Raw genomic sequence first — 57671 nt, 5'->3', positions numbered from 1 at the left:
ATCCAACGACACAATTAATTTTGCTCAAAGAAGATAAAAACAGGTGAATGAGGACCTTTATAACCTGTTTCTTCCAGCCATCAATTTTCAAACCCGCCTCTTATAACACAACGTTAACTCCTACATTCCCTTATACTTACCTATAAAAAAATACAAATATAAGAATCTGTTATAAAACTTTTTCTTACATTTGTATTTCCACAGCATAAGGAAATTTTTGGTTAATTCTCTTTCTGCCTTCCAGACGGACATTAGCAGTCTTGCAATTAAGTCTTTTGAAAGATTACACTGTCCAATTTTTTCCTTTTTTTTATGGCCTTACGGCAAATAAGCGGCTATAGCTTATGCTTTCTTTACAAATTCAGATTTTAAAGCCATCGCTCCGAAACCGTCAATTTTACAGTCGATATTATGATCGCTTCCCGGTCTTAAACGGATATTTTTCACCTTAGTACCGGCTTTTACAGGTTTTGGTGCTCCTTTTACTGGAAGGTCCTTCACTACTACTACAGAATCTCCATCCTGAAGTTCATTTCCGTTAGAGTCTAATATTTTTCCTTCATTGGCGGCTTCAGAAGCTGCCTCTTCAGGATTCCACTCATAGAAACACTGAGAACATACCATCATATTATCGCTCGGGTACGTAAACTCAGAGCTGCATTTCGGACAAAGTACTGTATCACTCATATTTTAATTTTTTGCAAAGGTAGGGCTTTTTAAAGGTTGAAGTCAAGGGAATGGATCATTACCCGAAGTTTACCTTTACTAATCCATGGTAATTAAACGCTAATGTTCGCAAAGTAATGTCTATTAAGCCTTCCCGATCTCTTGTTTAGTAAAATCCCTTTGGATCTTAAAATCAGTAACACATAAAATAACTTGCGGACTCTGCGCTGAAATTATTCTTATTACAAAAACCACAACCAGAGAAACTAATTATTATCCCTTCGCTGAGTGAAACGCCCTTGCGATCTTAAAAATCAGCAACACATAAAATAGCTTTCCGAACGCTGCGCTGAAATTATTCTTATGGCAAAAACCACAACCGGAGAAACTAATTATTATCCCTTTGCTGAGTGAAACGCCCTTGCGATCTTAAAAATCAGCAACACATAAAATAGCTTTCCGAACGCTGCGCTGAAATTATTCTTATGGTAAAAACCACAACCGGAGAAACTAATTATTATCCCTTTGCTGAGTGAAACGCCCTTGCGATCTTAAAAATCAGCAACACATAAAACAGCTTTACAGATTCTGCTTTTAAAAATTCATTGGCGAAGCGGACGGACAATTCACTACAATCATCACTCTTCCAACCCTCCTGCTCTCAAACTCTCCCACCCAAATCCTCAACTCTCAACTTTAATTCGTATTTTTGCAGATTCAAAACAGCGAAGCAAATTTATGGAACTTATTCACAGAAACTTAGCGATCGGAATTCACGATGCTTTACAAGAAACATTTTTCGAGAAAAATAAATACGCAGATAAAGTAATCGAAAGACTTTTAAAAGCTAACAAAAAATGGGGAAGCCAGGACAGAGCCGTTGTTTCTGAGATTTTCTACAATATCATCCGTTGGAAAAAACGCCTTGAATATTATATGGGTGAAGGGGTAAAACCCAACAACATCTACAAACTGATCATTGCGTATTTACTTTGGAGCAAAACAAATTATAAGAAGTTTGAAGAGTTTGACGGGATCAAAATTGCCGACATTCTTACAAAACTTAAAAAGAACACTGTTCCTACAAAAGCGATAGAATATTCTATTCCGGACTGGTTAGCCGAAACACTGGAAAAAGAACTGGGACCGAAATGGGAAAGAGAAATGCTTGCATTAAACGAGCAGGCACCTACTGTTTTAAGAGCCAACTCGCTGAGAACAACAACAAAAGAACTTATTTCTGACCTTGCAGATGAAGGAGTAGTTTCTTTCCCTATCAAAAACTATCCTGATGCTGTTCAGCTGGAAGAGAAAAAGAACGTTTTCCTTACGACAGCATTTAAAGAAGGATTATTTGAAGTTCAGGATGCTTCTTCACAGAAGATCGGGTATTTCCTTGGTGTAAAAGAAGGACAAAGAGTTGTAGATGCCTGTGCCGGTGCGGGGGGAAAAACACTTCACCTGGCAGCATTGATGAAAAATAAAGGACAGATCGTTGCTTTAGATATTTTCGACTGGAAGCTTGCAGAACTGAAACGCCGTGCTAAAAGAGCCGGAGCTCATAATATTGAAACCCGTATGATTTCTGATAATAAAGTCATCAAGCGTCTTCATGAAAAAGCAGACAGACTCCTGATTGATGCCCCATGTTCAGGTCTTGGAGTATTGAAAAGAAATCCGGACAGCAAATGGAAAATTGACCAGGACTTTATTGACAGAATTAAAAAGGAGCAGCAGCAAATTCTTCAGGACTATTCTAAAATGCTTAAGAAAGGAGGAAAAATGGTATATGCTACCTGTTCTATTCTTCCTTCTGAAAATAATCTTCAGGTAGAAGAGTTTATCAAAAACAATCCTGGATTTAAAATGATCAAGGATGAAAAAGTAATGCCAAGTACAGGCTATGACGGATTCTATATGGCTTTGATTGAGAGGGTTTCTTAATCCGACCCCAATAACAATACATTAAACTACTCTATTTTCCGGAGTAGTTTTTTATTTTTAAACAAAGTTCAGGGTATAACCGCCAAAGAAATTTAATGTTATAACCAGTAACACTCTAAGCCAAAAGTAACTTCAAGCCCTATTCCACAAACTTCCTATTACTTTTTTAAAAAAAATGTAACACTTTTTGTAACATTTCAATTCGATTGTCTACTTATTACATAGATTAACCGTTTTGATGCTGTAAAAAGTTTAGAATACCTTTGCAGCAAACTCTTTTATTTATGCATACAAGAAATGTTTTAAATTTTCTGGCTGTTTTCTTATTCTGTCTGTTTTCTGCACAGACTTATGAAATTCAGTATACCAGCTCTTACAACGGAAAAGTAAACACTGATCAGCCCTCCACTATTGTCTGGGCCAGTGAGACAGAAAATTTCATTCTCAACACCACGATCAAAGAACAAAAAAGCAAATATCCTTTTGAAATAACCAAAGTGGAAAAACCTTCCAATACGGTGGTTTCCTATGCTTTTTTAAAACCGGGGGAAATCATTTCATCTTCAGATACAGAATCTGTGGGAAAGCAAAATTTTGAATTCACCAATGAGACCAAAAAGATTTTGGGATATACCTGTAAAAAAGCGGTGACCAAAGTCAATTCAAATACCATTGAAATCTGGTATACCAATGATCTGAAAATACAGGGCGGCCCTTCTGTACTGGGACAGAATCTGGGATTTGTATTAGAAGTTGAGAGAAATAAAAACTCTTTGCTTACTGCCAGTTCGGTCAAAAAAATCAAAAATACCGGCATCGGAAATATTATAAAAGGATCTGTGCAGCCTGCCGATCAGCTAAGCTACAAAGATCTGCTATGGAAAAGCAGATTCACCATATTAAATGTTTTTGAAAATGAAACTGTCAATTTTTCTGATGCGTCAAAATCCGATGATCAGATAAGAAGATATGCTAACGGAACCATTATTCTTAAGAAAGTAAAATTTCCTGTGATTTCACAGGGGGAAAATATCTTTGTAGAACTGAAGCAACAGTCGGACGGAGATGCTTACGACAGAACAGGAACGGTATTTTTTATTCCGCAGGATAAAGAAAAGTCTTTCTTCGATGGTCTGGAAAAAGGAGCAAAAACACTTCCTGTATTTGAGAATGGTAACGGAAAGCAGTATTTTGGGATAACCGCTACCGAAAATTACAGTCCTGCTATTGAAATGATGAGATTTTTTACAGCTTTTGGAATCCAGAAATTCAACCATATTCAGCTTAAAGGAAAAAACTGGCAGACCATCAGCCCCTTCCGTCAGGATATTACGGAACTTAAGCCGTCTTTATCCGGTAAAGAACTCTGGGTGGGTACATTTATCGGTAACTATGATAAAGGAGGTCATAAAGTAAGCCTTGACATCACGATCCATAACAGTGATCAGAATATTTACAAAAACAATGTAGCAATTCCTCTGTTCAATACATTAAATATCATGGAAATGGCAGGCCAGGATTATTCTACGATGTTCAACCGGGATAAAGGACTTTTTGTTGATTTCACATTAGAAAAAGATATAAAAAACGCCCAGCTAAGGTATACGGCTACCGGACATGGTGGCTGGGAAAACGGGGATGAATTCGTTCCTAAAACCAATTCGATCTTTATAGATGGTCAACCGGTATTTTCTTTTGTACCGTGGAGAACAGACTGTGGTTCTTACCGCTTATACAATCCGGCTTCAGGAAATTTCCAGGACGGGCTTTCTTCATCAGACCTCAGCAGATCCAACTGGTGCCCCGGAACAGTTACCAACCCGAATTTCATCCCGTTGGGAGATCTGAAAGCAGGAAAACACAGCATCCAGGTACAGATTCCGCAAGGGCCTACAGAAGGTACGAGCTTCAGCTCATGGAATGTGGCAGGAGTTTTACTGGGGGTACAATAAAAACAAAACCTTCTTGCATGAGAATTGCAAGAAGGTAAAAACACAAATGATGAAAAAAAATTATTTCGAGCCACAAAGTAAGGGTTAAAATTCATATAATAAATTACCATATATTAATAAATATGTCATTTTTATTTTGTATATGGAGCGAATAATTTTAACCTCAACGAAAAAAATTAATCAAAAGCCTGTAAATTTTCTAAATTGATTAATATTTTTAACTTTAAAATACTAATTAGTTAAAAATTTTCTCATTTAAACATTTTTCATTGTTATTTATAAACATCACTTTTATTTTTGCTTCATAAATAATAAAAAATATGTGTGGAATTGTATGTTTATTTGACGCCAAGCAAAAAACCGAATTATTAAGACCCCAGGTTTTGGAAATGTCAAAGAAGATCCGTCACAGAGGACCGGATTGGAGTGGGGTTTTTCAGGATGAAAAAGTGGTATTCTCCCACGAAAGGCTTGCGATTGTAGATCCTACCTCAGGAAAACAGCCATTATTTACAAAAGATGGAAAAGTAGTATTAGCCGTAAACGGTGAAATCTACAACCACAGAGAACTAAAAGAAGAATTTCCGGATTATGAATTTCAGACCCAGTCTGATTGTGAAGTAATCCTGGCACTATACAGAAAATACGGAAAAGATTTTGTTGAAAAACTGAACGGAATTTTCGCCTTTGCACTTTATGACACCGAAAACCAGGTGTATCTTATTGCCCGTGATCATATGGGTATCTGCCCTCTTTACCAGGGCTGGGACAAAAACGGAAACTATTACGTAGCTTCCGAACTGAAAGCCCTTGAAGGAGTGTGCAAAACCATTGAAACTTTTTTACCGGGTCATCTTGTATACAGCAAAGATGGCGCAGAGCTGCAACAGTGGTACCAAAGAGACTGGGAAAGTTTTGACCACGTAAAAGAAAACGAAACGGATATTGAAAAGCTGAGAAAAGGCCTTGAAGATGCCGTTCACAGACAGCTGATGAGTGATGTTCCTTATGGTGTACTTCTTTCCGGAGGACTGGATTCTTCTGTTATTTCAGCAATTACTGCAAAATTCGCAAGACAGAGAATAGAAAGCGGAGATACCCAGGAAGCATGGTACCCAAGACTTCACAGTTTTGCCGTGGGTCTTGTAGGATCGCCGGATTTGGCAGCAGCACAGAAAGCCGCAGAACATATAGGATCTGTTCACCATGAAGTCAACTTTACTGTTCAGGAAGGTCTGGATGCAATCCGTGATGTCATTTATCACCTGGAAACATATGATGTAACAACCATCAGAGCTTCTACCCCAATGTATCTGCTGGCCAGGGTAATCAAATCCATGGGAATCAAAATGGTACTTTCAGGAGAAGGTTCAGATGAGTTATTCGGTGGCTATCTCTACTTCCACAAAGCACCTGATGCCAAAGAATTCCATGATGAGACCGTAAGAAAACTGAGCAAGCTTCACCTTTACGACTGTTTAAGAGCCAACAAAGCCTTAATGAGCTGGGGAATTGAAGGCAGGGTTCCTTTCCTTGACAAGGAATTCATGGATATTGCCATGACACTTAACCCAAAAGATAAAATGATCAGCGCTGCAGAAGGCAAGATTGAAAAATGGGTATTGAGAAAAGCTTTTGAAGATATTCTTCCTGAATCTATTGTCTGGAGACAGAAAGAGCAATTCTCTGACGGTGTGGGCTATTCGTGGATCGACACGTTAAAAGAGGTTGCTGAAAAAGAAGTTACTGACGAGATGATGGCCAATGCAAGATTCAGATTCCCGCTGAACACTCCTCAGAACAAAGAAGAATACCGTTACAGGACTATTTTTGAAGAGCATTTTCCAAGTGAAACTTCTGCAGCTACGGTTCCTTCCGTACCTTCCGTTGCATGTTCCACTCCTATCGCCCTTGAATGGGATGAAGCGTTCAAGAAAATGAACGATCCGAGCGGAAGAGCAGTGAAAGTGCATGAGACGTCTTATTAGAGTTGTGGGGTGCAGAATTTAAGATGCGAGACGATGAACTATAGGTATTCTGTTCACCGGTTAATATTCACGATTCATTTGCCAAGCAGAAATCAATATCGACTAACATGTTTTTGACCTGTGCCACTTAACTCATTCAGTTATAATTTATCAATCCTGTAGCAATACAGGATTCTTTTTTGAATTAACAATAACAATATGGCATAATTTAACTCACAATCCAAAATAATATCTAATAAATAATTATATTTGGAAAACGAAAATATCAATTATATAAAAATGAGAAGAAACCTTACTGTTTTATTTGCCTTATTAACCATCAGTTTTGCTTTTGGACAGGGAAAATATGGCAAATATCTGAATTCAAAAAAGCTTGCTTTGGCTTATAAGAGTGTAAAAGATGCAGATAAAGACGACTACTATCAGCAATTCTACTGGCTGGTAAAAGCTGAACAGCTTAAAACTTATCCTCACTTAAAAGATATAAAACCTGTTGTTTTGTATGAGTTTGTAAAATATGTAAATCCTCAGAATCCGACCAAAAAACTGGATGCAAGAGGTAAAGAATTGAGAGCAAATGCAGAATTATCTCTAAATCAATATTTTAAAAATAAAAAATTTGAAAACAATTCTGTCCTGATGTACAACCTTGAAACTTATGTAGATCCTTCCAAAGGACAGTACTACACTAAAGTTGATCCGGAAAAGATCAAGGAACTGGTACCGAAGGAACTCTTTGCCTTCAATTCATTCAACAGGAATATAGGAGAAGAAAAGACCTATTACCTTTGGATCGATAAGAAAAAAGATGATCTGAATATTGTAGACATTATTCCTAGCGAGAAAGATGACAAAGATTTCTATACCAGACTGAAACAGTATCTGCCAAGCTATAAGTTTTCAAAATATGTTCCTTCTGTAAAAAAAGGAAATAAATCAGATAAAACCGATATAGAATATTATTATATCATGCCATTTGAGCAAAACACTGATAATATTGAATATAAAACAAAGGATTTCAAAAAATTCACTCTGAGCCAGTACAGAAAAGCCGGTGACGAATGGAAAGGAGTAGAAAAACCTAGAAAATAAATCAAAAAGTCCTGTGAAATTTCACAGGACTTTTTTAATTTTATATGGATTTCTTTATCTAAAGATCAAACTGCTTAAAGCAAGCAATTCTTCAAAATAAAAATAAGTCTGGAAATTCCCGGATATCCAGCCTATACAAAATGACAGAAACAAACCCGCAACAGACATCCATAAAGAAAATTCTCCCATTGATTCTGGCTACTGCGATTTTTATGCAGATGCTGGATTCTACCATTCTGAACACGTCTTTACCTTCTATAGCTAAAGACCTCAACGAATCTCCGCTCAATATGCAGAATGCCATTATCAGCTATGTTCTTACCCTTGCCGTATTTATGCCCGCAAGCGGCTTTTTGGCAGACCGTTTCGGAACGAAGAAAATTTTTATCTTTTCATTGGTACTGTTCAGCCTCGGGTCTTTATTCTGTTCGTTATCCCAAAACCTTACCCATCTGGTGATCTCCAGGGTGGTTCAGGGCGTAGGAGGAAGTCTCATGACTCCCGTTGGGAAGTTAGCACTCATTAAAACTTTTGATAAAAATGAACTGCTCAAAGCCATGAACTTCGCAATTATTCCCGCTCTTATCGGACCAGTACTCGGGCCTTTGGTAGGAGGTTATATGGTAGATTATTTGTCATGGCACTGGATCTTCCTGATCAATATTCCCATTGGAATGCTGGGAATTATTTTAGGATTAAAATTTATGCCTAATTACAAATCAGATGATGTTGATTTTGATTTAAAAGGCTTTTTGATTTTCGCAGCAGCGTCCCTTCTTCTTTCCATATCACTGGAACTTTTTGGGGATATGCAGAATATTACTCCGGTACTGCTTGTATTTATCTTAGGATTTCTTTTTCTTTATTACTATTACAGACATGCCAAGAGAGGCGGCAATCCTATTTTCCCTTTGAATCTTTTCCAGGTGCGTACATTCCGGGTAGGTATTGTAGGAAACCTGGCCACAAGACTCGGGATCAGCTCTATTCCTTTACTGCTGCCACTTATGATTCAGATTGCCTACAAACAATCTGCAGTCACGTCAGGCTGGATCATTGCTCCGATGGCGCTCACCGCTATTTTCGGGAAATCATCCGTTATTAAAATCCTGGACAAATACGGTTACCGTCAGACTTTAATGGTCAATACTTTCATTATCGGAACTTTGATCTGCCTGCTTGCGATTCCCGATATACACACTTCCCTGTATTGGTTTGTCCCGATCATTGCCATATTAGGTTTTTTCAATTCCATTCAGTTTACCTCTATGAATACGATTTCCATTGCAGACCTGCGTAATTTTCAGACCAGCAGCGGAAACTCACTCATATCGGTTAATCAGCAGCTCGCCATCGGCTTTGGAATTGCTTTCGGACTGATCGTTTTAAAGCTGTTTGAAAATACAGACCTCATCAACGGTGAGATCCACAACGCATTCCGGTATACTTTCCTTACCGTAGGAATACTGACTATTCTGTCCGGATTCATATTCAGAAGACTTCATATTTCAGATGGAAAGAATATGAAATCGAAGGAGGATTGATTCTTCTGGTAAACAACAGATCAGGAATAAAGCAATCTCTTTCTCGTTTTTGCCCAGTTCATATTTCATACCCGTGACGAACTTATCACAGATCAATGCGGTTTACTTTTAGCTATGGTAATTTTGTGTATATAAAATCAACAATATGATGGCAACTAAAAAAGTAGAAATCGTAGTATCACCAAGACCTGCACATTTTGTAGGTGATGGTTTCAGAGTTCACAATTTTATTCCGGGCGTACATGGACTGGATATGAAGAGAATGGATCCGTTCATTATGCTTGATTATAATTCGAAGTTTCACTTCAACGGCTCAGACAGGCCGAGAGGTGTAGGCGTTCATCCTCACAGAGGTTTTGAAACCGTAACAATTGCTTATAACGGTAAGGTAGAGCACCATGACAGTGCAGGCGGAGGCGGCGTTATCGGAGAAGGTGATGTACAATGGATGACCGCAGCAAAAGGAGTTCTTCACAAAGAATATCATGAAACGGAATGGGCTAAAGAAGGAGGTATCTTTCAGATGGTTCAGCTTTGGGTAAATCTTCCGGCAAAAGATAAAATGAGCAATCCGAAATACCAGGCTATTGAAAACTCCAGCATGGAAAGAGTAGATCTGGGAGAAAACGGATTCGTGGAAGTGATCGCCGGAGAATATATGGGTCATAAAGGTCCTGCCAGCACTTTCACTCCTGTTCATATGATGAATGCAAAACTTAAAGCAGGTGGAAAAGCTGAATTTAACTTTCCTGCTCATTTCAATACGGCAGCTTTAGTGATTGAAGGAAATATCATCATCAATGGAGAAGACCATGTGAAAGCCGATCATTTTGCCCTGTTTAAAAATGAAGGGGAAAATTTCACGATTGAAGCCAGTGAAGATGCTGTTGTTTTGATCATCAGCGGAGAGCCTATCAATGAACCTATCTATCCTCACGGGCCTTTTGTCATGAATTCCAGAGAGGAAATTATGCAGGCTTTTGAAGATTTCAATACAGGAAAATTCGGTTATCTGGAAGATTAAAGAATAGATTTAAGCTTTCCTTAATCTAAGATCACTCCTTTTTTATTAACTTTATATAACATTAATCGGAATAAAATGTAAGAGATCAGGGTCTGTCTATTTATACGGCCTTGATGTCTTACTAATTCCATCACTCTTAATCCTAATATTATGAAACCAGAATTTGAAAATACACCTCTAGTAAAAACCGATAAAAGATTTGAAATAGAAGTTAACGGTCATTATGCATTTATCGATTACCGTGAAACGACTCATCAGATCGCCCTGATACATACCGAAGCAGAACCGGAACTGGCCGGAACTGGCGCTGCCGCTGCAGTGGTGGAAAAAACACTGAACTATATTGAAGAAAGCGGCAAGAAACTTCTTCCCTATTGCCCTTATGTTTTTGCTTTTATCAAAAAACATCCGGAATGGAAACGTATTGTTGATGAAAGGTTTGACGGATATGACAAGCTTTAAATTTTCAGTTTATTTTAATTAAAAAAATAATATAAAAGTATTACATCATTATGTCAAATATTGGACTTATCATAGAAGAAAAAGCAGCAGATATCGGTAACTTTCTGGTGGGAAGGCTATTGCCTTTCCGTGAAAAAAGAGCGGTGGGACCTTTTGTTTTCATTGACCACATGGGACCTTCCGAATTAAAGGATTATCAGAACCTTGATGTTCCGCCACATCCTCATATCGGGTTGTCTACGCTTACCTACCTGCTGGAAGGATCTATTTTCCACAGAGACAGTATCGGAAGTGCTGTTGAAATAAAACCGGGCGCCGTCAACTGGATGACTGCCGGGAAAGGTGTTGTACATTCAGAAAGAACGCCTGAGTATTTAAGACACAGTGATAAAAGACTTCACGGATTCCAGATCTGGGTGGGACTTCCTAAGCATCTTGAGCAGACAGAGCCCACATTTCATCATATTGAAGAAAGTGATATTCCTGTATGGGAAGAAGATGGCATTCAGTATAAACTGATTGCCGGTGAAGCTTTCGGGAGAACGTCTCCGGTTCCTGTACACAGCAAACTGTTCTTCATCGAGATCAAAACCAAAGAAGCAAAAAAAATAAGTATCGGAAAAGATCTTTACGGTGAAGCTGCCATGTATGTACTGGACGGAACGGTAACTACCGATGGCAATTCCTATGGTTCCAAACAGCTGATGATCGCCAAGGAAACCCAGCTTTGTGAATTTGATATGAGCGAAAACGGTACGGTTTATCTTTTCGGAGGAGAACCTTTTGATGAAGAGCGCTTTATATTCTGGAACTTTGTAAACTCTGACAAGGAAATGATCGATCAGGCTAAAGTAAACTGGAATGATCAGAACCATGATGCCTTTCCTTTGGTTCCGGGTGACGAACAGGAATATGTTCCATTACCTAAAGCGATTTTAAACAGAAAATAATATCCGGTCAGGATCATAAAAAAGCCATGAAAATATTAGCATTTGCAGGAAGCTCCTCTTCCACTTCCATCAACAGAGAACTGGTAAAATTTGTTCTGAAAGATTTTCAGGAGGAAGAAATCAATCTGATTGACCTCAACGATTTCACCATGCCTGTTTTCTCTGTAGATCTTGAAAAAAAGGGCTTCCCGGATGAAGCACACCGGTTTTTAAAGGTTATTGAAGAATGTGATGTCATTATCTGCTCTCTTGCAGAGCATAACAGATCTTACAGTGCAGCCTTCAAAAATGTTTTCGACTGGGCCTCCAGGATCAATGTAAAGGTATTCCAAAACAAACCTATGCTTCTGATGAGTACTTCTCCCGGAGGTTATGGCGGCGGAAATGTGATGAATACAGCAAAGACATTCTTCCCACAGTTTGCTGCCGATATCAAAGATACTTTTTCACTTCCGAAGTTCTATGAGAATTTTGACCTGGAAAGCGGAGTGATCAATCCTGATATGCTTGCTGATCTGAAAAATAAGATAGAAAATTTCAAAAATCAGCTTACAACCAATGACTAAGGGCAGACTAGAAGCTTTCAGTGACGGCGTATTGGCTATTATCATTACCATCATGGTGCTTGAACTGAAAGTACCGGAAGGAAGCAGCTGGGCCAGTCTCAAGCCTCTCCTTCCTAAGTTTCTGGCCTATATTTTCAGTTTTATCTATGTAGGAATCTACTGGAATAATCACCATCATCTGTTTCAGGCAGTAAAAAAGGTAAACGGAAGTATTCTATGGGCCAACCTGCATCTTCTGTTCTGGCTTTCCCTGATGCCTATTGCTACGGAATGGATTGGTACTACAGGTTTTGCAGAAAATCCTGTGGCAACCTATGGAATCGGGCTGATCATGAGTGCACTGGCTTATACTATTTTAGAAAATGTCATCATCCGTTGTGAGGGGGAAAATTCTAAGCTGAAGGAAGCTATTCATTCCAAATCTAAGGAGTATATATCAATTATATTTTATATACTGGGCATAGCAACTTCATTTTTTTATCCTTATATTGCCATAGGTTTTTATTACATCGTGGCTCTCATATGGCTGATTCCTGACAGAAGAATCGAAAAATCATTAAAAGAAAATTGATATGGAAACACATGAATATCCCAACGGCGACATCACTGTCATCTGGCAGCCCCAAAAGTGTATCCACTCGGCTGTATGTGTAAAAATGCTTCCTAAAGTCTATAATCCTAAAGAAAGACCCTGGATAAAAGCAGAAAATGCAACTCCCGAAGAGCTTAAAAAACAGATAGACCAATGCCCATCAGGAGCATTAAGTTATAAATTCAACACAGAAAAATAATGGCGGTAACGGTAAAAGCAAGTTTAGGAAAAACAAAATATTATACGGAAGTAACGGCTGGTGACAATCAGATCATTACTGATGAACCCATCGATAAAGGCGGACAGAACAAAGGCTTCAACCCTATGGAAATTCTGGCCACCTCTCTTGCAAGCTGTACAGCAGCTACTTTGAGAATGTATATTGAAAGAAAGGAATGGGACGTGGAAAACATCAATGTAGAAGTAGAACTCGAAAATTTCCCATTGACCAAAAGGGCTGTATTCAAAAGAGACATCAGCTTTGAAGGGATATTGGATCCTGAGCAGATGAAAAGACTTCACACCATTGCGGATGCGTGCCCGGTTCACAAAATATTAACCAACGATATAGAAATACTAACCAAATTCTCATAATATGATCGAAGTAAAACAAAACAACGACGAAAAACACGGAAGTTTTGAAGCTTTCATAGATGGAAGACGCGCAGGAATGATGACCTATACCTGGGCAGGAGAAGAAAGATTTATTATTGACCACACCGAGGTGGAAGAAGCCTACAACGGAAAAGGTGTAGGTAAGGAAATGCTTCTGGCGGCTGTAGATTTTGCAAGGAAAAACGGAAAAAAGATTATCCCGCTTTGTCCTTTTGCTAAAGCCAGCTTCCAGAAGAGTGAGGAACTTCAGGATGTTTTAGTGAACTAGTCACTGTTTTCCACCATTACAATATAAACCTTTCAGCGTAAATCTGGAAGGTTTTTTCTTTATATGAACTTCATTTTTAACGCTAATTCACAAGGATGTATTTTAATTCATAAAAAAGGTTCGCAAAGGTGTTTCACTCAGCAAAACTTAAATTACAGCCCGATTTTTCTTTAACGCAAACTTATCTTTAAGCGGGCAAAGAGTGAACCGTTTTTATGAGCGTCATAACTTCCGGCTTCCAGTTTCAACCCTTTCTGAAAAACACAAATTCAACTCCGGACTTAAGGTACAACCGCAGGCTATTATATAAAAGCAGGCTCTGCACTAAATTCACGATTCACGATCGATCTTTTTTATATATTTGCTGAAATTTAAAATATAAGCATGAATCCAGGAACAGTCCTTTTGCTATTTGTATTTGTCTACTTTGTAGGTCTTTTGGTGATCTCTTATTTCACCAGCCGGAATTCTGATAACCAGTCATTTTTTATCGGAAATAAAAAAAGTAAATGGTGGCTCGTTGCATTCGGGATGATCGGAACCAGCTTAAGCGGGGTTACCTTTATTTCTGTTCCGGGAACTGTGGGTAAAATGACCGGCTCAGAATACATCTACGGTGGCTTTGAATATTATATGATGGTGATCGGCTTTTTCATCGGATATTTTATAGTGGCTGCCATATTGCTGCCATTGTACTATAAGATGAATCTGACCTCCATCTATACCTATCTGGGAAAAAGATTCAATGTGGAAGCCCATAAGATCGGTTCGATATTCTTTATTATTTCCAGAGCGATAGGGGCTACGGCAAGGCTGTACCTTGTGGTCAATGTATTACAGATATTCCTGCTGGAAGGTCTTGGTGTTCCTTTTTGGGTAACGTCTATGGTCCTTTTACTGATGGTACTTCTCTACACTTTTGAGGGGGGCGTAAAGACCATTGTGATCACTGATACTTTACAGACCTCTTTTATGATCATCAGTCTTGTAGCATGTATTGTTTATATTTTATCAAACCTGAATTTATCATTCGGTGAGGCTTACACAATTCTGGAGCAGAAAAACTATACACATTTTATCAATTTTGATCCCAATTCAAAAACATTTTTCCTGAAAACCATTTTGGGCGGTATTTTTATTACCATTGCCATGACGGGATTAGATCAGGAAATGATGCAGAAAAATATTTCTGTTGATAATCTTAAGAATTCGAAGAAAAATATGCTGACTTTTGCAGGAACGCTTCTTCTGGTAAATCTTGCCTTCTTATTTCTTGGCGGCTTGCTGTATCTTTTTGCCCTGCAGAACGGTGCGGAATACGGAACAACAGGTAATGGAGAAACAGTAAGCAATATTTTCGGATTTAAAGATGCTTCGGGCAATATCAAAAATATTATGGGTGACGATCTTTTCCCTGCCCTGTCTCTTCAGGGATATTTCCCGATGACTATTTCGATTATTTTCATCATCGGATTGATTTCTGCGTTATTCCCTTCTGCTGACGGAGCTTTAACGGCTGTTACAAGTTCGTACTGCGTAGACTTATTAAACCTTAATGAAGATAAGACCAAAACAGAAAAAGAAAAGAAACGGCTGCGTATGAAGGTGCATTTGACTTTCACGGTCGTTTTCTTCTTACTGATCATGGTTTTCAAGGCTTTAAATGACAAATCTATCGTTTATCTGATCATGGAAGTTGCCGGTTATACTTACGGACCGCTTTTAGGGCTGTTTGCTTTCGGGATCTTTACCAAATTTAAAATTTCAAGAAAGTATTCCATTCTTATGGTGACTATTCTGGCCCCTGTTCTTACCTATCTGATCAATATGGCGGTAACGAACTATACGGATTACAGAATCGGTGTGGAACTGATTGTTCTCAACGGCTTGCTGACATTTATCGGCCTTTGGCTGGTAAAGGATAAACAATACTTAAGAGTTGTTTAATTGATATTTATTATAGATTTTAGATTAAACCAATCGATTTCAATGGGCTAAAACTCGCTTATACAGAACAATATCCAATTAAAAAGGCTGTTTTCCATGTACGAAAACAGCCTTTTTATATTTTATCAGGTTAAAGGATTGAAGTCTTTTATTCCTTAATCCATTTTACAGTTTTCTCAAAGTTTTTTGTTTTGATTCTGATGATATAATCTCCTTTTACCAGTTGCTCAAGGTTAAAAGTTGCTATATGATCACGGCCTGATTTATTATCCGTTTTACCAAATACCAGTTTTCCGCTTACATCATATACCATAATATCAAATGCATCATTTGAGTTGGTGAACTTAATATTCAGTAAACCTCTGCTCGGGTTGGGATATACAGCAAATGCATCTTTATTTCCGGCCACTTCATTTACAGCCAGGTTTTCATTGATTGTGAAATTGACAGGGTTGATATTAAAGAAAACATTTCCAGCTCCAGCCACCATAATTCTTGCCTGTGATGTGTTGACATTAGGAAGGGTAATGACTTCTGAGCCGTCATTCGGAGTAGAATCCAGGATCGTAATAGGATAAGTGAACCCACCATCTGTGGAAAGATAGATGCTTACATTGGCGCAGTTTACCGGAGCAGCAGTTGTATTGGCCACATCCCATGTGATGGTTTGTGTAGTGTTGCCCAGCCAGCTTACCGCTGTAGCCGGTGCTGTAACTTTAAACGGCCCGGAGTTACCATCAACAGTGATAGATGCATCATCATTAGCAACTCCCGCACAACCGGAATTGTTATCTCTTACCGTCAGTCTGAATTCCATGCTTCTTCCATAAGACGGCAGAATTTCGCCTTTGGTAACCGTACCATTGATGATATCGGTAATTTTAGGAAAATATCGGTAAGAATCGGTTACCGGCATAAAGGTTCTGAATAGCGGAGCAGTTCCTGCAGGCGCATTCCAGTCTCCGGCATCCGATCCGCCGGCATCATTTTGTTCCCAGCAGAAGGTAAGCGGATCATTGTCTGCATCAGTTGCAGAACCTGTCAGCTTAAATGGTGTTCCTTTAGGAATAGTATAGTCACTTCCTGCATTCACAACAGGAGCGGTATTTGAAGAAGGTGTTGTCACCTGGCAGGTTGTTGATTGTACTTTCGATGTAATAGACTGGAATGAGCGGGTATGGAAGATGGGAATACTATTGTTCGCCAGGTTATTTGTACTTAAACAGATTCCTGCATATGCCATAATGGTAATTCCACTTCCCGGTTCTACAGCATTAGCACCGCTACGATTTCCGTTACAGTTTCCGGTGATCGCATTAAAGGTATGTGGTCCCCCAAACTGGTGCCCCACTTCATGGGCTACATAATCAATGTCATAGGGATCACCCACCGGATTAGGAGAGCCGGTAATTCCTCTTGCTTTCTGGGAATTGCTGCAGATCACCCCTAATCCTGCCAATCCACCGCCACCCGTACTGAAAGTGTGGCCTATATCAAAATTGGCTGTCCCGATCAGGGCTGTGATCTGGGTCTGGCTTTCACTGATTAAGGTGTTTGCATTATTATTTCCATTAAAAGGATCTGTAGCAGGATCTGTAAATATAATACTGGTTTCATTGTCAACCAATATCAGTCTGGAAGCTACTTCCTGCTCATATACTCCGTTTACTCTGTTTACTGTTGTTACAATAGCTGATAAAGTCTGAGCCACAGTAGGAGTAGGCGAACCTGTTGCTGCTTTTGCATACTCACCCGTACAGGCTACGGCAAAGCGGAAAATCCTAATCTGAGTTCCTACGCTTGGAGTAACGGTTTTTTCTGTGCTTTTTTTTTCAAGAGGCAGTTCCTCGTCTTTTGTTTCACAAATTCTCGGATTTTTGTCAATTAAATCCCCTTTTTTATAAATGATATAATCATTGATATTATTTTTTGCATACGGATCTATATAGGTATCTCCTGTAACCACAGATTTTATCTGGGCATGGAATCCCAATTCCGTTAAGTCCAGTTTTATAGTGGCATACCGGTCATCTATACCCTGCCCTGTCAGGGTTACAATTTGAGGAAATTGACTTGCCAGTTTCGGAGCCATTACAGAAGATTTCCAGATCCGGAATCTGGCTTTCGAGCCGTCAGGCATCGGTAAGATAATCATCGGTGCGTTGTCTTTACGATCCGTATCTTTCAGTTCAGGAACGGAGTTAAAGTAATTTTTCATTCCAGCCACATCCAGTGTGTAGGTCACAAATTTTTCAGGCTGTACTGTTCTCTTTCCGGTTTCTGCTTTAATAGATCTTTTACTGACTACAGTAAAAAAATCCTGTGCCTTTCCCAGGGAAATGGATAAAATAAATACCCCCAGATAGGATAAATGTTTAATTTTCATATTTTATGGTGTTGATTTTTTATAAAATTAGCTAAATATATACAAATCAACAAAAAATATAAACATTATTTTACAAAAGCCACAAAACAACAATTCTATAAGGATTCATAGATCAAAGTGCATTCTGTTTTATTTTCATCTGTCCGGTTGCATTTAACCTGCATCAATCCTCTATTTTGATTATCTTTGAAGGCAATAATAACTTATCAAATAAAGAACGGGAAGTAAAGATTATGAAAAAAATTATTTCATTTTTTGTATTGATTCTGGCATTCGGCTTTATGAATGCACAGGAAAACTTTGAATTATCCACTTTAAGAATCGGGCCGTACAAAATTTTCATGGATAAAAAGGAGGCTGAAAAAATAGCCGGTACACCGCTGAAAGTAACAGACGGAGATAAAAAAAATAATGTAAAATACAATGGCGAACTGATTGGTATACAGCTTTACAGCGGATACGGCGGAGAAGCAAATCCGGACGGTATTGTGATCACAGGAATGACGACTACCAGTAAAAAGTTTAAGACCAAAAGCGGTATGGGAATCGGGAATACAAAGGATGAGCTGATCAATGCTTACAGAAATTATCCTCACTTCAATGTAAATCCTTCCTATGATGAGCAGACGGGAAAATCTCTTAAACAGGCGGGATATTTCACATTGGAAGATGATGATGCGGGAACTCAACTGATTTTTAAATTAACCAATAATATTGTTACTGAAATCACAGTTTACATCAATGAAGGCTGCTAAAAGCATTCAAATATTCAAATAAATAAAAATCCGGGTTTTTCAGATCCGGATTTTGTATTTCCGTAAGCCATTAAAAAAGTGTAAATTTGCGTGCAAATAAATCAGATATAATGAGTAAAAGTATTGAAGAGTTAAAATCTCTTACTACGCAGATCAGAAGAGACATTTTAAGAATGGTTCACGCTGTAAATTCAGGACACCCGGGCGGAAGTTTAGGATGTACGGAATACTTCACAGCGCTTTACGGTAAAGTAATGAACTACAAACTGCCTTTCACTATGGAAGGGAAAAATGAAGATCATTTTTATTTATCAAACGGACACATCTCTCCGGTATATTACTCTACTTTGGCAAGATTCGACTTCTTTCCGGTAGATGAATTGAGAACTTTCAGAAAATTAGACTCAAGATTACAGGGCCACCCTACTACTCATGAAGGTCTTCCAGGGATCAGAATCGCTTCAGGTTCTCTTGGACAGGGGCTTTCTGTAGCTCTTGGAGTAGCTCAGGGTAAGAAACTTGACGGAGATCAGTCTCTTGTTTACTCTCTTCACGGAGACGGTGAACTTCAGGAAGGTCAGGTTTGGGAAGCTTTCATGTACGCTGCTGCTAAAAAAGTAGATAATATCATTTCTACTATTGACTACAACGGACGTCAGATCGACGGAGATACGGATGATGTATTGAGCCTTGGTAATCTTCATGCTAAACTTGAAGCATTCGGATGGATCGTTTTGGAAGAGAAAAACGGTAACGATCTTGAAGCGGTAATCGGTATCCTTGAAAAAGCAAAGACAGAAACCGGAAAAGGTAAGCCTGTAGCCATTATCCTTCACACTGAGATGGGTTACGGAGTAGATTATATGATGGGGTCTCATGCATGGCACGGAAAAGCTCCTAACGACGAGCAGCTGGATACAGCATTCAAACAATTATACCTGGAAGCTCCGGCAGATTACTAATATCTTACAATATCGATTAATAAAAATAAAAATGAAATATACATATACAGAAAAAAAGGACACACGTTCAGGATTCGGAGCAGGATTGGCTGAACTTGCTGATAAAAATCCCAATGTAGTAGCACTTTGCGCAGACCTTATCGGTTCTTTGAAAATGGAGAAATTCATTGAAAAAGCGCCTGAAAGATTCTTCCAGGTAGGTATTGCTGAAGCGAACATGATGGGACTTGCTGCAGGTCTAAGCATTACAGGAAAAATTCCTTTTACAGGAACTTTCGCTAACTTTTCCACTTCCAGAGTATACGATCAGATCCGTCAGTCTATCGCTTATTCAGGAAAAAATGTAAAAATCTGTGCATCTCACGCAGGTCTTACTTTAGGAGAAGACGGAGCTACGCACCAGGTTCTTGAAGATATCGGTATGATGAAAATGCTTCCGGGAATGACGGTAATCAATCCTTGTGACTACAACCAGACAAAAGCAGCTACTATTGCTATTGCTGATCACGAAGGTCCTGTATATTTAAGATTCGGAAGACCTACCGTTCCTGTATTCATCCCTGAAGATATGCCTTTCGAAATCGGAAAAGGAATCATGCTTCAGGAAGGTACTGATGTAACGATTGTTGCAACAGGTCACCTTGTATGGGAGTCTCTTGTAGCCGCTGATGAGCTTGAAAAAGAAGGTATTTCGTGTGAAGTGATCAACATCCATACGATCAAGCCTCTTGATGAAGAGATCATTTTAAAATCTGTTGAAAAAACAGGTAAAATCGTAACTGCTGAGGAGCACAACTACCTTGGAGGTTTAGGAGAATCTGTAGCGGGAATGCTGGCAAGAAGAAGACCTACAAGACAGGAATTTGTAGCAGTGAACGATACTTTCGGGGAATCTGCAACGCCTGCTGAGCTGATGAAGAAGTATAAGATTGATGCTGCAGCGGTAAAAGAAGCTGTGAAGAGAATTTTAGCTGACTAACCATTAGTGTAATCATATAACTGCGGGCTGTTTCTTCGAAACAGCCCGCAGTCTTTTATTGAATGAGTGATTCAATGTTGGAGTTTTGTTTTGGAGTACTATCCCGGCAAAGGAAGAGCCATGGTTATACTCCCATTTTTTATGGTTTTAGTTTCTACCCTTCATTATTATTGTTCTGCCTACTGATTCATAGGGATTCCAACGGCAATCAGAACCGGACATAAGATTTTTTCTATATACTCATCTTCTCTTCTGTTGGAAGCTTTTGAGCCCGAGAAATAATTGCTGATCCTGTAGCTTTTCACAAACAGATTCCTTTTTTTGCCAATTGCATAATAATATCCTCCCCACTCATCATTGAAGGAATAGGTCATTTCATCAAAAGTCATAATCTTTCTGGTGAGTATCCATTTTCGGTAAATACATTTCTCTGATTTATCAAAAATATACTTCACGGGAATCCTGAAAAAGAGATCGAAAAGCAGGTATCCCATATAGACCACCCATACTGCAAAAATAATTCTGAGAGCATTTCCCGATATGATATCGATAAAGCAGTAAATGATCGCAGGAATTATAATGATACCCAGCGCAAGCCACCACACTAAGGTTCTAAGAAAACTGTAATTGGGCATGAAGCTTATTTCACTGCCGTTCTCTTCAAATTTATAGCGGTCTGTTATGTCCATGATCCTGCTCATTGATTTTCATAATATCCTCTGTTTCATTCACCATCTTCTGTATTCCTCTCTGAGTCACCGCCTGTCCAATGGTCAGGTGTTTTTCTTTCCCGTCGACCTCAAAATAAACAGACAGTATTACATTGGTAGTAATGAAGCCAAGATACTTTGTAGCCAGTACATGGAAATTGGTAAAATCCTTAATATCATACGTTCTTGCCGGAACGAAAATGGTATGTTTTCCGGTAATGGTCTTCCTGTCCATATCAATAATAAACTTCTTGGTAAAGAAATTGACTATAATAAGTGCCACGACCGCAATGATAATAAAACTGACCGTTCTGGAACTGTTAAAGATAAAGCCTGCTATGATTAAAAAGATGACGCACAGCACTGTTATAAATACCGGCTGGTTTTTAAAAATATATTGATTTCCTTCCTGTTTATAAAATTGATAGTTGTTCATAATATAAAATGTAATTTAGGTTTTAATGTTATATTGAATTCGTTGATTTATAGATACCGTTGGGCAATCTCATCTTCGTTGATGGTTTTGAGGGTATTAAGGTCTGTTCTGAAGTACGTATCATGAATAGAGAAATAGGCGTCCATCATTACTGAGGTCTGCGCTTTTGCTTCTTTCCAGCAGTCAAAGAACCATTGTTCAAACAGCCGGTACTTTTCATCATCATACTCATCCAGGATATCATCAAAATCATCGCCGTCATAATGGTCCTGAAAATCTGCAGCTTCAGTCCATATTTTTTCAGGAATCAAAGCGCTCCATTTTTCGTTTTCACAGGCTGCATTTTCTGTTTTCTCCGGAAGGGATTTTGTTTTTGTGGCCATTCTGCCCGCCGCATCTACTCCCCAGCAGATGATATTCAGATATTCAAATTCATATTCAAAATAGAAAGCTTTAATGTCTGACAGGTTTTTATTTTCAAGATATGCTATATTTTCTCCTTTAAGCAAACGGACAAGATCACCGGTAAGATTCCCGGCGATGGTCTGCAGGTATTGCTGAAGCTCAATATTAAGTTTTTTAAGATTTTCCATCATCAGAATGTTTTATTTTATACTGCCTGAAATCGTCATCAACATAATACCTGATGACTGAATCTTCATGAATGTTTTCTTCGTCCAATCCTTCTTCCGGAGATTCACTACAGAAATATTGGAATGGAAGATCGTAAGGATCAACGCTTCGGTGAGAGGTATCTGAGACAATTATTTTATCCAACTTCATAATATATATTTAAATGTGTCTTTTTATGTTCTCATTCTTTTAATTGCCCCAGGTATCCATCCACCCCAGATATTCACTTTTATATTCATTATCATTGAGCCTGATAATGATATCTTTCAGATCCTGCTTCTCAAATTCATAATCTGAAACGGTAAAAATCAGGAAAATATCTTGACCTGTAATCTGTCTGAAAAAGTCTTCATTTTTAAGTTTTTCCAATACTTCAATACATACCGAGTACAACCTGGCCTGGAAGTCTTCAAACCATTCATCGTCCTCATCATGCCGGCCTAATTCAGTTCTCAACAGGGTACCTATTGCATTAAACTCATCATCAGCTCCTTCCATTTCATAGGTCCATTCCGCCGGTTCATATTTATAATAAAGTGCATCATCATCCTCTGCCGTTTCCAGCATCTCCAGAGTATTGGCAGCAGGGCACACCGTCATTGCACCTTCATCACTGTACAATGCAAAGCTGTAAATCTTTTCCCTGCCATGTTTTTCATACATTTCTAAAAAGGCTTTCTTTGCAGCATCTTCTATCCGTTGTTTCAAAATTTCGAAATCCATACTTCTATTCTTTTTTAAAATGGGCGGTAAAATTACCTTATTCCTTTCATATCAGATCATTATATTCTTTTAAAGTATAGCCAGTTTCATGATTATGACTATACTATTCCCGGTTATCTGTTTTTGTTATACAGGATTAATCCGGGGATGAAAAGGGCTGCAGCAAGAAGCATTGGAGGCAGTTCTCCATAGCCGAACAGCCATGAGGTTTCTTTGGATGGCCCTATTTTCTCCATAGAACGGGAAAAAAAGCTTGATACTGAAAAGCATGATGCAGAAATGCAGATCAGGCTTCAGAAGGAAGAACAGGCCAGATTAAAAGCAGAACAGGAACTGCTTACCCTACAACAGCAGAAACTTCAGAGTGAGGTTTTAGCCAGCCAGCTTCACATTCAGCACAAAAATGAAGTGCTTCAGCAGCTTCAGACCCGGCTTTCTGATTCTGACATCAATATACAGCACGTAGTGAAGGGAGAAAACCGGATAGATAATGATTTTGAAAAGATCAGGTTTACCATACAGGAGCTGCATCCGGATTTTTTTAAGAACATCAATGAAAGGACCAAACAAAAACTTACCGCCCTGGATCTGAAATACTGCGCCTATATCTATCTCGGGATGGATACCAAACAGATCTCCCATCTGCTGAATGTGGAACCCAAAAGTGTAAGAATGACCAAATACCGCCTTAAAAAGAAATTCGGGCTGGATGAGCATACAGCGCTGGAATCTTTTTTCCGGGGAGTATTTTCTGAATAAATAATACGCATTTTTAAAAGAATTCAACAATACTTTTTAGTGCAATTTCTTTGCATTCTTTTGGTATTATTTTGTATTGAATTTTGCATTACAATGATATATTTCCCTGATTTTGTACCGGAACTCTTGATTTTCACCCGTAGTTATTTGCATTTTTTTTGTACAAATTAAAGTATGGTTTCAGAACTTCATCATAGGCCGATACACATCAAATCCGGGAAGGACATTTGTACAAAAAGGAAATTTTTACTGCTGTATTGTGTTGATTTGACATTCTTTTTTTTCCGGTTAATATCTCTTTTTTATACTATTAAAAATATCTTTGCTTTTTCAATAATATTTTCTCACCGCACTACTGCGAGTTTGTACAACTTTTCTGATGAAACTTTCTTGAAAATACTGCAAAAAATTTACATATAAAAAACAATTTTATCACTGTTTCGGGAACTAAATATTTATAGTTTTATCCCATCAACGTTGATGAATACATTCTTCATTTTAGTCTGTATGTGTACAGTGCAGGATAAATAGGAGGAGTATTTGCACCCAATGTCAGGGATTATATGACACCAGTTATTTATTAAATTAAAAAAATATCAAAAATGAAAAAATTAAATGGAATGAAGAGTTTCTCTTCAGAAAACAAAAAATTACAGAGAAAAGACTTAAAGTCAATTTTAGGTGGCGATGGTTATAAATACATAGAAACGGATTGTGGTTCTACGTGCTATGATAAAGAGACATGGAAAGATGGCGTGCGTATCAGTACTTTAAAAATAGATACTAATATTCATTAACAGTAATACAGATAGAGGGTTCATCCCTCTATTTCTTCTTATTATCGATTGTGGTATCCTTATTACAGGAACCTGCAAAAATTAAAACTGATTATTCCCTGAAGAGTTTATGAAAAAAGATATGTGGAACTATGCTTCTTATATTTTAATAGCTGTATTTTTTATTCTTACCGCCTGTAAGAGCAGAAATTTAAATTATATAACCTATTACAATAAAATCAATGAAACAGACAGTATATTCCGTTTTCAAAAGGATACAGCAGCTATCATCAAACGGTACAAAAAGATATTCAGACAATACCCTCCCAAAAACCAGGACCGGATCAATGAATATGAAAATTATATAAGACTTGCTGATCAGCATCATAAAAACTTCGGTGGAAAGAAAAGTCTTTACAGGCTTATCCCTTTAATTGCCCCTAACTGGAAGTATAAAAAAGAAGATACCAGCTTCATACAACTCTATAAAAAATATGGTATAGACAGACAGGAAATGGAAGTGAAGGTTGAAGAATGGAAAAAAGGGCTTAACCAAAAACTGATCGATTCCTTTAGTGTTGCATTTCAACGTGATCAAAGCAGCCGCAAAGAAGGAAATTACCCGGAAGTCATAAAAAATGATAAAAAGAATGCTGAACTTCTGAAATGGATGTTTGAAAATTATGGATTCCCGAGTTTACAAAAGATAGGTTTATGGAATGGGGATTTGATGATGCCCTCAGGGCCAGTGTTGCTTCATATGGCTGATTATGATGAATATCAACAATATTTTAAAACCAAGATATTAGAGTACGTAAAATCCGGTGATTGCCCTCCCAGAGACTACGCTGCAATGATAGACAGAAATGATTCTCATCATAAACGGCCTTACACCTATGGAGTATACCAGGGATATGAAAATATAAAAGACTCGGCAACAGTGAACCGCAACCGCAAAAGTATAGGACTGCCAAGCTTGAAGCATGCTCAATGGATCACTAAAGATTTCTTCAAAAAAATAAAAAAGAAAAATTGATACTTATCATTTCTAACAATAACGAAATAACCACTACAGAAGTCATTAAATGGCTGCTAAAACTAGGAAAAAGCTTTATCCGGGTGCATGAAGATGAAATTTTTGATATTAAGATCAGAGAAAAACGGATTTATATAGAAAGCCTGAGAAACAGTTTTTTTATTGATGAAATTACCAGCATATGGTATAGAAGAGGTGGTCTGAAGTTTAACCGTCTGCTTTATAAAAATGAGGCCATTAACCTGAATATGAATGAATATCAGCACTGGCTTGAAGATTATATAATGAAGGTTTTAGAATCAAAAAAACATATCAACAAGCAAAGTAATAGTGATATTAATAAGCTACTTGTACTTGAAGAGGCACAAAAGACAGGTTTGGATATTCCGTCCTATTTTCTGGCGGACACCACAGATGATGTTATTTTAAATAAAACAATCATCAAAACCATAGGCGGAAATCCCCGAATGGAAGACATACTCAAAGATTCCAGCGGAATGATGTATACAACGGTTATTCAGGAAAATGAAGATGAAAGTTTTTTCATCACCTTTTTTCAGGAAAAAATCGAAAAAGATTATGAAATAAGAAGCTTTTATCTCAATGGCAAAATCTGGTCCATGGCTATTTTTTCACAAAATGATGATCAGACTAAAGTTGATTTCAGAAAGTACAATGATAAAAAGCCCAATAGAAAAGTGCCTTATCGTCTCCCCAAAAATATTGAGCAAAAAATACATCTGCTCATGCAGTCTTTAGACCTCAATTCAGGTTCCCTGGATTTCATTAAGAGTGGCAGTAAATATTATTTTTTAGAAGTTAATCCTGTAGGTCAGTTTCTGGGAATGTCAGTCCTGTGTAATTATTTACTGGAAAAAGAAATAGCAGAATATTTATGAAAAAAGATTTTACTCACAGGGAAAAGCATAAACTGCCCCTCACCTTTAAATATATTGACGTTGTGAAAAGTAAAAGCCGTGAGAAAAAACATTTCAGCATCACGGTCCCTTGCGAAAAATACAAGACAGATTCCTATTCAAAACTTAATCCTTACAAATTTCTGACAAGATTAGTATGAAATCTCTTAACTCATCCCCACATAATCTATATTAATTCATGAACTATTTCAATCTATTCAGCAATATTCTCATCACAAAAGGAGCCGGCAGAATCCTCATTTCAGACCTGCAGAGAAATACCTCCGAACTATATCCTCTGGAATTGTATCAGATCATACAGGAGATGAAGGATCATTCCGTTGAAGACGTCCTTAAAGATTATGATAGAACATCCAGACCGGTTGTTCATGAATACATTAATCTTCTGCTGGAAAAAGAGTATGGATTTATCACAGAGAATGATTGGGACAGGAACTTCCCTCCTTTTTACTATGATTACCATGAACCTGTTGCCATAACGAATCTATTTATAGAAATGGAAGATATGGAGGTCATTAAAAAAATAAAATCATCAGCAGAAAACCTGGAAATCAGGCATCTTGTTATCTACAGTTCGAAGGCCTTACCATTAAAGGATTTTATAGAAATTGACAGCGCTTTTACCAACTCAGTATTATCCGGGATAGAAATCTTTTCTCCGTTTCATCAGGAGATTGACCGGTCTTTTATACAGGTTCTCCAGCAGGAGACAGAACGAATTTACAGCATGGTCTTCTACAATTGTACGCAGCCTCCTTTCAAAGCTAAAGATGAATACAGATTTACAGTACAGTTTGTGGAAGAAGAGCTCAAAATATCTGCCTGTGGAAAAGTGGACATGAAATATTTCAATACTAATATTCCCAAAGTATTGGAAGCCATCAATCACAATTCCTGCCTGTATAAAAAGATGGGTATTGATAAGAACGGTAATATTAAAAACTGTCCTCTGATGACCGAAAGCTTTGGAAATATCCAAAATGACAGTCTTGAGCTGGTCTTAAACCATGATAGTTTCAAAAAATACTGGAACCTTACCAAAGACCAGATTGAGGGATGCAAAGACTGTGAATTCCGGTATATCTGTACCGACTGCAGGGCTTATACGGAAAAGAACAGCTTCAATAAAGCAGGACTTGATACTTCAAAACCTTTAAAATGCGGCTACAATCCTTATACCTGCGAATGGCAGAACTGGGCTGAAAATCCTTTAAAACAGAAAACAATCCATTTTTATCATCTGCAGGAGCTCAAAAGAACCGGTGTAGGGTAAATTCCTATCTGAAAAACTTCCATTTCGGAATGATCGCCAGCATCCCGAAACCTGTGAACAGGAAAAGATTGGTAACATCCGTATACAGGAATGTAGACAGGTAATAATTGTGCATAAAGAAATGCAATACCAAAAGTACCGGAAACATAAAGATCCCGATTTTTTTATAGAACAACATCAGCACAAGACCTATCATCATCAGGGCATCAATGGAAAAGATGATGTAAAAATACCATCTGGGAATATCAAGATATTCATGCTGCAGATACTCATCCACATCAATTCCCAGTCCCATTATGGTAAATAACATCAAGGCTGCAAATGCCAGTACAAATCCCCATCCTTTCTTCGGATCCTCGTCAAAATAACTGTATTCTTCCATACCTGCAAAAATAAAGAACTTATGAGAGATTTCATAAGTTCTTTTATAATTATTCGTTTAAAATTTGAATTAAATAGAGATCGCGTTGATCAGTCTATTTTTATCACTCAGGAATTCTTCCATAGAAATCATACTCTCAGTTCTCATAACATCCTGAATGTCGTCGATCTGATAAATGATTCTTTTAGCATCATCTGTATTCTTCGCTCTTACTTTACAGAAAATATTATATTTTCCGGAAATAACGCTAGCTTCAATTACGTTAGGAATAGTTGACAATTCTTTCAGTACTTCCTGAGTACGGTTTGATTTTGTCAAAAGGATTCCTATGAAAGCTGTAAAGTGGTAATCCAGCTTGCCATAATCGATGTTAAGAGATGATCCCAAAATAATACCTGCATCTTCCATCTTTTTCACTCTTACGTGAATTGTTCCAGCAGAAACATCCATCTGCTTTGCAATTTCAGTAAAAGGCATTCTTGTGTTTTCTACTAAGAAATCAAGAATCTTCTTGTCTATTTCGTCCAGTTGATAGTTCATATTAGTTAAATTACAATTTCTTTAAAAAATCTATGTATTTTTTGCAAATTTACGAAAAATAATTTAACTAAAAAATATATATCAAATATTAACAATAATTAACACAGATGATAAAAATCATTAAAATATTCTAATTATTTGCCTTTTGATTTTATAGAATCTGTTTTTATTTCACCTTTTGCTTCCGAAGGTTTTTTATCTTTTTTCTTCTTTTTAAACAAAGAATTGAAGCTTTTACTCCATACGGCCCCTACCCCATAGGCCTGATTAGCAGAACCATTGGTACTGGCCAGCCCCATACCGATATTGGTAGGCTTTGAATAACCCCGGATGACAAGCGTACCGTCATTCTTTTTAGAGAGATCATATTCAATAGAGCCTTCACCAGAAAGATAGTTGTTTTGGGCCCCTTCTGTCTTCGACAACGGAATTCCCAGACCGGTCTTGATATTGACTCTCGGTGAAAGGGCAACACTTACTCCGGCATTGGCCCTGTCTCCTATGCTGGCATTCTGGTCCCCTTTTACATAGTTAAGGTCAATCTGGAACTCATTACTCATTGTATTAAGTACTGATCCCAGCTGTTTCAGAAGCATATTATATCCGGAAGATTCCGCTACATTTCCTACATTCACATCTACACCTCCCGTATTGGATACATTAAAGGTACTCAGCAACAGGACGGAACCGAACTGAAGTACTTTTTCCCCTTCCTGGCTCATTTTGGCGGCAAGCGTTTCCCTTACCTGGCTGGACACATCCAGCGCTGTTACATTAAGGTCTATCTTAGGATCTACCAACGACTGGGAAATGTGCGCCTGCAGCAAGATACTGATAGGCTGAAGTTTACTCAGACTCAGATATTCCCCAACATTGGAAACCATTCTTACATAATTGGCATTGATATCCAGGGAAGGTTTCATGGCATCTCCATCCCACCGGATACTACTGTTTCTTTCTATCTGGAACGTTTTGTTAAGAATTGCTTTGGAAACGAATGTTCCGTTATCCACCTTATATGTTCCACTCATCGCAATGTTTCCCTGTCTGTTCATGTGGAATTTCAAAGGATCTGCAGAACCTTTCACCGTAATATTTCCGACATCATCTCCTACCAGTACATTTACAGTGGTTCCTTTATCAACACTCAGACTGAAGTCGACGTTCATATTGGCTCCTGTCTTTTTCTTGTCCTCGAGCGTCACCAGACCGTCTTTTCCTTCTTTCAGGAACCTCAGCATTTTAAATTCTTCCACATTCGAGGTGGAACTTGAATTGAAAGTAAAGGTACTTCCATTCAGAGCTTTCATATTAGGTGTTGTAATACTCAGCCCCGAAACAGGTCCGTCCACATACAGATCTCCCTGTCCGTAGACACGCCCCCAGAAGAGATCATAGTCTTTCTGTGTGGTATTCAGCATCAATAGGTTATCTGCTCTCATTACCAGAGATACCCCCATGGAAGAAAGCGTTTCAAACTGAATCGCCCCGGAAACATTTCCTTTGGAGTTCGATCTTCCATCGTGCACTTCAATATTGTTGAGGATAGCAAGACCTTTGGTCAACTGGATTACAGTATCATCAAATGAGTAATCTACCCCTGTAAAGAGAAGTTTTAATCCAAAATCTTTTAAAGCAATATCACCGCTGTAATCAAGATTCTTAAGCTTACCATTGATTTTTAGATCTCCGGTGGCCTTTCCTCTCAGATTTCCAAAGACAGACTGCACAAACTGCTGGGTGAATGCCAGATCAAAATCACGCATTTCAGCAGTAAGGTCAATGTCCGGTGAAGCAGTGTTATTGTTAACAGTACCCGTTAAATTCAAACTGTTGTTTCCAAGAGCACCTGCCGAATGTACTTTCACATCAATATCATAGACATTCAGAGAGAATCCGTTGGTAGCCGAAATGGAAATATCCCCCATATCGTTACCATTCATCTTAATATCATCAATCGAAAGATCCACCAGTGGCTGTAAAGTGCTTTTATCCATTTTGATCTTTACAGTTCCGTTGGCAAGTCCTTTTATATCCATGCTGTTACCTCCGGATTGCATTTCCAGAAGTTTTTCTATTGAAAAATCATTGATATCAGCATCTACATAAAAATCTTTGGCTGATTTAAACTGTGCTTCTTTGATAAATAGGGCACTTTTATCAGAATAAACCCTCAGGTTCCTGATATCAAAATCGCCGGTTTGCCTTCTATAGGTAATAGAATGATTGAGTTCAGGGCTTGTATCTATTGCCCAGGTAACTTCATTGAACTTCACTTCTGTGGGTTCAAACCTGAAGACATAATCTCCTGCAGCATCAGTAGACTGATCTACATTGATGGCATATTCCTTAAGCTTTTCATTGATCTCATCATCAGGGCTCCCATGCTTAAATACAGTCGCAAGATGGAGTGTATTTCCGTTTTCATTATTCCCTTTCAGTTCAAAATCCTTGATGATATTTTTGTTGTACTCAATCCTGTTGATTCTTGCATACAGCTGCTGATCGAGATTCGCCGTATTGATCCTTACCTTCACACTGTCTACCATGGCGCTGTCCCTGTTCAGGTTTTTACGGTCATTGATTTTATATTCGGGATTGGAAGCAGCCAAAGCCTTGTCCGCATCTGTAATTTCCTCTTCCTTCGTCATAATATACTTCAAAGAAGTGGCATCAAGGTTCAGGATCAGGTTATTGGAGTTCCCGTCATATTCTCCTTCTACAAGAGCTCCGTTAGGCAACTTCAGGTCCGGTAAGAAATAGTTGACCAGTCCCTGGCGGACATCGAAGTTCAGCGCAAAATTCTGTCCGCGATATAATTTTCTCGGCGGTGGCCCCACCAATATTTTGCCTACACCATTTTGTACCATTCCTGCAAGGTCTGCAAGATTATATTTTCCGGAAATTTTCCCGGTAGCGGCTCCCGGTGCATCAACATCTATGACACGTCCTCCGGCTTCAATGAATGTCCTCAGCTTCGCATTGGGAATATCATATTTCTGAGTTGCCGTAGCAAAATGAAGATTATTGGCATTCACATCCAGCGTAAGATCGTTAATGGATGACATGGACATCTTCCCGTCAACCTGACCGCTTACAATCTGATTGCCCGGTTTATTGGTGAAATAATTCATGTTCAGATAACTGACGTCCGCATTCACATCCATAGCCACTTTAGAAGTACTGAAATCTATCAATCCTTTAATCGTAGCTTTTGCCTGTTCATCATTTACAGTGATGAGCCCGTTATATTTTTTATGATCCAGTAATCCGTCCAGATAAAGGTTATTGATCACCTTATCCATAATTTCAATGCTGGCAACCTGGGATTTGGTAGTCAGACGCATGGTATTGACATCAAAACTCTGTCCGTTAAGATCAAATTTACCTGAAATTAAGCCTACTGTTTTATTTTTTGTAATCACAGAAGTATTAAGGTCTTTTACATCGAGGTATCCTGAATATTTAGGCATGGCTGTGCTGTACCCCGTCAATGTAAGTCTGGAAATCTTTGCCTGCCCTATACCTGTCATCAGATTCCCGTTTTCCACATAGATCTGATCAGGATTTACCTTTGCTGTCCCGTTATATTTCAATTTCCCGAAATCATCTGCAAAATTCTTCATCTTACTGGAAATGAAAGAAGGCATCATGGCTTTTAGATCCTTATAGGTAAAGTCCGTAGAAAGGTCTTTCGTTTCAATCGAAAAATGTCCTTTCAGCAGATTATCTACCTTCATGGTCTTGGTGGCAATATTTACATCAGGGTTTCTGATAAGGAAGTTTTCAAGATGGAATTTATTTAAAGGCCCGGTCATTTTTCCTGCAAGGTTGAACGGCTTGATATTATCCCAGTTCGTTACAAAATAACTGATGTCATAACCGCTCATCTGGCTTCCCTGGTTGATATTCATATCCCAGCGAACCCTATCTGCAAAATCTGCCCAGGAACCATCATGAAGGTTAAATTTAATATCCCCCTGTAATAAGGTATGATCTGTATTTAAAGTAAGGTCTTTTAAAGATAAAAACTGTTTCGTCAGAGACAATTCTGTGGAAAAAGTATCTACAATGTGAGATTTTCCCCATCTCTTTGTCACAAAAGACATATTATTGATCAGCGCCGAAACATTCGGTCCGTTTACTTTTACATTCGGAGCTTTAAGATTAAATTGTGTTGCAGTAAGCCATTTTCCCTGATCTCCGGGGGAGTTTTCATTAACGATAGATACTTTTGAGTCGATGATCTGAATTCTTGAATTCAGCTGAAAAGGAGGTTTATTCGGGTCTCTTTTTTTCCCGTTGTCGAAGAGTTCTGTAAATCTCACAAAATTGGCAATACTGTCGCCTTTATAGGTAATGACTTTTACATCGGCATTAACGAGGGTGAGAGAATTGAAACTTAAGGAATTACTTTTTCCGGAAATAGCATTTACAGCAAGAGAGATCCAGTCTGAGTCCGCACGGAATTCACGGGCTGTAATAAAATCAAGGCCTTTATAATCTTTTACTTTTAAGCCTTTTATCGTTACATCACCGAAATAATTAACGTCTACACTTTCGGTGGAAAATCCTGCTTTAAAATCCTGGTTAACGATCTGCAGTGCCTGATCTGCCGCCCATTGCTTGGTCACCGGAAGATTAATGATCACCATAATACTTCCTATCAGAAAAAGCCCGATCCAGAAGAGAATCAGAAGAAGCTTTGCCCACCAGGTATAACTGGTCACATCCTTTACCGCCTGCTTTCCGAATTCTTCAGCTGTTTCTATAGGATGATTGATAGCATCTGAGGCCAGTTCAGACGCCTCTTTTACTGTTTCCCGCACTTTCCCCTCTACATTTTCAACAGTCTTCTGTACCTGATCCCCTAGGTTTTCAGCTACTGATTTTTTATTCTCATTCTCGTTATTATTCTCTAACTTTGCCATTATTATGAGCGACTCTATAATTTTAGGTATTGAATCGTCCTGCGACGACACCTCAGCAGCTATCATCAAGGGAAATTCTATTCTTTCGAACATTGCCGCAAACCAGGCCATCCACAAAGAATATGGTGGTGTGGTTCCTGAACTGGCTTCACGAGCCCATCAGCAAAATATCATCCCTGTTGTTGAAAAATCTTTTTCTAAAGCAAATATACAACAAAATGCAATTTCAGCTATAGGATTTACACGCGGACCCGGACTTTTAGGTTCACTTCTTGTAGGTACATCATTTGCTAAATCTCTGGCTATGAGTCTTAATGTCCCTTTGATTGAAGTGAATCACCTTCAAGCCCACATTCTGGCCCATTTCATCGAAGATGCAAATCCTGTGCCGCCTGCTTTCCCTTTTCTGTGTCTTACCGTAAGCGGAGGGCATACGATGATTGTACTTGTAAAGGACTACTTTGATATGGAAATTATCGGGAAAACCATTGATGATGCCGCAGGTGAAGCTTTTGATAAAATCGGAAAAATCTTTGACCTTGACTATCCTGCCGGACCTATCATCGACAGGCTGGCAAAAGAAGGAAATCCCGATGCTTTTCAATTCAATAAACCGAAACTGGAAAACTACGACTACTCTTTCAGCGGTATCAAAACTTCCGTATTGTATTTCATCCAGAAGGAAGTCAGAAAGAATCCGGATTTCATTAAAGAAAACCTGAACGACCTTTGTGCTTCTGTACAGAAAACCATCATTGAAATTCTGATGAAAAAACTGGAAAAAGCGGCCAAAGATTTAAATATTAAAGAGGTCGCCATTGCCGGTGGTGTTTCTGCCAATTCAGCTTTAAGAAAAGCGATGGAGGACAACAAAGAAAAATTAGGATGGAATATGTATATCCCCAAATTTGAATATACTACGGATAATGCTGCTATGATCGCCATGGTAGCACAACTGAAGTTTGAGAGAGGAGAATTTACTGACCTGAGAACTACTGCCACTGCAAAATACGATTTATGAAAATACTCCTGGAAGAAAAAATATTAGGTACACACTCTAAGAAAAATTCAAAATATTATTGGATTTTAGAAACCGTTACTGGAAAAAATGAAGTAACAGAACAATCTGAAGAGGATGATTTTCTAATGATAAGTTCTGAAATTGGATATATTCAAAATATAAAGGAAGAAATTATTGAGAAAATCAATTCAGAAAACGTATTCAGTTTTGCTTACGAGCCCAAAGAAGGTGATTATTTATCCATCAGAAACAATTTAAGGAAAAACGAATATTTGAATTTAATTTTCATGAATAATAAGTGGATTGAAGAAATTTATGCTTGTTCGTACAGAGATTGTGAAGGTGATATTTATACTACAATAAAAACCGGTGTGGCGTTTTTAAGCGAGAATGAAGTTTACTTTTAATCATCATTTATAACATACAATTCAGGCAGATTCTAAATATTTAAATATGAAACTTTTTTACGGAGAAATCAACGGAAACGGAGTAATAATCAACGACGAAGAACAGCAGCACATTGTAAAGGTTCTCCGTATGAAAAATGGTGAGGAAATTCATGTGACGGATGGAAAGGGAAACCTTGCTTCCGGAAAACTCAGTATAGAAGGTAAAAAAGCAGGGATTGAAGTTACAGAGATCAGAGAAAACCTACCGGGATTCAGCACGAAACTGCATATTGCCATTGCCCCCACCAAGAATATAGACAGGATTGAATTCTTTGTGGAAAAAGCAGTAGAAATGGGCATCTCGGAGATCAGTATCATTGCCACGGAAAAAACGGAACGTAAGAACATCAATATTGATAAGATCAGAAAACAGGCTGTTGCTGCTTCAAAGCAAAGTCTCAGATTTCATTTTCCTGTCATCCATGATATGGTGAAACTCAACGATTTTCTTAAGAATATTGATCCGGAGCGCACATTCGTGGCCCATTGTAACGAAAATCTTGAAAGAACAGATCTTAAGGACATTCCTGCAATGGAACAGATAACATTCTTAATTGGTCCTGAAGGTGATTTTTCGGAAAAGGAAATTGTATTTCTTGCAGATCATAAGGTCAAAGCTGTTTCTCTCGGGAGCCAGAGGTTAAGAACTGAAACCGCAGGTTTGTTTGTAGCTGCCTGGAATTATTACCATATGATATAATCAGCGTGAGAGACTGTTGTCCTTTATGCTAAACTATTGATAAAATAAGAAGACGCCGTTTTAAAATCGATTTTGAAACGGCGTCTTCTGTTATTTCCCGGATAATTATTTCCAGTCTATATGATGATCTTTCAAATATTTTTCAAAAATCTGCTGACCGCTTCTTATTGAATTGACGCTCCAGAGGATTTTCATTCTCAATAGCTTTTCTTCATCTAATTTATAATCAATACCAGATTTTATCAGTTTCTGTTTCAATTCATACATACAAATTGAAGCAGCAACGGAAACATTAAAACTTCTAGTGAAACCATACATCGGAATAGCCAGTGTTTCATCTGCAAAATCAAGAATTTCCTGGGAAACCCCTTCCATCTCCGTTCCGAAAACTAGGGCAATAGGTTCTGTAATTTCATATTCAGGTAACATTTTAGCATTATTTTCCAATGAAACCACCACTATTTTATAACCCCTGTCTTTAATATTCTGAAAAGATTCCATATTCCGCGGAAGTTTTTCAACCTCTACCCAGGTATCAGCCCCTTTTGTTACCCTGAGATTAGGTTCAAAGCTATATTCTTCCTGCAGGGCCACTACTTTATGAAAACCACAGGCCTCTACAGAACGTACAATAGCCGCTGCATTTCTAAACTGATAGATATCTTCTACAACCGGAAGCACAAAATCTGAACTTTCCTGCGAGAAATGTTCAATTTTCGACAATCTTTCTTCTGTTAAAAACTGTTTTAAATACTCATAAGTCTGAGCTAAGTCTTTCGTCTGCATTTCTTATTTTTTTCAATAACCGGATCTCACGCCTGCTATAACAACCTTATTTTCATAAAATTTCAGCATAAGCGTTTATTCATTTTCAAATCTTTGCAAATTAACGTAATTTTGGCCTATGAACCCTAATTGGGCTCCAATTCTTAATTAAAAATAATACATGAAGCGAAAAGTCCTGCTCATCTATACCGGTGGAACCATCGGGATGGAAAAAGATTATGAAACCGGAAGTCTCCGTGCCTTTGATTTTGGTAATATCTTTGAAAAGATGCCTGAAATGAAACTGATGGAATGTGAAGTCTTCGTTCATCCTTTTGCCAAACCACTGGACTCTTCGGATATGGGGCCTGAGGAATGGAGAATCATTGCGAATTATATTCAGAAAAATTACGAAGACTACGACGGATTCCTGATTCTTCACGGAACGGATACTATGTCGTATACCGCTTCTGCATTAAGTTTCATGCTGAAAGGATTAAGAAAACCGGTGATCATGACGGGATCCCAGCTTCCGATCGGAGATTTAAGAACAGATGCTAAAGAAAATCTTCTGACCAGCCTTTATTATGCCAGCCTGTATGAAAATGATGAAGCGGTAATCCAGGAAGTTGCCATTTACTTTGAGTATAAATTATTAAGAGGAAACAGAACGTTGAAATATTCTGCAGAATACTTTGATGCGTATTCAAGTCCGAATTATCCGATATTGGGGCAATCCGGTGTTCATTTGAATATTCTTAAGGATAATCTGTTCCGTTGTGATCCGGAAGTAGAATTTCATGTTGACGAACATATTTCGGAAGATATTCTGTTCTGGAGAATTTTCCCGGGAATGCATCTGAGCCATTTCAAAGAAATTCCTAAAATGAAGGTTCTTATTCTTCAGGTTTTCGGTTCGGGAACTATTTTCAGCAGTGAAAAGACGCAGGAAACGCTTCAGGAAATCAGAAATAACGGAACGGAGATCGTAGTCGTAAGCCAGTGTATATCAGGAGGTATCTCTTTCGGAAAGTATGAGAACAGTAATATTTTCTCAAGAATCGGTGCCATCAGCGGAAGAGATATGACTGCAGAAACAGCGATCACCAAAGCAATGCACCTTATTGACAATCCGAGTTACCCTGGAAGCTTTGCCGATAACTTCACGAGAAGTCTTTGCGGAGAAATTACAGATTAATTTCAATATTTATTTGGATATTCGGGAAAATACATTATTTTTGCAATCTCAAAAAGAAAGGTGTCCGAGTGGTTGAAGGAGCTACCCTGGAAAGGTAGTATACGGGTAACTGTATCGAGGGTTCGAATCCCTTCCTTTCTGCAAGAAAACTGAAGCCTGTGCTCAATGAGCACAGGCTTGTTTTTTTACTTACTTATAATCTATTTTTCTATTTAACTCTATGACGTTATTATACTCTTTTAGGTTATTCCGGAGTGAAACGGCTGTTTCCCTAAGATCGACTTTTTTAAGACCTCCATTACCGTCATCAGTCATGACCTTAATGCTTTGGGATTTTGTAAAAGAATAAGGATCGGTGTAATAATCCTGTTGAAATTTTGCAAGTTCTTCCCAACTGACTTCTTTCCCTCCTTTCATTACAAAAAGATTTTTATGCTTATTTTTTTTTATTTTGATCAATTTGAATAAGTAATCTTTATGATCATCATAGATTTCCACAATAAGCCCTGGAAGTCCATTGAATATATAAGGACCTTCCTGAAAAGGAATTTCTTTGGCAAACCAGGCGATCCAGACTCTCCCGCCATAATCAACTTCCGCTTTCTGACATTTTATATTTCCGATCGTTTTGTTTTCTTCAGAAAGCTTCCAATTCAACGGCTCATTTATTTTAACATAGAATATATCCCGACTTATCGGTGACACCAGATATTTAAAAACCAAAAGTTGATTTAAATCTTTTTTGATATACAGCTGTTCATTTATGTTGGCCGGATACCCCAATCCAAAACCATTGCCATAATACATCAATGAATCAGATTCCCTGCGCATAGCCTCCCGAAAAACAGATTCTGTATTCAGAATATCCAAAAAATACAGTTTGGACCTGGCGGAATCCTTTCGTACAACTGAAGGTTTGAAATTGAGCTCATAAGAGACTGTTAAATTTTGTGCGACAAAAAAAGATATATACAAAAGAAGAAAAAATAGAGTATATTTTTTAGCCATAGCTTTTATTTTGAATGAAGATACAGAAAAAGCTCCTTCATATACCCATTTGAAGAAACTTCTATTTTTTAGCAGCAAATTATATGCATCGTAACGCATACCAAGTGCCAATTGCATTGTCATGGCCGAAATATAATCCACATTCTAAACCATACTGTGCACAAATATCATTGCCTCCTAATGAACACACATCTCCATATGATCCACCCGGCTTACCTCCTTTCAAACTTTTTAGGTCTTCTCGGCTGATTCTTTTTAAATTTTTCATACAAGTGTTTTAAAGTTATCGAGATAAATGTATACAAAAATATCTATTCACCATCATAGGAATATGTAATTGCTAAAACTTTTCCATTATATAGAATACAAGCAGGATGAAATAATGTTTTTACTGTATAAATTACTAATTAAAACCATTTTTACTTTTTATTCCTGCCATAGGTATTTCTACCTGAATCTATAATCCGTGGTTTCTACTATAAAAAAAAGCCCAGGTTCTCCGTTACTTTGGGCTATACAATAACCACAAAAACATCTTCATATGACATCAACCAATGTAAACGTAAATTCATCCGGACAGGTACAACTTGGAAACGGAGCACAGTTCTGGGTATATCTTTCTCCTCAGAATGATACAGCCAGAATGATCTCTACATGGAAGGTAACCTTTTCACAGGGAAACTGGAGCGATACCATCTCCAGTGAAGATCCTACCAAACAAATCCAGACTCCCGGTCTTTCGGGAATCTTTAACATTAAAGTGGAATTATTAAGTGGCTCAACGGGTACCTGGAGACAGATCCCACCTCAGCAGGGAAGCCACTATGAAATAGGCTGCAACTCCAACTGTGCCTCAATGGTAGGTATTGTTGCAGATAGCACAAATCCTCCTATCGGAGCCATTAATGCCCATTTCTGGACAACATGGGATGCCATGTGCAAAGCAGGATAAATCTCTCAAAAATCAGTCTATATCCCAGGATTGTCGCAGTATTTACTATTGCGGCAATTTCTTTTTCACAACCACTATTCAAACAATTAATAATCAACATATTAAAATACAAATTATTTACTTTTCCACAAATTACCAACAAGTTATCCACAATCCCTCTATGTTTCTAGTATTGCCTCATGGATATTCGTTCATTCCTAAATCTATCCTAAATCAGGTATTTATTTTGTCTTGTTTTTAAACAGCATTAAAAGATTTTAAATAAACATGCAACTCCACAACGCTTCTAAATTTGCAACGACAAAGTATTCCCTCTGCGCATTGATGCCATCCCTACCCGTCTTTTGGCTTCGCAGATATTTACAGTTAACCGCAAAGAAGCTATCCATGATATTGAGTATAAAGAATTTTTTTACAGGATTATTTTTATTGATGTGTGCAGGAACACTTGTACAGGCACAGATCAGCCCGCCCGGATTGGGAGATGCCAACACCGCTTTCTGGTCAGCATTTGGAGTAAAACGTCAACTGGATTCATTAGGAAAGAAGCAGGCTCTGAGCTATATTGCCATAGGACGTAAAAGCAGCCCGGACAATAATGCTTTATTTTCCAGACAGGCTATTTTTGTACTGAATCATGAGGTTTACCATTCATTTGCACCTCATCAGCAATATAGTTATGCCATCAGCTACCGCCGACAGCCTCAATATGAAAACGAAGCGCCCTACGACAAAGAAAACACTGAGCAGGAATTCAGAATCTATGGGAGATATGCCTATACTTTTGACCTTGGAGAAAAATTGAAACTGAAAAATACGGTACGACAGGAATTCAGAAAGTTTTTTGATGCTGACTTCCATAAAGTGGAAGAGGATTTCCAGTTACGAACCCGCATAAAAAGCCAATTAACCTATAACTTATCGCCTAAAAACAATCAGAAACTGGCGATAAGTGCCGAAGCTTTATTTTCTATCAGCCACCTTAATGAACCTGCTCCGGAATGGGAAAATTTCGGATATCGTGAAATGCGTATTGCTGCTTATTATATGTTTACCATTCCCAACTCTCCTTTTACGGTAGATATCGGCTATATGGATGATCTGATCAGAGGCAGCAGGAGTATCCATCATGGAGGTGTACATTATCTGGCTGCAGACCTGATCTGGAATATTCCTTATAAAAAGAAAACAACAACCGGCCAGGGTTATCCTGACTAAAGTGCGAAGAATGGAAGCTGGAGGCTATTGACGACACTCATTTTAATAGTATCTGATCATACTGATTGCACAGCTCATTCAACTCAGTTTTCGGGCATCAAAAAAATCCCGGCCATTACTGACCGGGATTTTAGTTTGAAAAACATAAGTTTTCCGCAATATAATTAGTATGAATGTATGGTGTATGGTGTAAGATGCTAGTTGCACAGTGTCAGAAACTCGCGGCTCATATGGACCCTGAATCTGGCATCTGCTTTTGAACGGCTGTAGATAGAATGTTCAAAAGCTTTTACTGTCTTCAGCTTCTGGTCAATAAATGCTGCGATATCTGTAAGAGAAAAAATAAAATCCCTGTAGACCATCATATTGACCATCTGACCGTAATACGGCAGATAAGCTTTCAGAAACGGCAATACCTTCTGATGGCGGTTATAGCTGATACAGTATCCTACCCCGTCTACTGAAGTAACAATATCATAATCATTAACGTAATCCAGGATATTTTTATCGCCTTCCAAAGCAGCAGTATTCTTGGAACAGTATTTATTGATTTTATCCAGAATATGCTGGGCATACTCCATCATTGAGATGTTTTTAAACTCAAATACATGATTCAGTCCTTTTTTGGACGTAGCGTCTTTTTCACAATGATTACAGAAAGAGATTCCAATTCTTTCATGATAAGGGAAAAAACAGTCTTTCACTTCAATAAAAGCATCTGCCTGCAGCTTATCTTCTGCAAAGTTATAGTAGAGATAAGGGCTGTACAAAGCGGCAAGAGCTTTCAGATAATCGATCTCGCTTGTATTATGATATTCTTCAAACCATTTTTCAAGATTATCGTAATAATGGCTTTCAAAGTCTTTAAAGTTTAAGTAAAATGGCAATTCCATAGCTCTGTAATTTTGATATGACAAAGCTATATCCGTAATGCGACAAAACTTGACGTGTTATATTTTTTGTAATAAAAAAATATCAATAGTTAATAATTATAAACGCAGAGTTCGCAAAGTTTACTAATATGCATAGTTTATTTGTTCGCAAAAGCATTTCATTTAGCAGGAACATACTTTCATTGCTGAGTGAAACGCCTTTGCGATCGAAAAAAACAATAAGATACCATAGAAAACTCTCCGAACTTTGCGTTTAAGATAAATATATCATTCAAAAAAAAACAATTATCATTCACCATTTCAAATAGTGTTACACCGAATTACTTATCATAATTCTTCATCAGGTATTCGAAGTAATGAATCATCTTAAGGTAGTTTTCTATACTGAGATATTCATTGGTACTGTGGATGCTTTGCTGTTCTGCACTGTTGATTTTAATAGGCATGAAACGGTACACATTTTTGCTGACGATTTCATATTTCCCTGCATCGGTTCCTGCCATGGTAAGGTATGGTGTAACAATGGCTCCGGGATGAATTTCTTTGACGCCGGCTTCTATTAATTTAAAGGCTTTCGTATTGGTGGGAGAAATTGCAGAGGCTTCTCTGGTATTATCGATTTCTTCGACCTCAACGTCGAAACCTTCGGTTGCTTTGGCAATATGCTCACGGACATCTTTTACCGTATTTCCGGGAAGAAGTCTGAAATTGACTACAAATTCCACTTCAGGTGACAGCACATTGGTTCCGTCACTTCCTTTCATCATCGTGAGTGCTGTGGTGGTACGTACCAAAGCATTGGTTGTATTGTTTTTGGTGAGCTGTGACATCAAAACAGGTTTTAACAGCCATTGATTCGCCAATGCAAGCCTTGTGGTAAATGGCATTTCGCCCCCGATGTTATTAAAGAATTCTTTGATCAGCGGTGTGATGACCGGTTTCATCTGATGGTCTTCCAGACGCTGCATAATGACTGCAGCTTTCCCGACAGCACTTTCCATCGGAGGCATAGAAGAATGCCCGCCCAATCCTTTTACTTTTATTTTAGCAGAAAGAAATCCTTTTTCGGCACATCCTACAACAGCCACATCGGAATCTATTCCTGCCACATTTCCTTTTCGCATGATCAGCCCGCCTTCATCATATACCGCATCGAATTTTAATCCTTTTTTCTTAAAGTAATCTGCAATCTGAATGGCTCCTTTCTGGCCGCCTACTTCTTCATCAAAACCGAAAGCCAGATAAATATCTCTCTGGGGCGTCTGTTTGTTTTTAATCATACTGTTCATTGCTTCCAACAGGGAGAAAAGCATTCCTTTCATATCTATTGCACCTCTGCCATAGATCCTTCCATTGGCTACAGCTCCTGAAAAAGGTGCAAAATCCCAGTCTTCAGCAACTTTTGCAACAGGTTCCAAAGGTTGATCATCGGGACGGAAAATATTGTCTTCATTATTTTTGATGTCTGCATCCCCGGGAGGCACCACATCCATATGGGAAAGGAATAAAACAGGTTCAAGGGCAGGGTTGCTTCCTTTTAACCTGAATACCAATCCATACTGATTGACCTCAACATTTTCCGTATGCTGATATACCAAAGGATAAGAGGTTTTTAAATACGTTTTAAACTGATCGAACGGAGCATAATTGAACGTTCCGAGGTTCCCTGTGGAAACGGTGGGTATTTTGATCCCCCCTGACAGCCGTATAATTGCAGAGTCGTTTTTTACAGGTTTCCACCCTTCTCCTGATACAATTGTATTTTTCTTGAAAGGATAAGTATATGTTTTTATTAAAACTATAGCAGCAATAATAATGAGAACACCTAAAACGGCTAAAAGAAATTTTTTCATATCAATAGTTTTTGTGTGGAACTGGTGCATCACAAATATAGAAAACAAATATCCGATAACCGCATTTAAATCCAGGTATTTACTGCTGGGGTTAAAAAATTACAGCCCGGTCCACAGGTGAGCATTAAGTTCAAAAAACAGTTTATCATTTTCAAGCTTAAACTTATCCGTATTTTGCTTTCCGGGATCATTAATGGCAATCCATCTCACCACTCCTCCTTCGGTCTGTTTATACACTTCAATGATATCATGACCATTGTACTGACAGCGATACAGCAGGCCACCCGGCATTTCTTTTTCGGGATGTTGGGTGGTGAAATCTTTTTTTATTTCATCCAGCGTTTTTCCTGCATAGTAGAATGCAAGCATATTGTTGTAAATACTTGCTGGAGTGTAGGTAAATAAGATTTGTGAAGACGGCTTGCCTTTTATATGTTGAAGAATTCCTCCAATCTCTTTGTTGGTAAAAAAGATCAATCTCTCATCCGTTTTATCAAAGATATAATCTCCATAAAAACTGAAGTTCAGGCTGCCATCCCGAAAAGACAACTTCTTTGTTATGTTTTCAGAATCAGGCATCGGATCGGTATGAATTGGTTTTATATAAGAGGTACATGAAATAAGACTGACCGTAAGACTGAGTATACAAACAAGGCGGAGGATTCTTTTCATAGGTTACAGGATATATAACAAATATAATTTTTTGTAGCTGCTGCAGCAAATGCAGTGTATAAAAAAACCTTCCTGAATTCAGAAAGGTTTGTGATTTTATATTTGAAAAATCTGTCAGTTCAATATTTCATTCATCCGGGTTAAAATGATGGGTTTCCCATCGGTAACAACGATCGTATGCTCATGCTGTGCCATATATCCGCCTTTGTTTCCTACCATCGTCCAGCCGTCTTCAATTTCTACAGCAAGACTGGAATCTGTTGCAATAAAAGTTTCAATAGCCACTACCGAGTTTTTCTTAAAACGTCTCGTATCGAAACGATTTTTATAATTGAGCAGTTCATCCGGTTCCTCATGCAGGCTTCTTCCTACACCATGACCGCAAAGGTTCTTGATTACTTTCAACCCTCTCTTTTTGGCTTCGGTTTCCATTAAAAATCCGATATCTGCTATTTTTACGCCACCTTTTATATGATCGATTGCTTTCTGCAAGATCTCTTTGGAGGCATTTACCAGCTTCTGATGCCCGTGAATATCTTTTCCAATGATAAACGAGCCTCCATTATCCGCCCAATAACCATGAAGCTCTGCAGAAACATCAATATTGATCAGATCTCCTTCTTTTAAAACCCTTTGATCAGTAGGGATCCCGTGGCAAAACTCGTTATCCACACTGATGCACGTCCAGCCCGGAAAACCATACGTCAGATAGGGTGCAGACTTCGCCCCAAAGTCTGAAAGAATCTTCGCGCCATATTCATCCAGCTCTTTGGTTGTCATCCCCGGCTTTGCATACTCAGTCATGGCCTTCAGGGTGTAGGCAACGGCTTCACTTACTTTCTGCATTCCGGTCATCTGATCTTCGGTAGTTATTGACATGTTTGTTTGATTATTGTTGATCATTACAAAGTTAGGAAATTAAAATATTCTGATACGATTTGTTTTAATTACTAACATTCATGTATTGAAAATGAGATTACCAGGTTCTTTATATCATTCTACCCCCTTCACCAACCCCCTCTACCCCCTTGGATAAAGTGGTATGCCCTGTTATATGACGGGCTGGAGGGTGTTCATTAACGGTCTCCAGCCACTTTGATAAGTGGGTACAGGGACTTGTAGAACGGTCTGGAGACCGTTAATGAAGTAGCTGGAGGCTGTTCTGAAGAGGCTCCAGCCACTTGATCAAGTGGCTGGAGAGATTTACCATAGTGTTTGCAGCCCTATTCTAAGTGGCTTGAGACAGTTTATAAAATGGTCATAGCTAATTACTGAGCGGCTGAAGACGCTTACGAAGAATACTGCTTAATCAGTTATTCATTTTATATTTTCAAAACTATTTATTGAAAAATTATTGTTAATACAAAACCCCTGCATTTGGCAAGGGTTTTTATGTTATCCACCACACGATACAATCGTGCGGGAGCGGGGAATTTTAAAATTTAGTTTTTTAACGATCCAAGATAAATACCAAAAATAATAAATACAGGAAGTGAAATAATAACATAAATAATTAATAAAATATCAGCAATTGTTTTTTTTGTTTTACTAAATTTTTGAACTTTTTCATTAATTTCTTCATAAGAAGTAAACTTCGAATATCTTAATCCTAAAAATAAAATAATTGGTAAACAATAAATTATCAATACATATTTGTTTGAAGGTCCTAAATTAGTATTAAAATATTTATCAGATATAATAATAAAAAACACTAAATTCCAACATAACAAAGCACCTGTCAAAATAATTCCCGATCCCCTATGTGTACCATCTTTCTCAAATTGATAATAGAAATTTGTAAATTGATAATATAAATAATCAATGAGTATCATATATAAATTTTTAATAGCCCATGGCTGTATTAAATTTTCTTTGTTCTTCTGCTCTCACGCCATTGTTATAGTATTTATTCACCGCTCCCTCGATATGTTGACCTATATCTTTTCCTGTTACCAATGTTGTAATTCCGTTGGCTAGAAAATAACTTCCTGCTATAGCTTGTCCCCAGCCTGTTGGTGAAACAGCTAGTACAGACATTACTGTATCTAATGAATTTGACATATTTACACCATTTTTGGACATATCATAAATACCCAAAGCTATACCTGCGCCACCTAAAACTCTTCCTGCGTACTTCGTTCCAGCGGCTAACCTTTGTGCATTCTTAACACTTACTTCCATTATTGGGACATATATTTTTCTGGAACCCAATATTTTTGGTAACGCTTTTTCAAAGACTAAATTAGTGGTAGAATAAGCTCCATATAAAACAGCTCTATCAGCAGCAGGTTGAAATGCAAACTTATTGGCAGAAAAAGCATACCCCCCCATGTTCTAAGGTCTTGGGAAATTTTATGCATATCAGAATCATATTCATAAGATGATTTAAATTTAAGGATGCCTAAAATACCTACTCCTTTCACATTAGGATCGGGATCATCATAATCTGTCCACCATCTTAAAGCTCCACCCTTATTGGTAATTCCTCCTTTTCCTCCATTAAAAAAAGCAGTCATTAAGTCTGTATATGCCTGAGTCTCCCCAAAAGCAAGATAACCTCCGCCTTCTCCTGAATGTCGTCCTAGAAATTCATTCATTAGTATTCGAGACTGAGCCATATCTCTAAAAGGATTAGAGTTTCCTGAAGTATCAATATGACCATTTGCATCCATCCATCTACCATCAGGGTCCCTCATAGAAACAGGATTATTAGCGACATAAGCAAAAGGACTCGTAGAAGTATATGCTTCTGATAATTGGTCCATTCCATCTTCCAAGATCCGGCATATACTGCCTCCAGCCGTAATCAAACATTCCTGTTTCCTGAAGTTCCTTAGTATTGTATTTATAACTATAATAACTTCCAAAATTAGCAGTACTAAATTGTCCAGAAATGTGATTTAAACCAAATGGATAATAGTTGTTTGTATCTGTAATCTCAGGAGTTCCTGCACTGTTTTTGGCAAAACTTACTCTAATATTACCCAGGTGATCTTTATATTGGTAAATATAACGGTTTTCTGTGAAACTGTAAACTCCAGCTTCAGTGGCTACAAAATCTAATTTCCATTCTGGAGTAGATGGAAAGACAGAGCCTTCCATTATAAGCTGCTCATATGCATTTTCTGCATCGCAGGTAAATTCCCCCCATCTTCCAAATAACTACATTGAAAGCCATCAAGGGAGCGGGAGCGGGGGATTTCCTACACATTTTCAGATAATGCAATGTTTAATAATAGAATTGAAGTCCAAAATATTAATCCTATTGATAAAATTGTTCAACTTCACGAAGAAAAAATCGCTTTGTATGAACGTATGCTGAAAGAAAAGGATGAAATGATGAGCAGACTGGAAAAGCTGCTTGATAAGTAAAAACTTTTGAGATATAAACACCCAATGAAATTAAAAATAAGCCGTCTCACAACTGAGACGGCTTATTTTTGAAAATATATGTTAATACAAAACCCCTGCATTTTGCAGGGGTTTTTATGTTATCCACCACACTATATAATCGTGCGGGAGCGGGGGCGCTATCTATTTTAAATGGATTGTAATAAGATTGTCTAATCTCAGGAATATCAGAGATAAAAATTATAAAATTAGAGTATTGAACTCAATCCTCTAATTTGTTTGCTATACTTGAGGTACTAGCTGAAAATTATACTATTTTTTATCTTCACCATATATTTTTTTAAGGTTTTCTATTTGTTTAGCTTTTTGTAAAGAATCTTCCCTTTTTTCTTTGGCTACAATTTCCGGTGCATATGGACCAACCTGATTCTTCCTTGCTTGCTTGTCTAAACAATAAAATGAAAAAATAAAATTTCCAATAATTATTAAAACTATTCCAAAGACGATCCAACTTCCAAGAACGTTCTTTTTCCTTGGTAAGTTATCAAACTCTTTATTATATTCTTTCCATATATCTAGATAATCTAAAGAATAATAATTAAAAGCAATAATTATTATTAATGGTACATATATAACAGGCATAAAAATGGATAATTCCATCTTTTCTTGTATTATTATGGAATAATAAATGCCTAAGGATGCTAAAGCAAAGATTTGTAAAGCAATCATTATTATACCGGCTCGAAAGTTAAGCAAAAAGTCACCAAATGGTTTAGATGTATATTGAACCGACTTATATATTTTATAAAAAAAGTAATAATAAATTTTTGTGATACTCATAATTTAAAATTTTTGTGAACCATAGGGAGCTGTTATAAATCCAGGCATGAGCGCTGAATTATCAGGAACCTATGGTTTCTTTATAAGCTTGCTGCTCATATGCATTTTCTGTTCTGCATTACAGGGATAAAATTAGGCTTGATTTAAAGAAAAGAGCCCAGTATTGTACGGACTCTTTCTCGCAAATATTATTTTAATTTTGTTTCGATTTTTGAAAATACACTATTTTTTTACAGTTATTATTACTTCACCACACGATGCAATTGTGCGGGGGCGGGGCTATCCTGCTTTGCCATGATTTTCTATTTTTTTCTTCTCGAAAATTCGCTTTTGATTAACGTTCGTTGAATAAAATGCTACTGCAAATGTAAATCCCACAATTAGAAAAAAATAAAAATAGTATTTTATGTTGTAGTTTCTAAAGGAGTCAAGACTTTCGAAACCAATTATATAGATATTTCTTCCAACAAAAAATCCAATAATTATAAATACTAAAATATAATATATATAAAATGTATGAACAACAGCGTTATCACTATGTAACCTAATAAAAACATACATAGAGTATATAATTACTCCAAAAAGTAATGTGAAAATTAACCATGTTGTAAACTTAGCAAGTGCTTTATTTCCATCATCTACTTTATAAAAGTATAAATATATATGATAAAAAAGTAATCTTATAAATCTAATCATGTTAAAATGCTGCTTTGCCATCATTAAAATTCGTCTCATAAATTGCCATCCCACCAAAATACACTAGTGATGCTGCTGCTTCCCAAGATCCCATAAAACCTACTGCTCCCATTACAATATCTACAGCTGTACGAGTTGGAGAAATATTCCCCTCTATACCTTGGTATATAGAGTTAGCAATTCCAATTCCACCAACAATTCTCCCCCCCATTTTAAAGCTGTTGAAAATTTCCCTAACGCTTGAGCGGAAGCAGGCAGTCTTGTACTTATCGTTTCTGCAATAATACGGCTTTTTGATATGTTTGAAGGTGCGTTCCATTTGTTTAAACCATAAGAAATTAATCGAGAAGACCCTTCAAACGTCTCCCTCAATGGATGTAAATCCCCGTTGGTGGCGCATGCGTCTCGCTTATATTAATCATAAATCTAAAAAACTTTTTCAAAAAACACTCCTACACATCTGTTTTTGCAATAAGCATTAGGTTTATAAATATTTCATCATTAAACAATTATAGAAATACTTTTGAAATCCATGTGATCCACATGAGATCAGTAGAAAAAATTTGTAGCGGAAATAAAAAGAGGCAATCCTAAAAGAATTGCCTCAAAACATTAACTGTTTATTGATTGAATTATGATGTTTTATTTCCAGCCACCACCTAAGCTTTTATAGATATCAACTACGGTGCTCAGCTGTTTCTGTTTCGCTTCTATAAGTTCCATTTTTGCATCCAGTGCATCTCTTTGGTTCAAAAGAACTTCGAGATAGTCAGCTCTGGAATTTCGGAACAATTGGTTCGCAATATCAATAGACTGGTCCAGGGCTTTGGTTTCCTGGGATTTCAACTGATAATACTGATCTATATTTTTAATCTTTGACATCAGATTGGCAACATCCAGATAAGCACGCAGAATGACCTTATCATATTCATACAAAGCCTGGATCTGCTTGGCATCTGCCGTCTGAAAATTGGCTTTAATTGCACTTTTGTTAATCAGCGGACCTGCCAGTTCTCCTGCAAGATTATAAGCAATAGATTCCGGCATTTTTACCAGATAGGAAGGTTTGAATGCCTCTAATCCTAACGTTGCAGAAATCTCAAGCGATGGATAGAACTCTTTTCTGGCTGCTTCCACATCCAGTTTTGATGCTTTCAATTCCAGCTCTGCCTGTTTGATGTCAGGGCGATTGGCCAATAACTGTGACGGAATTCCCGTATACACCGTTGGCGGAATGGTAGACATAAAGTTTTCCTTCGTTCTGACGATAGGCTGCGGATATCTTCCCAACAAAGCATTGATCTCATTTTCCTTTTCCGTAATCTGTTGGCGAATCGTATATTCTGATGCTTTGGATTTTGCCAGTTCAGCTTCAAACTTCTTCACCGCCAATTCAGTTGCAGCAGCAGCTTCTTTCTGGATTTTTGAAATCTCCAACGCTCTTTGCTGAAGTTTAATATACTGCTGTATAATATCCAGCTGATTATCCAGGGCCAGTAATTCGTAATAATTATCAGCCACTTCCTCAATCAGATTAGAAAGCACGAAGTTTTTACCTTCTACTGTTGAAAGATAATGGGCTACTGCAGATTCCTTTTCGGTTCTCAGTTTTTTCCAGATATCAATTTCCCAGCTTGCGTTCAGCCCTGCACCGAAATTCCCAAGCGGATCCGGCATTTCTTTGCCCGGTTCTATTTCTGTAGTGGCATCACCAGCACCTTCACTGGTATATCGGCCGGCTTTTTTCACTCCGGCTCCTACTCCGGCAGAAACGGTGGGTGTAAGTCTTCCTTTTTTGGCAAGCACACCGCTCTTGGCAATTTCAATTTCCTGAAGCGTGATTAAAAGCTCCTGATTATTCTTTAATGCCGTTTCAATCAGGCTTACAAGATTAGGATCCGTAAAAAACTGTCTCCATGGGGTTGTTCCGCTGTTATTACTAGCGTCCTGCTGCTCTTCCTGATTAAAATTCTGAGGTATATTTTCTTTAACCTCGTCTTTTATGACTGTCGCCATAGGCGCTTTACAACTTGCTAAAACAAGAGATAACGCTATGGCTGTGATTATATTTTTAGTCTTCAAATTTTCCATCGTGTTCGTAAGGTTCAGTTTGTTCTGTTAAAGGATTTTCTTCTTCATATCTCGCCAATCTTGATTTTTCAGCGATGGTTCCGAAAATATAATACAGCCCCGGAATAATCATTAATCCGAAAATGGTTCCGATCAGCATCCCTCCGGCCGCCGCAGTACCAATCGTTCTGTTACCAATAGCTCCCGGTCCGGTGGCAATCACTAATGGAATCAATCCGGCAATAAATGCAAATGAGGTCATCAGGATCGGACGGAAACGGATCGCTGCCCCTTCAATAGCTGCTTTCGCTACAGGAATACCTTCTTCAGCTTTCTTCTGAACAGCAAATTCCACAATCAATACCGCATTTTTACCTAAAAGTCCGATAAGCATTACCATAGCCACCTGTGCATAGATATTGTTTTCGAGTCCTAAAAGTTTTAAACATAAAAATGCTCCGAAAATCCCTACAGGAAGTGATAAGATTACCGGTAAGGGAAGAATGAAACTTTCATACTGTGCAGAAAGGATCAGGTAAACGAATCCTAAACATACCAGGAAGATAAATACCGCTTCATTTCCACGGCTTACTTCATCTTTGGAAATCCCCGCCCAGTCGATACCGAAACCTCTCGGAAGGGTTTTATCCGCCACCTCCTGAATTGCTTTGATGGCCTGGCCACTACTGTATCCCGGTGCGGGAGTTCCACTCACCTCCGCCGAATTATACATATTATGTCTTGTAATCTCAGACAGTCCATATACTTTTTCCAGCCTCATGAAATCTGAATAAGGAACCATCTGGTCTTTATCATTTTTCACGTATAATTTCAGAAGATCTGTTGGCAATGCACGGTATTGCGGACCTGCCTGCACAATCACCTTATACGGCCTGTCGAAACGGATGAAACTGGTCTCATAGTTGGATCCGATTAACGTGGATAAGTTATCCATCGCTTTTGCAATGGTTACCCCTTTCTGCTCAGCAAGATCATTGTCTACCCTCAGCATATACTGAGGGAAACTCGCAGAATAGAATGTAAATGCAGATCCCAGTTCCGGACGTTTTTTCAGCTCCTTTACAAAGTCATTACTCACCTGTTCCATTTTATGGTAGTCTCCACTTCCAGCCTTGTCCAGCAAACGAAGCTCGAAACCTCCTGCAGCACCGTATCCGGGAACGGAAGGCGGCTGGAAGAATTCAATATTGGCTCCCGGAATATTCTTGGCTTTTTCTTCCAGCTTTTCAATAATTTCGGCAGCAGATTCTTTCCTTTCTTCCCAACTTTTCAGATTGATCAGACAGGTTCCGGAGTTCGATCCGGTACCTTCTGTCAGAATCTCATATCCCGCCAGTGAAGAAACAGACTGTACCCCATCAATATCTTCAGATTCTCTCAGAAGCTCTCTTGCGATCTGGTTCGTTCTTTCCAAGGTAGATCCCGGAGGTGTCTGGATAATCGCATAGATCATCCCCTGGTCTTCTGCCGGAATAAATCCTGAAGGGAGTGAATTGCTCAGGAAATAAGTGCATGCACAGAAGGCCAGTAACAATGGAAGTGTAATGGTCTTTTTGGTCACGGTCTTGTTCAGCATCTTTTCATACTTCCCGGCTCCTTTGGTAAATACATTATTGAATTTGTCAAGGAAAAGGGTAACCGGAGTTTTCTTTTTAGGCTTACCGTGGTTATTTTTCAGGATCAGGGCACATAAAGCAGGTGTCAGCGTAAGAGCTACAACCCCTGACAAGATAATGGATGATGCCATGGTAATAGAAAACTGACGATAGAATACCCCAACCGGCCCAGACATAAATGCAATCGGGATAAATACCGATGCCATTACCAGGGTAATTGCGATGATCGCCCCACTGATCTCATGCATGGCTTCTTCTGTTGCCTTTAAAGGAGAGAGATGTTTCTCTTCCATTTTAGCATGCACCGCTTCAATCACTACAATCGCATCATCTACTACCACTCCGATTGCCATTACCAATGCAAAGAGCGAGATCATATTCAGCGTAATTCCGAAGGCGGACATTACCGCAAAAGTTCCTACCAGTGAAACCGGAACCGCCAGTGCGGGAATAAGTGTTGAACGCCAGTCCCCAAGAAAAAGAAATACAACAATAGCTACCAATACGAAAGCTTCAAACAAAGTATGGATTACTTTCTCCATAGAAGCATCCAAGAATCTGGAAACATCATAACTGATGTCATAGTGCATTCCTTTCGGGAAATTATTTTTTTCAAGGTCTTTCATCAATGCTTTTACGTTTTTGATAACGTCACTTGCATTGGATCCGTAAGACTGTTTTACCGTAATTGCGGCAGAAGGTTTACCATTCAAAGTAGAATAAATATCATACATTGAACTTCCGAATTCTATATCTGCAACATCTTTCAGCCTTACAGATTCGCCATCGGGTTTGGCTTTTAAAATAATATTCCCGTAATCTTTTTCATTATTAAAACGCCCCGGATATTTCAGGACATATTCGAAAGACTGTGAACGTTTTCCTGAACTCTCCCCTGTTTTTCCCGGTGAAGCTTCCAGACTTTGCTCATTGAGCGATTCCATCACTTCATCTGCGGAAATGTTATAGGCAGTCAGACGGTCAGGTTTAAGCCAGATACGCATTGCATATTCACGGGTTCCGAGGATATCGGCAAAACCAACTCCGCTTACCCTTCTGAGCTCAGACATCACATTAATATCTGCATAATTGAAAAGGAACTTCTGGTCAGCCTTCGGATCGTCACTGTACAGGTTGATGTACATCAGCATATTCGGTTCCTCACGAGTAATCTTTACTCCTTCACGTACTACCAGAGGCGGCAGTTTGTTCACCACTGAAGATACACGGTTCTGAACGTTTACCGCGGCCACATTGGGATCTGTCCCCAGGTCAAATACGATCTGAATAGATGCTTCCCCGTCGTTTCCGGCATCTGAGGTCATATATTTCATCCCCGGAACTCCGTTAAGTCCTCTTTCCAAAGGGATGACTACGGATTTGATCAATAATTCGTTGTTGGCTCCGGGATATTCTGCGGTAATGTTTACTTTAGGCGGAGAAATGGAAGGGAACTGGGTCACCGGAAGTTTTACCAATGATAATATCCCCATAAATACAATAATCAATGAGATTACTATAGACAGAACGGGTCTGCGAATGAATTTCTTAAACATACTTCTTCACTTTAGAGTCCATTACTCTGCTTTTAATTTCAATGACTGGAGAACCTTTTCTGGATTCTGGAATCTGGTTTTGATCTTCTGATCATCTTTCACTTTCTGAACGCCTTCCAGAAGGATCTGATCGCCTTTTGAAATTCCTGAACTTACCACATATAAATCCGGAAGCTCATAGGCAATTTTTATATTTCTGGATTTGGCTGTACCGTTTTTATCGATCACAAATACATATTTCTGATCCTGAATTTCATAGGTCGCTTTCTGTGGAATGATCAGGGCGTTATGAACCGGCATAGACATCTGCACTTTTCCTGTTTCACCATTTCTCAGGAGTTTGTCCGGATTAGGAAATTTAGCCCTGAAAGCAATATTTCCGGTCTCATTATCAAATTCTCCTTCAATGGTCTGGATTTCTCCTTTCTGCGAATAGGTTTCTCCGTTTGCCGTAATCAGGGCTACCTGGTTGCTGCCTCTGTCTGCTGCATGGGTCTGATACGTTAAATACTCAGGCTCCGAAACATTGAAATAGGTATAAATGCTTGTATTATCTGACAATGAAGTCAGCAGATCGCCTTCATCCACAAGGCTTCCCAGTTTCAGAGGAATTCTGTTGATAATACCGGAAAACGGTGCTTTGATGTCTGTAAACGACAAATGGATCTGGGCAAGTTTCATCTCTGCATTGGCAGCATCCAGCTTGGCTTTGGCCATTGCTTTTTCATTTTTGGAAACAATATTGTTCCCGGCCAGTGTACTTGCATTTTTCAGTTCAATAGAAGCCTGCTCTACTTCTGCTTTTGCTTTCAATAATTCTGCCTGATACAGTTTAGGCATAATTCTGAATAAAGTCTGCCCTGCCTGTACGTACTGTCCTTCATCCACGAAGATCTTCTCAAGGAACCCTTTTTCCTGGGCTCTGACCTCAATGTTCTTTACAGACTGGATCTGTGCAACATACTCTTTGTTGATCACAGTATCCATCACTACAGGCGATGTCACAGGATACACTGTAACTTCTTCTTTTTCTTCTTTTTTCTTATTGCAGCCCACTGCCAACAGAAGGACACTCAGCGCAATTCCCGAAGCAACTCTTTTTATCATAATTCTAGAGTTTATATAAATCGTTAATGTTTTGATTGGAAAAACGGTAATAGTGAGAATGACGATGTAATGATTACCGGCATATACAACGCAGTGTCTTCCCACCTGGCATCAGGCAGAAAACAACATGAAAAATGAATTTTTAAATTCTGATGGAACGGATCAGAATAAATCTTTTGGTAGCCAGATCATGTACAAAGCCATGAATATCCGGTTTTAGCCTTTTGTAGCTTTTTAACCCAAAAATATAAACCAGTGTGAAAACCCCTGCAAAAACAACAATAGCCTGCCATACATCAGACAGCTGAAAGTCATTCTCGGCAAGCTCCAGTGTGGAAATGTCTATATTATCTGCCATTTGCTGAACGGAAAGCTTTTCATAAGTCTGGTTCAGGCGGTTGGCTCTTTTGGGCATATGATGAGAAACATGACCGGAATAGTCATTTCGAAGAGTTTTAACGTCAAGTCTGCTTTCCACTACAAAGAGCAGAAAAAGACCGGTTAAAAAGTATACTATAAAGTTTCTCATTTTGAAGTGGCAAATGTACATCCAGATTATGATACTATCATAGCAGATTAACAAAATTTAACGCTTCTTTAAAATACCTGAAATAAAGGATATATTTTCTTCTCATTTTTCCTTTATTTAAAGCATATCATATTCATGCTGAGCTTTGTACCAACATGGCCTTGTGATCTCCAAACCGGCCGAATGACCTCCTTAAAAAGAAATTCTGTCATCTGACTGTTGCTTTTTTCGACATTTCACAGTGCTGTTTTGTTAAAAAAACTAAAATTTATCATGATTCCGAAATATTAATACTGGCTTATTGGCATTCTCTGATTTTTGAATTATTTTTGCCGAAAATTTACACAGCACATGAACAATGAAAAAAATACAATTTACTTCCCTGAAAACAAGACGGTTAAAAAGCCCGTCCCGACCCTTTCAATCCTGAATTTCTAATAACAATTATCACTTTTTTGTTTCCTGAAAAATGTTTTCTAAAGAGGCTTTTTGCAACATGTCTGATTAAAACATAGTGTTAGTTTATGAAAAATTAACATATATTTATTAAAAATATTCGTATTTTTATATAGTATTAACACCTTATTTCATGAAACACTTTAAAATCACTTATCACTATGAAAAAATTATTAACACCAGTCCTTATAGGATTGACCATTCTCTCCTCAACAGCGTGTAAACATCCCGGAAAAGAAGCCGAGATCATTACTACGGCAGCTCCTGAAAATAAGGATGATATTTCCAAGAATATATACGTTGACAGCTATGGAGAAAAGATAGAAGTCACTATCAACAAGACCAAAAACACTGCAACCGTACATTTAAACGGTAAAACTTATGACCTTAAAAAAAGTGATGCTTTACCAGAGTATACAGCCTCCAATGAGGAGTATCAATACTCTGAAATTAAGGGAAATATTACTTTCCTTAAGAAGAATGTAGATATGGTCCTGTTTCATCTTAAACAGGCAAAAAAAGAAGCTGGTCAGGCAAAAATGGCATCGTATTAGCATAGGGTATTAGCGTTCATACAAAAAAAAGAAATTATGAAGAGTTTATATTATTATTTATCCGCTCTGGTTATTGCTACCTTTCTGGTTGTTTCCTGTAAGCCACAGGCTTCTGCACAAAAGCCAACTACTGATATTACAGGTAAAACATGGAAATTAACTGAGCTTTACGGGAAACCTATCAATTTGAAAAATCCTAAAAACAATCCTCATTTCAAACTGAATATGGACGGGATGAGATATGAAGGTCATGCCGGATGTAACGGATTTGGAGGGACATTTGAGATCAAACCTGAAATTATGAGAATTAAATTTAA

59 protein-coding genes, 1 tRNA gene and 1 pseudogene (1 of these 61 cut by a window edge) are annotated in these 57671 nt (G+C 38.1%); 33 read left to right on the top strand and 28 right to left on the bottom strand.

Annotated elements, in window-relative coordinates; translation table 11 throughout:
• Positions 1 to 342: 342 nt before the first annotated feature.
• Positions 343 to 687 carry a zinc ribbon domain-containing protein YjdM gene (locus tag BBI00_RS20455; RefSeq protein WP_027373877.1) on the bottom strand — a complete coding sequence of 115 codons (345 nt, stop codon included), beginning with the start codon at positions 685 to 687 and terminating at the stop codon, positions 343 to 345.
• 717 nt (positions 688 to 1404) lie between these two features.
• On the opposite strand from BBI00_RS20455, the gene BBI00_RS20450 reads away from it, so the two are divergent.
• The 14 genes from BBI00_RS20450 (at position 1405) to BBI00_RS20385 (ending at position 15610) form a co-directional block, all read left to right on the top strand.
• Entirely contained in the window at positions 1405 to 2610 is a 1206-nt protein-coding gene (locus BBI00_RS20450) for an RsmB/NOP family class I SAM-dependent RNA methyltransferase (RefSeq protein ID WP_065400684.1), read from the top strand.
• A gap of 284 nt (positions 2611 to 2894) precedes the next feature.
• Positions 2895 to 4562, top strand: a complete 1668-nt coding sequence (locus tag BBI00_RS20445; RefSeq protein WP_065400683.1) for a GLPGLI family protein — start codon at positions 2895 to 2897, stop codon at positions 4560 to 4562.
• Between the two features lie 320 nt (positions 4563 to 4882).
• Positions 4883 to 6550, top strand: coding sequence for an asparagine synthase B (gene asnB, locus BBI00_RS20440; protein WP_065400682.1), 1668 nt, complete (start codon positions 4883 to 4885; stop codon positions 6548 to 6550).
• A 249-nt stretch (positions 6551 to 6799) separates the two neighbouring features.
• On the top strand, positions 6800 to 7642 hold the full coding sequence (locus BBI00_RS20435; protein WP_065400681.1) for a hypothetical protein: 843 nt from the start codon (positions 6800 to 6802) through the stop codon (positions 7640 to 7642).
• A 140-nt stretch (positions 7643 to 7782) separates the two neighbouring features.
• A complete protein-coding gene (locus BBI00_RS20430) occupies positions 7783 to 9186 on the top strand; it encodes an MFS transporter (RefSeq protein ID WP_065400680.1) in 1404 nt (467 codons plus the stop codon).
• Positions 9187 to 9334: 148 nt separating this feature from the next.
• Complete coding sequence (locus BBI00_RS20425; protein WP_065400792.1) at positions 9335 to 10210, top strand: pirin family protein; 876 nt, start codon at positions 9335 to 9337, stop codon at positions 10208 to 10210.
• A 150-nt stretch (positions 10211 to 10360) separates the two neighbouring features.
• On the top strand, positions 10361 to 10672 hold the full coding sequence (locus tag BBI00_RS20420) for a GNAT family N-acetyltransferase (RefSeq protein ID WP_065400679.1): 312 nt from the start codon (positions 10361 to 10363) through the stop codon (positions 10670 to 10672).
• Between the two features lie 50 nt (positions 10673 to 10722).
• Complete coding sequence (locus BBI00_RS20415; protein ID WP_065400678.1) at positions 10723 to 11622, top strand: pirin family protein; 900 nt, start codon at positions 10723 to 10725, stop codon at positions 11620 to 11622.
• A 26-nt stretch (positions 11623 to 11648) separates the two neighbouring features.
• Positions 11649 to 12188, top strand: a complete 540-nt coding sequence (locus BBI00_RS20410; protein WP_065400677.1) for an NADPH-dependent FMN reductase — start codon at positions 11649 to 11651, stop codon at positions 12186 to 12188.
• Positions 12181 to 12759: a TMEM175 family protein gene (locus BBI00_RS20405; protein ID WP_065400676.1), complete on the top strand. Its 579-nt coding sequence runs from the start codon at positions 12181 to 12183 to the stop codon at positions 12757 to 12759. The genes BBI00_RS20410 and BBI00_RS20405 overlap by 8 nt, the downstream gene beginning before the upstream one ends.
• A 1-nt stretch (position 12760) precedes the next feature.
• Entirely contained in the window at positions 12761 to 12979 is a 219-nt protein-coding gene (locus tag BBI00_RS20400) for a (4Fe-4S)-binding protein (protein WP_065400675.1), read from the top strand.
• Positions 12979 to 13374, top strand: coding sequence for an OsmC family protein (locus tag BBI00_RS20395; RefSeq protein WP_065400674.1), 396 nt, complete (start codon positions 12979 to 12981; stop codon positions 13372 to 13374). The genes BBI00_RS20400 and BBI00_RS20395 overlap by 1 nt, the downstream gene beginning before the upstream one ends.
• Before the next feature lies 1 nt (position 13375).
• Entirely contained in the window at positions 13376 to 13663 is a 288-nt protein-coding gene (locus BBI00_RS20390) for a GNAT family N-acetyltransferase (protein ID WP_002984420.1), read from the top strand.
• A 384-nt stretch (positions 13664 to 14047) separates the two neighbouring features.
• Positions 14048 to 15610 (top strand): sodium:solute symporter, encoded by a 1563-nt coding sequence (locus tag BBI00_RS20385; RefSeq protein WP_065400673.1) that lies wholly within the window; start codon positions 14048 to 14050, stop codon positions 15608 to 15610.
• Between the two features lie 148 nt (positions 15611 to 15758).
• On the opposite strand, the gene BBI00_RS20380 is transcribed toward BBI00_RS20385, so the two are convergent.
• Positions 15759 to 17996, bottom strand: a complete 2238-nt coding sequence (locus tag BBI00_RS20380) for a reprolysin-like metallopeptidase (RefSeq protein ID WP_065400672.1) — start codon at positions 17994 to 17996, stop codon at positions 15759 to 15761.
• Between the two features lie 233 nt (positions 17997 to 18229).
• On the opposite strand from BBI00_RS20380, the gene BBI00_RS20375 reads away from it, so the two are divergent.
• From BBI00_RS20375 to BBI00_RS20365, 3 genes are all read left to right on the top strand, one after another.
• Entirely contained in the window at positions 18230 to 18751 is a 522-nt protein-coding gene (locus BBI00_RS20375) for a hypothetical protein (RefSeq protein ID WP_065400791.1), read from the top strand.
• Positions 18752 to 18858: 107 nt separating this feature from the next.
• Positions 18859 to 19713 (top strand): transketolase, encoded by an 855-nt coding sequence (locus BBI00_RS20370; RefSeq protein ID WP_262487275.1) that lies wholly within the window; start codon positions 18859 to 18861, stop codon positions 19711 to 19713.
• Positions 19714 to 19744: 31 nt separating this feature from the next.
• Entirely contained in the window at positions 19745 to 20692 is a 948-nt protein-coding gene (locus tag BBI00_RS20365; RefSeq protein WP_065400670.1) for a transketolase family protein, read from the top strand.
• Between the two features lie 179 nt (positions 20693 to 20871).
• On the opposite strand, the gene BBI00_RS23610 is transcribed toward BBI00_RS20365, so the two are convergent.
• The 6 genes from BBI00_RS23610 to BBI00_RS23705 all read right to left on the bottom strand — a co-directional run bounded on the left by BBI00_RS23610 (position 20872) and on the right by BBI00_RS23705 (position 23430).
• A complete protein-coding gene (locus tag BBI00_RS23610) occupies positions 20872 to 21381 on the bottom strand; it encodes a hypothetical protein (protein ID WP_228394805.1) in 510 nt (169 codons plus the stop codon).
• A complete protein-coding gene (locus tag BBI00_RS20355; RefSeq protein WP_065400669.1) occupies positions 21359 to 21838 on the bottom strand; it encodes a hypothetical protein in 480 nt (159 codons plus the stop codon). Before BBI00_RS20355 ends, BBI00_RS23610 begins: the two co-directional genes overlap by 23 nt.
• A 47-nt stretch (positions 21839 to 21885) precedes the next feature.
• The gene (locus tag BBI00_RS20350) at positions 21886 to 22434 is read right to left on the bottom strand and encodes a hypothetical protein (RefSeq protein WP_065400668.1); all 549 of its coding nucleotides are present in this window, start codon (positions 22432 to 22434) and stop codon (positions 21886 to 21888) included.
• Positions 22418 to 22621, bottom strand: a complete 204-nt coding sequence (locus tag BBI00_RS20345) for a hypothetical protein (RefSeq protein WP_065400667.1) — start codon at positions 22619 to 22621, stop codon at positions 22418 to 22420. Before BBI00_RS20345 ends, BBI00_RS20350 begins: the two co-directional genes overlap by 17 nt.
• Before the next feature lie 39 nt (positions 22622 to 22660).
• Positions 22661 to 23194 (bottom strand): DUF4303 domain-containing protein, encoded by a 534-nt coding sequence (locus tag BBI00_RS20340; RefSeq protein WP_065400666.1) that lies wholly within the window; start codon positions 23192 to 23194, stop codon positions 22661 to 22663.
• Between the two features lie 113 nt (positions 23195 to 23307).
• The gene (locus tag BBI00_RS23705; protein ID WP_262487274.1) at positions 23308 to 23430 is read right to left on the bottom strand and encodes a hypothetical protein; all 123 of its coding nucleotides are present in this window, start codon (positions 23428 to 23430) and stop codon (positions 23308 to 23310) included.
• 43 nt (positions 23431 to 23473) lie between these two features.
• Here BBI00_RS23705 and BBI00_RS20335 point away from each other — a divergent pair, with 43 nt between their 5' ends.
• From BBI00_RS20335 to gwsS, 6 genes are all read left to right on the top strand, one after another.
• Entirely contained in the window at positions 23474 to 23953 is a 480-nt protein-coding gene (locus BBI00_RS20335) for a helix-turn-helix transcriptional regulator (protein ID WP_228394804.1), read from the top strand.
• A 602-nt stretch (positions 23954 to 24555) separates the two neighbouring features.
• The gene (locus BBI00_RS20330; protein WP_065400665.1) at positions 24556 to 24750 is read left to right on the top strand and encodes a TIGR04139 family peptide modification target; all 195 of its coding nucleotides are present in this window, start codon (positions 24556 to 24558) and stop codon (positions 24748 to 24750) included.
• A gap of 109 nt (positions 24751 to 24859) precedes the next feature.
• Positions 24860 to 25765: a hypothetical protein gene (locus BBI00_RS20325; protein ID WP_065400664.1), complete on the top strand. Its 906-nt coding sequence runs from the start codon at positions 24860 to 24862 to the stop codon at positions 25763 to 25765.
• Complete coding sequence (gene gwsG, locus BBI00_RS20320; protein WP_065400663.1) at positions 25762 to 26664, top strand: grasp-with-spasm system ATP-grasp peptide maturase; 903 nt, start codon at positions 25762 to 25764, stop codon at positions 26662 to 26664. The genes BBI00_RS20325 and gwsG overlap by 4 nt, the downstream gene beginning before the upstream one ends.
• Positions 26661 to 26843 carry a hypothetical protein gene (locus BBI00_RS20315; protein WP_065400662.1) on the top strand — a complete coding sequence of 61 codons (183 nt, stop codon included), beginning with the start codon at positions 26661 to 26663 and terminating at the stop codon, positions 26841 to 26843. The genes gwsG and BBI00_RS20315 overlap by 4 nt, the downstream gene beginning before the upstream one ends.
• Before the next feature lie 38 nt (positions 26844 to 26881).
• Positions 26882 to 27976 (top strand): grasp-with-spasm system SPASM domain peptide maturase, encoded by a 1095-nt coding sequence (gene gwsS / locus BBI00_RS20310; RefSeq protein ID WP_065400661.1) that lies wholly within the window; start codon positions 26882 to 26884, stop codon positions 27974 to 27976.
• A 4-nt stretch (positions 27977 to 27980) separates the two neighbouring features.
• Here the strand turns inward: gwsS and BBI00_RS20305 are convergent, their stop codons facing one another.
• The 3 genes from BBI00_RS20305 to BBI00_RS20295 form a co-directional block, all read right to left on the bottom strand.
• Positions 27981 to 28358 (bottom strand): hypothetical protein, encoded by a 378-nt coding sequence (locus BBI00_RS20305; RefSeq protein ID WP_065400660.1) that lies wholly within the window; start codon positions 28356 to 28358, stop codon positions 27981 to 27983.
• Between the two features lie 69 nt (positions 28359 to 28427).
• Positions 28428 to 28898, bottom strand: coding sequence for an Lrp/AsnC family transcriptional regulator (locus BBI00_RS20300; protein WP_065400659.1), 471 nt, complete (start codon positions 28896 to 28898; stop codon positions 28428 to 28430).
• Positions 28899 to 29032: 134 nt separating this feature from the next.
• Positions 29033 to 33829: a translocation/assembly module TamB domain-containing protein gene (locus tag BBI00_RS20295; RefSeq protein ID WP_065400658.1), complete on the bottom strand. Its 4797-nt coding sequence runs from the start codon at positions 33827 to 33829 to the stop codon at positions 29033 to 29035.
• 4 nt (positions 33830 to 33833) lie between these two features.
• Here BBI00_RS20295 and tsaD point away from each other — a divergent pair, with 4 nt between their 5' ends.
• The 3 genes from tsaD to BBI00_RS20280 are packed head-to-tail and all read left to right on the top strand — an operon-like array spanning position 33834 to position 35999.
• Entirely contained in the window at positions 33834 to 34850 is a 1017-nt protein-coding gene (tsaD, locus tag BBI00_RS20290) for a tRNA (adenosine(37)-N6)-threonylcarbamoyltransferase complex transferase subunit TsaD (RefSeq protein ID WP_065400657.1), read from the top strand.
• Positions 34847 to 35257: a hypothetical protein gene (locus BBI00_RS20285; protein WP_065400656.1), complete on the top strand. Its 411-nt coding sequence runs from the start codon at positions 34847 to 34849 to the stop codon at positions 35255 to 35257. The genes tsaD and BBI00_RS20285 overlap by 4 nt, the downstream gene beginning before the upstream one ends.
• A gap of 46 nt (positions 35258 to 35303) precedes the next feature.
• Positions 35304 to 35999, top strand: coding sequence for an RsmE family RNA methyltransferase (locus BBI00_RS20280; protein ID WP_065400655.1), 696 nt, complete (start codon positions 35304 to 35306; stop codon positions 35997 to 35999).
• A 105-nt stretch (positions 36000 to 36104) separates the two neighbouring features.
• Here the strand turns inward: BBI00_RS20280 and BBI00_RS20275 are convergent, their stop codons facing one another.
• Positions 36105 to 36785 (bottom strand): TrmH family RNA methyltransferase, encoded by a 681-nt coding sequence (locus BBI00_RS20275; RefSeq protein WP_065400654.1) that lies wholly within the window; start codon positions 36783 to 36785, stop codon positions 36105 to 36107.
• Between the two features lie 160 nt (positions 36786 to 36945).
• Here BBI00_RS20275 and BBI00_RS20270 point away from each other — a divergent pair, with 160 nt between their 5' ends.
• Positions 36946 to 37962 (top strand): asparaginase, encoded by a 1017-nt coding sequence (locus BBI00_RS20270; RefSeq protein WP_065400653.1) that lies wholly within the window; start codon positions 36946 to 36948, stop codon positions 37960 to 37962.
• Between the two features lie 54 nt (positions 37963 to 38016).
• Positions 38017 to 38103 (top strand) — tRNA-Ser (locus BBI00_RS20265).
• A gap of 48 nt (positions 38104 to 38151) precedes the next feature.
• Here BBI00_RS20265 and BBI00_RS20260 read toward each other — a convergent pair.
• Positions 38152 to 38970, bottom strand: a complete 819-nt coding sequence (locus tag BBI00_RS20260; RefSeq protein ID WP_228394803.1) for a GLPGLI family protein — start codon at positions 38968 to 38970, stop codon at positions 38152 to 38154.
• Between the two features lie 79 nt (positions 38971 to 39049).
• Positions 39050 to 39238, bottom strand: a complete 189-nt coding sequence (locus BBI00_RS23795; protein WP_065400652.1) for a bacteriocin-like protein — start codon at positions 39236 to 39238, stop codon at positions 39050 to 39052.
• Between the two features lie 273 nt (positions 39239 to 39511).
• On the opposite strand from BBI00_RS23795, the gene BBI00_RS20250 reads away from it, so the two are divergent.
• Positions 39512 to 39922, top strand: coding sequence for a hypothetical protein (locus BBI00_RS20250; RefSeq protein WP_065400651.1), 411 nt, complete (start codon positions 39512 to 39514; stop codon positions 39920 to 39922).
• A 387-nt stretch (positions 39923 to 40309) separates the two neighbouring features.
• A complete protein-coding gene (locus tag BBI00_RS20245; protein ID WP_165602569.1) occupies positions 40310 to 41140 on the top strand; it encodes a DUF2490 domain-containing protein in 831 nt (276 codons plus the stop codon).
• A gap of 197 nt (positions 41141 to 41337) precedes the next feature.
• On the opposite strand, the gene BBI00_RS20240 is transcribed toward BBI00_RS20245, so the two are convergent.
• The 8 genes from BBI00_RS20240 to BBI00_RS20205 form a co-directional block, all read right to left on the bottom strand.
• Positions 41338 to 42033 carry a hypothetical protein gene (locus BBI00_RS20240; RefSeq protein ID WP_065400649.1) on the bottom strand — a complete coding sequence of 232 codons (696 nt, stop codon included), beginning with the start codon at positions 42031 to 42033 and terminating at the stop codon, positions 41338 to 41340.
• A gap of 320 nt (positions 42034 to 42353) precedes the next feature.
• Positions 42354 to 43886 (bottom strand): M20/M25/M40 family metallo-hydrolase, encoded by a 1533-nt coding sequence (locus tag BBI00_RS20235; RefSeq protein WP_083988609.1) that lies wholly within the window; start codon positions 43884 to 43886, stop codon positions 42354 to 42356.
• A 99-nt stretch (positions 43887 to 43985) separates the two neighbouring features.
• Positions 43986 to 44558 carry a hypothetical protein gene (locus BBI00_RS20230; protein ID WP_065400648.1) on the bottom strand — a complete coding sequence of 191 codons (573 nt, stop codon included), beginning with the start codon at positions 44556 to 44558 and terminating at the stop codon, positions 43986 to 43988.
• Between the two features lie 114 nt (positions 44559 to 44672).
• Positions 44673 to 45437, bottom strand: coding sequence for a type I methionyl aminopeptidase (gene map, locus BBI00_RS20225; RefSeq protein WP_065400647.1), 765 nt, complete (start codon positions 45435 to 45437; stop codon positions 44673 to 44675).
• Between the two features lie 563 nt (positions 45438 to 46000).
• Positions 46001 to 46390 carry a hypothetical protein gene (locus BBI00_RS20220; protein ID WP_065400646.1) on the bottom strand — a complete coding sequence of 130 codons (390 nt, stop codon included), beginning with the start codon at positions 46388 to 46390 and terminating at the stop codon, positions 46001 to 46003.
• A 10-nt stretch (positions 46391 to 46400) separates the two neighbouring features.
• Positions 46401 to 46889: a hypothetical protein gene (locus tag BBI00_RS20215; RefSeq protein WP_123902326.1), complete on the bottom strand. Its 489-nt coding sequence runs from the start codon at positions 46887 to 46889 to the stop codon at positions 46401 to 46403.
• Positions 46796 to 47254, bottom strand: coding sequence for an SGNH/GDSL hydrolase family protein (locus BBI00_RS20210; RefSeq protein ID WP_065400644.1), 459 nt, complete (start codon positions 47252 to 47254; stop codon positions 46796 to 46798). The genes BBI00_RS20215 and BBI00_RS20210 overlap by 94 nt, the downstream gene beginning before the upstream one ends.
• 13 nt (positions 47255 to 47267) lie before the next feature.
• Positions 47268 to 47660, bottom strand: a complete 393-nt coding sequence (locus BBI00_RS20205) for a hypothetical protein (RefSeq protein ID WP_065400643.1) — start codon at positions 47658 to 47660, stop codon at positions 47268 to 47270.
• Between the two features lie 96 nt (positions 47661 to 47756).
• Between BBI00_RS20205 and BBI00_RS20200 the strand changes: the two are divergent.
• A pseudogene (locus tag BBI00_RS20200) lies at positions 47757 to 47930 on the top strand (XRE family transcriptional regulator); the annotation flags it as partial.
• A gap of 291 nt (positions 47931 to 48221) precedes the next feature.
• On the opposite strand, the gene BBI00_RS20195 reads toward BBI00_RS20200, so the two are convergent.
• From BBI00_RS20195 to BBI00_RS20165, 6 genes are all read right to left on the bottom strand, one after another.
• Positions 48222 to 48749 carry a hypothetical protein gene (locus BBI00_RS20195; RefSeq protein ID WP_065400642.1) on the bottom strand — a complete coding sequence of 176 codons (528 nt, stop codon included), beginning with the start codon at positions 48747 to 48749 and terminating at the stop codon, positions 48222 to 48224.
• A 697-nt stretch (positions 48750 to 49446) separates the two neighbouring features.
• Positions 49447 to 49764, bottom strand: coding sequence for a hypothetical protein (locus tag BBI00_RS20185; protein WP_123902325.1), 318 nt, complete (start codon positions 49762 to 49764; stop codon positions 49447 to 49449).
• Positions 49765 to 50087: 323 nt separating this feature from the next.
• Entirely contained in the window at positions 50088 to 51536 is a 1449-nt protein-coding gene (locus BBI00_RS20180; RefSeq protein ID WP_065400639.1) for a TolC family protein, read from the bottom strand.
• The gene (locus BBI00_RS20175; RefSeq protein ID WP_065400638.1) at positions 51517 to 54708 is read right to left on the bottom strand and encodes an efflux RND transporter permease subunit; all 3192 of its coding nucleotides are present in this window, start codon (positions 54706 to 54708) and stop codon (positions 51517 to 51519) included. The genes BBI00_RS20180 and BBI00_RS20175 overlap by 20 nt, the downstream gene beginning before the upstream one ends.
• A gap of 21 nt (positions 54709 to 54729) precedes the next feature.
• On the bottom strand, positions 54730 to 55812 hold the full coding sequence (locus tag BBI00_RS20170; RefSeq protein WP_065400787.1) for an efflux RND transporter periplasmic adaptor subunit: 1083 nt from the start codon (positions 55810 to 55812) through the stop codon (positions 54730 to 54732).
• Between the two features lie 145 nt (positions 55813 to 55957).
• On the bottom strand, positions 55958 to 56344 hold the full coding sequence (locus BBI00_RS20165; protein WP_065400637.1) for a hypothetical protein: 387 nt from the start codon (positions 56342 to 56344) through the stop codon (positions 55958 to 55960).
• A 617-nt stretch (positions 56345 to 56961) separates the two neighbouring features.
• Here BBI00_RS20165 and BBI00_RS20160 point away from each other — a divergent pair.
• Together BBI00_RS20160 and BBI00_RS20155 are read left to right on the top strand one after the other, a co-directional pair.
• Entirely contained in the window at positions 56962 to 57354 is a 393-nt protein-coding gene (locus tag BBI00_RS20160) for a hypothetical protein (protein ID WP_065400636.1), read from the top strand.
• Positions 57355 to 57390: 36 nt separating this feature from the next.
• Positions 57391 to 57671, top strand: the 5' portion of a protein-coding gene (locus BBI00_RS20155; RefSeq protein ID WP_065400635.1) for an META domain-containing protein. 157 nt of this gene lie beyond the right edge of the window; only the first 281 of its 438 coding nucleotides appear in the window; it begins with the start codon at positions 57391 to 57393; its stop codon lies beyond the right edge, outside the window.

It is taken from the genome of Chryseobacterium arthrosphaerae, assembly GCF_001684965.1.
Lineage (GTDB): Bacteria > Bacteroidota > Bacteroidia > Flavobacteriales > Weeksellaceae > Chryseobacterium > Chryseobacterium arthrosphaerae.
Note: the sequence above shows the minus strand (reverse complement) of the source record. Positions and strands in the feature narration are given on the sequence as shown.

Excerpts from the sequence above, each read along its gene's own strand:
- BBI00_RS20365 (WP_065400670.1), top strand. The coding sequence starts at position 19,745 with ATGAAATATACATATACAGAAAAAAAGGACACACGTTCAGGATTCGGA.
- BBI00_RS20425 (WP_065400792.1), top strand. The coding sequence starts at position 9,335 with ATGGCAACTAAAAAAGTAGAAATCGTAGTATCACCAAGACCTGCACAT.
- BBI00_RS20165 (WP_065400637.1), bottom strand. The coding sequence starts at position 56,344 with ATGAGAAACTTTATAGTATACTTTTTAACCGGTCTTTTTCTGCTCTTT.
- BBI00_RS20260 (WP_228394803.1), bottom strand. The coding sequence starts at position 38,970 with ATGGCTAAAAAATATACTCTATTTTTTCTTCTTTTGTATATATCTTTT.
- BBI00_RS20250 (WP_065400651.1), top strand. The coding sequence starts at position 39,512 with ATGACATCAACCAATGTAAACGTAAATTCATCCGGACAGGTACAACTT.
- BBI00_RS20305 (WP_065400660.1), bottom strand. The coding sequence starts at position 28,358 with ATGGAAGAATACAGTTATTTTGACGAGGATCCGAAGAAAGGATGGGGA.
- BBI00_RS20270 (WP_065400653.1), top strand. The coding sequence starts at position 36,946 with ATGAAGCGAAAAGTCCTGCTCATCTATACCGGTGGAACCATCGGGATG.
- BBI00_RS20445 (WP_065400683.1), top strand. The coding sequence starts at position 2,895 with ATGCATACAAGAAATGTTTTAAATTTTCTGGCTGTTTTCTTATTCTGT.
- BBI00_RS20395 (WP_065400674.1), top strand. The coding sequence starts at position 12,979 with ATGGCGGTAACGGTAAAAGCAAGTTTAGGAAAAACAAAATATTATACG.
- BBI00_RS20335 (WP_228394804.1), top strand. The coding sequence starts at position 23,474 with ATGCAGATCAGGCTTCAGAAGGAAGAACAGGCCAGATTAAAAGCAGAA.
- BBI00_RS20300 (WP_065400659.1), bottom strand. The coding sequence starts at position 28,898 with ATGAACTATCAACTGGACGAAATAGACAAGAAGATTCTTGATTTCTTA.
- BBI00_RS20315 (WP_065400662.1), top strand. The coding sequence starts at position 26,661 with ATGAAAAAAGATTTTACTCACAGGGAAAAGCATAAACTGCCCCTCACC.
- BBI00_RS20175 (WP_065400638.1), bottom strand. The coding sequence starts at position 54,708 with ATGTTTAAGAAATTCATTCGCAGACCCGTTCTGTCTATAGTAATCTCA.
- BBI00_RS20345 (WP_065400667.1), bottom strand. The coding sequence starts at position 22,621 with ATGAAGTTGGATAAAATAATTGTCTCAGATACCTCTCACCGAAGCGTT.
- BBI00_RS20240 (WP_065400649.1), bottom strand. The coding sequence starts at position 42,033 with ATGGAATTGCCATTTTACTTAAACTTTAAAGACTTTGAAAGCCATTAT.
- BBI00_RS20285 (WP_065400656.1), top strand. The coding sequence starts at position 34,847 with ATGAAAATACTCCTGGAAGAAAAAATATTAGGTACACACTCTAAGAAA.
- BBI00_RS20295 (WP_065400658.1), bottom strand. The coding sequence starts at position 33,829 with ATGGCAAAGTTAGAGAATAATAACGAGAATGAGAATAAAAAATCAGTA.
- BBI00_RS20230 (WP_065400648.1), bottom strand. The coding sequence starts at position 44,558 with ATGAAAAGAATCCTCCGCCTTGTTTGTATACTCAGTCTTACGGTCAGT.
- BBI00_RS20210 (WP_065400644.1), bottom strand. The coding sequence starts at position 47,254 with ATGAGGGACCCTGATGGTAGATGGATGGATGCAAATGGTCATATTGAT.
- BBI00_RS20180 (WP_065400639.1), bottom strand. The coding sequence starts at position 51,536 with ATGGAAAATTTGAAGACTAAAAATATAATCACAGCCATAGCGTTATCT.
- BBI00_RS23795 (WP_065400652.1), bottom strand. The coding sequence starts at position 39,238 with ATGAAAAATTTAAAAAGAATCAGCCGAGAAGACCTAAAAAGTTTGAAA.
- BBI00_RS20350 (WP_065400668.1), bottom strand. The coding sequence starts at position 22,434 with ATGATGGAAAATCTTAAAAAACTTAATATTGAGCTTCAGCAATACCTG.
- gwsS (WP_065400661.1), top strand. The coding sequence starts at position 26,882 with ATGAACTATTTCAATCTATTCAGCAATATTCTCATCACAAAAGGAGCC.
- BBI00_RS23705 (WP_262487274.1), bottom strand. The coding sequence starts at position 23,430 with ATGGAGAAAATAGGGCCATCCAAAGAAACCTCATGGCTGTTCGGCTAT.
- BBI00_RS20195 (WP_065400642.1), bottom strand. The coding sequence starts at position 48,749 with ATGAGTATCACAAAAATTTATTATTACTTTTTTTATAAAATATATAAG.
- BBI00_RS20390 (WP_002984420.1), top strand. The coding sequence starts at position 13,376 with ATGATCGAAGTAAAACAAAACAACGACGAAAAACACGGAAGTTTTGAA.
- BBI00_RS20375 (WP_065400791.1), top strand. The coding sequence starts at position 18,230 with ATGAAAAAAATTATTTCATTTTTTGTATTGATTCTGGCATTCGGCTTT.
- BBI00_RS20280 (WP_065400655.1), top strand. The coding sequence starts at position 35,304 with ATGAAACTTTTTTACGGAGAAATCAACGGAAACGGAGTAATAATCAAC.
- BBI00_RS20410 (WP_065400677.1), top strand. The coding sequence starts at position 11,649 with ATGAAAATATTAGCATTTGCAGGAAGCTCCTCTTCCACTTCCATCAAC.
- BBI00_RS20330 (WP_065400665.1), top strand. The coding sequence starts at position 24,556 with ATGAAAAAATTAAATGGAATGAAGAGTTTCTCTTCAGAAAACAAAAAA.
- BBI00_RS20415 (WP_065400678.1), top strand. The coding sequence starts at position 10,723 with ATGTCAAATATTGGACTTATCATAGAAGAAAAAGCAGCAGATATCGGT.
- BBI00_RS20235 (WP_083988609.1), bottom strand. The coding sequence starts at position 43,886 with ATGAAAAAATTTCTTTTAGCCGTTTTAGGTGTTCTCATTATTATTGCT.
- BBI00_RS20380 (WP_065400672.1), bottom strand. The coding sequence starts at position 17,996 with ATGAAAATTAAACATTTATCCTATCTGGGGGTATTTATTTTATCCATT.
- BBI00_RS20215 (WP_123902326.1), bottom strand. The coding sequence starts at position 46,889 with ATGGGGGGGTATGCTTTTTCTGCCAATAAGTTTGCATTTCAACCTGCT.
- BBI00_RS20325 (WP_065400664.1), top strand. The coding sequence starts at position 24,860 with ATGAAAAAAGATATGTGGAACTATGCTTCTTATATTTTAATAGCTGTA.
- BBI00_RS20185 (WP_123902325.1), bottom strand. The coding sequence starts at position 49,764 with ATGGAACGCACCTTCAAACATATCAAAAAGCCGTATTATTGCAGAAAC.
- BBI00_RS20405 (WP_065400676.1), top strand. The coding sequence starts at position 12,181 with ATGACTAAGGGCAGACTAGAAGCTTTCAGTGACGGCGTATTGGCTATT.
- BBI00_RS20205 (WP_065400643.1), bottom strand. The coding sequence starts at position 47,660 with ATGGAAGGCTCTGTCTTTCCATCTACTCCAGAATGGAAATTAGATTTT.
- BBI00_RS20245 (WP_165602569.1), top strand. The coding sequence starts at position 40,310 with ATGATATTGAGTATAAAGAATTTTTTTACAGGATTATTTTTATTGATG.
- BBI00_RS20400 (WP_065400675.1), top strand. The coding sequence starts at position 12,761 with ATGGAAACACATGAATATCCCAACGGCGACATCACTGTCATCTGGCAG.
- BBI00_RS20430 (WP_065400680.1), top strand. The coding sequence starts at position 7,783 with ATGACAGAAACAAACCCGCAACAGACATCCATAAAGAAAATTCTCCCA.
- BBI00_RS23610 (WP_228394805.1), bottom strand. The coding sequence starts at position 21,381 with ATGGACATAACAGACCGCTATAAATTTGAAGAGAACGGCAGTGAAATA.
- BBI00_RS20455 (WP_027373877.1), bottom strand. The coding sequence starts at position 687 with ATGAGTGATACAGTACTTTGTCCGAAATGCAGCTCTGAGTTTACGTAC.
- BBI00_RS20385 (WP_065400673.1), top strand. The coding sequence starts at position 14,048 with ATGAATCCAGGAACAGTCCTTTTGCTATTTGTATTTGTCTACTTTGTA.
- BBI00_RS20450 (WP_065400684.1), top strand. The coding sequence starts at position 1,405 with ATGGAACTTATTCACAGAAACTTAGCGATCGGAATTCACGATGCTTTA.
- BBI00_RS20420 (WP_065400679.1), top strand. The coding sequence starts at position 10,361 with ATGAAACCAGAATTTGAAAATACACCTCTAGTAAAAACCGATAAAAGA.
- BBI00_RS20275 (WP_065400654.1), bottom strand. The coding sequence starts at position 36,785 with ATGCAGACGAAAGACTTAGCTCAGACTTATGAGTATTTAAAACAGTTT.
- BBI00_RS20220 (WP_065400646.1), bottom strand. The coding sequence starts at position 46,390 with ATGATACTCATTGATTATTTATATTATCAATTTACAAATTTCTATTAT.
- BBI00_RS20160 (WP_065400636.1), top strand. The coding sequence starts at position 56,962 with ATGAAAAAATTATTAACACCAGTCCTTATAGGATTGACCATTCTCTCC.
- map (WP_065400647.1), bottom strand. The coding sequence starts at position 45,437 with ATGTCAATAACTACCGAAGATCAGATGACCGGAATGCAGAAAGTAAGT.
- tsaD (WP_065400657.1), top strand. The coding sequence starts at position 33,834 with ATGAGCGACTCTATAATTTTAGGTATTGAATCGTCCTGCGACGACACC.
- BBI00_RS20340 (WP_065400666.1), bottom strand. The coding sequence starts at position 23,194 with ATGGATTTCGAAATTTTGAAACAACGGATAGAAGATGCTGCAAAGAAA.
- asnB (WP_065400682.1), top strand. The coding sequence starts at position 4,883 with ATGTGTGGAATTGTATGTTTATTTGACGCCAAGCAAAAAACCGAATTA.
- BBI00_RS20355 (WP_065400669.1), bottom strand. The coding sequence starts at position 21,838 with ATGAACAACTATCAATTTTATAAACAGGAAGGAAATCAATATATTTTT.